Genomic DNA, 56,651 nt, shown 5'->3' on the forward strand with positions numbered 1-56,651 from the left:
ACCCCGGTGAACACCGTGCTGGTGGCCGACAGCCGTCGTCCGGAAGTCATCGAGCGGGTGCGCTCGGCCTGCAATGAAGGACGCCAGGCCTATTGGGTTTGCACGCTGATCGAAGAGTCCGAGGAGCTCACCTGTCAGGCTGCCGAAACCACCTTCGAGGATTTATCAGCGGCGCTCGGCGGACTCAACGTCGGGTTGATTCATGGCCGCATGAAGCCAACCGAAAAAGCCGCGGTGATGGCCGAGTTCAAGGAAGGCCGGCTGCAACTGTTGGTAGCGACCACGGTGATCGAAGTGGGCGTCGACGTGCCCAACGCCAGCTTGATGATCATCGAGAACCCCGAGCGCCTGGGCCTCGCTCAGCTGCACCAGCTGCGCGGGCGGGTCGGCCGGGGCAGCGCAGCCAGCCATTGCGTGTTGCTCTATCACCCGCCTCTTTCGCAGATCGGCCGCGAACGGCTGGGGATCATGCGCGAAACCTGCGATGGTTTCATCATCGCCGAGAAGGATCTGGAGCTACGTGGCCCCGGCGAAATGCTGGGCACCCGGCAGACCGGCCTGCTGCAATTCAAGGTCGCCGACCTGATGCGCGACGCCGATCTGCTGCCTTCGGTGCGCGACGCGGCGCAGGCTCTGCTGGCGCGCTGGCCGCAACATGTCAGCCCGCTACTGGAGCGCTGGCTGCGTCACGGCCAGCAATACGGGCAGGTTTGACGCTCGTCGGTAAAATCAAACCGCACTAAACCCAAGGCTATACTGCGCCAATCGGGAATAAACACGGATCTGTTATGAATACGGCTGCCGCAAGCGACAACGACATCTCGCTACCGCCAATGATTGTCCAGTTGCTGGACAAACTGGCGTTGCCCTACCGCACCTGCGAAGACCGCTCGGATCTGGATCCGGCCCAGCGTGTGCAGGCCGTTCTGGTTGATGACGCCATCGGTGCGCTGCTGGTACTCCATCCCCGCGACCATCTGCTCGACCTGCCGCGCCTGGTCGAACTGACCGGGCGCCAGCTGGTAGCGGTCAAGCCCGAACGGCTGATGCGTATGCTGACCAAGCACGATCTCAAGGTGCTGCCCGGCCTGCCACCGCTGACCAGTTCGCCGTGTCTCTATGAAGAGCGCCTGTTGCAGCAACCGGAACTACTGGTCGAATCCGGTCAGCCCGGCATCCTCCTGGCGATGGCGAGCAATGACTTCAAGACGCTGCTCAGCAAGGCCGGCGCCGGCCAGTTCGCTATTCCTCTGAGCGCCATCCGACCCAACCTCAACCGCCCCGAACACGACAGCGCCGAAATCACCCAGGCAGTGCAGAGCTTTACCGCTCGGCGCATCCAGAAACGTCTGGAAGAAACCATCGAGATTCCGCCGCTGGCCCAGACGGCGCAGAAGATCATCAAGTTGCGCGTCAACCCGGACGCCACGGTGGACGACATTACCGGTGTCGTCGAAACCGACCCGGCGCTGGCCGCGCAAGTAGTCAGCTGGGCCGCCTCGCCGTACTACGCCGCACCAGGCAAAATCCGCTCGGTGGAAGATGCCATCGTGCGGGTGCTTGGTTTCGATCTGGTGATCAATCTGGCGCTGGGCCTGGCGCTGGGCAAGACGCTGAGCCTGCCCAAGGACCAGCCGCAGCAGGCGACGCCGTACTGGCAGCAGTCGATCTACACCGCGGCGGTGATCGAAGGCCTGAACCGCGCCATTCCCCGTACTCAGCGCCCCGAGGCCGGACTCAGCTATCTGGCGGGCCTGCTGCACAACTTCGGCTATCTGGTGTTGGCGCACGTGTTCCCACCACATTTTTCACTGATCTGCCGCCACCTGGAGGTCAATCCACACCTGAACCACAGCATCATCGAACAGCATCTGCTCGGTATTACCCGCGAGCAGATCGGCGCCTGGCTGATGCGCTATTGGGGGATGCCGGATGAGCTGTCCACAGCGCTGCGTTTCCAGCATGACCCGCACTACCAGGGCGAGCATGCCGCTCATGCCAATCTGGTCTGCCTCGCGATACGCCTGCTGCGCAACCGCGGCATCGGCTCCGGCCCCTACAGTGAGATTCCTCAGGAGCTGTTCGATCGCCTCGGGCTGAGCCGCGAGAAAGCCGACGATGTGGTCAACAAGGTGCTCGATGCCGAAGCGGCGCTACGTGCCTTGGCGATGCAGATTCAGCCGCCGCATTGATCCGATACAGCGCCGGTCGCCGCGCTGCTTCATGCCAACCCCGCGGGTGCTACGCGCTCGCGCGGAAGCTCACCCGAGCATCCACCAGCCCCTCACCGACCTGCGTGATGCTGACCTCCGCCAGGCTAGCGCCTGCCGCCTGCAGCTCATCGAACCAGCGCAACAGCGTGGCGTAGGACGCGCCGGGCAAGCTCACCTGCACGCTGCCGTCATTGCCGATGTCGAAGCTTTCGATGGTCAGACCGCTCTGCTGTGCGCTCTGCGTCACCAGCCCCTGCAACTGCTCGGGTGCCAGCGATACCGGGTTGTTACGGGACATCTGCCGGGCCAGTTCGGTGTTCTGCTCCAGATAGGCATGCAGCTCGCGCTCCTGCTGAAAATAGGCCTGTGCATCACGCACGCGCTGCTGGGCCGGCTGCCAGAGCAGCACATAGAAAAGCACCACCAGCAGGAAGGCCCCTAGCAGGGTCAGTGACAGCCGCTCACGCGGCTGCAGGCGCTGCCAGCGCATCCACAACGGGGATTCCGCCAGGCGTACGCGCATTTGCTGTCTCAGATTCATCCTTGACCTCCTATCACGACGCGCGCGCTGACGGCATCGCCGTCCCGACTGGCAGAGCCCAGCTGAACACTTTCACCGGTCTCGCCCAGACGCTGACGCAGCTGTTCCAACGCTGCGAAATCGCTAGCGCGCACCTGCAGGGCCAGGTCGCCACGGGCCTGGTTGTAGTCCAGCTGACTGATCGACACGGGAAGCCCTTCGGCCATCGCCAGGGCCACCTCGTCCAGCAGCCGCATGAACCCGGCCGAGCCTCCTGCGCGCTGGCCAATGTGCTCGTCGAACTGTGCACGCAGGTTGACAATGCGCCGATCCTCGGGAAACAGCTCGCTGTAGAGGGCGCGGCTGGCGTCGGCATAGCGTTCGGCCTGACGCTCCAGAGACCACGCCTGGACCAGATTGAAGATCAACTGCACCGCCAGCACCAACACGAGCACCGCCAACGCCGGCTTCCACGGGCCTAGTCCGCTGCCGGCGGCCCGTACGGCGAAGTCGCCCTGGGCCAGATTCAGCGCAGCGGCACGCCCCGACGCGAGGAAGCGGTATGGATCGTCCAGCCGCTGGTAATCATCCAGCGGCCTAGGGGCTTCTTCCAGCGTGCCATGGCCATGATGAGGCGCCGGGCATTGCGCGGCCAGGTGCGGCCACTGGCTGCTGTCGAAGGCGAGCCGGGCTTCCGGGGCGCCGCCGAGCAACGCGCGCCCATCGATGAACAACAGCTGGGTACCGTCACGCGGCAGTAGATCGGCATCGACATGGATGGCAACGATGGTCAGCCCCAGCGCCTGCAGATCTTCCAACCAGTCCGCCAGCAGCTGTCGGCGAATGGCGATGACCCGTCGACGCCCGTCTTCCAGCGCATCGCCATGGGTCAGATGTAGATCATCGACGTTTTCGGCCAGCAGCTCTTCCACCGCATAGGCCATCGCCTGGTTGACCCAGCGCGCCTTGCGCGTCGGCAGGTTGACCGCGACTGAACTGCAGACCTCGGCCGGCAGTACCAGGGTGACCGCCGCCGGGGCCTGCTCGGCACACCTCGCCAGCGGCATCCAGCCACCTTCGCCCTCGCCCGGCAACCAGTAGGCCTGGGTGTCGGCGTCGAGCCGGGGGCCGCAATCAGCAGGCAGAAACAGACAGTCCATCAGCTATCGCTCTCCATCGGTGGTTTGGCGCGGCAGCCGTGGCGGTTGCCCCAGGTTTCGCTGAAGGACACGGACTTCGCCGTCTTCCTCACGTCGCAACTGGCTCACCAGAGCCAGTCGGCGATCAGCCAGACGCACCTCGCTGATGGCCTGGAAGAACTGACTCGTCACCGCCACGCTGGTGCCCTGTAATTGGACACCGCCAAGCGCGGGTTGCGCCATGAAAGCCGCAACATCGCGAAACCCGCCTGCCGGTCGCGCCTGCACCAGCGCTTGGGCGGCACTCAGGCTGAGGCTGTCGGCGAGACTCGACAGCACCATGGCACTGGCCGTATTGACGTTCAACGGAGTGTCCGCCGGCAGCGCGGCGACAAAGGGCGCCAGGCGCTGGAAATCCTCGTCGCGCATATCGAGCAGCAAGCGCAGCTCCGACAGATCCTCAAGACGCCGTCCCGCGGTGCGGTAGGGGGGATCGAGCAGCAGATAGGCATTGTCTTCGGCGCCATGTTCGCCACTGGGCTGCTGGTCGCTGTCCAGCCAATCGAGCAGGCGCTCGGCATAAGGTTCGCTGATCTGCAGGCGCAGCAGCAGCCGCCGGAACTGCGCCAGCGCCGCGGCATTTGGCTGCTGCTGTTGGACCAGACTGTTGAGGTTGAAGCGCCCGGCCAGGTCTTCGATACGGATCTGCACCTGGCCCTGCCCCTCGTCGAGGTCATAGGCCGGCTGCGGCAGTGCCCAGGGTTCGAGCAGATGATCGACGGCGGGTTGGTCGGTGCCGTTACCGGACGTCTGCAGATCGCGGCGCAGCATCGACTGCGCCAGCGCTTCTCCACCCAGCGCGTAGTGCCAAGCCTGGCGTGCCTGCGCCTGGTTGGCGGTACCGCGAATCGACAGTTGCTGACGGGCAATCATGCCGGCACAGACGACCGTGACGATGGCCACCACCAGCAGCACGGTAATCAGCGCGACGCCGCGCTGGGCCCTCATTGCAGTTCATCCTCGGTCACCGGCTCAGGAACGCCCTGCGAATCCGGTTGGATGAACTGCGGCGCCGGTGTCGGGCCATCCGGCAGACGCAGCAGCCGGGTGATGGTGCCGTAACGCTGATGATCGAACGACACCTCGACGGCGACCGGCAACCGGCGCGCCTGCTCCTCCGGATCGCCCCGGCCGAACTCGAACGGCGGCCATTCTTCGTGCCAGCTGTTTTCCGCATCGAGATAACGCAGGCGCAGCTCGATAACGTCATCGAGTACCTGCTGCACCCGTGGCTCGCTGTCCAGATCCCGGTCCAGCACGATCCAGTAAAGCCGCTCCAGCGTGTCTCCGGCGAGGCGCCAGCGCACCCGCTGCAGGTTGGCCCGGCGCATCCCGGTGGGGTTGCGCCAGCCGCTGCGGGTCAGCTCCAACGCCGCACCGCCCTCGAAGCCGGCGAGCTGACCGACAAAGGCGTTCTGCTCATCACCGTAACCATCTCGCACCGGTCGCGGCACCGCTTGCATCAGGTCCCGTTCCAAGCGCCATACGGCGCGGCCGAGCTGGCGCAGCTGGGTTTCCTGGGCCCGCACCACTTCGTCGCTGCGCAGCACGGCCTCGAGCATGCGGTAGGTTGCCAGCCCCAGCAGCGCGAACAGGGCGATGGCGATCAGCAGCTCCAGCAAGGTAAAGCCGGCCACAACGCGACGCATCACGGGTCAACCCCGACGAAGCCGGTGAGGCTGGTCACGGCACGCTCTTCGATGGAGCCATCCTTGTCTCGGCGCGAATCGGCCGCTGCTACCCAGACCTGGATGCGCAACAGCCCAGGTGTTCCACTGGTTTCCACTTCGCTGAGCGTCTGCCACTGGCGACCACCGAACTCCAGCTTCAGGTCCTGGCGGCCAATGCTCGGTGCCGGCTGCTGCAATTGCAGTTCGGTGAGGCGGTTGTCGGCGATCCAACCGGCCAGCGTCAATGCCTCCAACCGCCCGGCGTTGTTTACGCTGCGCCCGGCCGCAGTCAGCACCACCGCGGCGACGATGGCGAAGATCGCCAATGCCACCAGTACTTCGAGCAAGGTGAATCCGCTTGAACGGGGCCGGTCGCGACTCATCGGCGCGCTTCCTGCGGCTCTGCACGGGGCATGCTGAAGCCATCGCTGGAGACCACCCAGCCGGTGCCGCCCGGTCGTTCGTCGGAGAAGGTCAGGGTGAATGGTGAAAGCTCACCGCTCGACAGGATCAACAGCTGTGGCTGAACGCGGGGCGCACGGCGGCGTTTGCGGTCATCGTCATCGGAAAGGCCGATGGGGTCGTCCTCGCGCTTGACCGGCGCCACCAGCTTCAGTGGCGCGCCATCGAGCTCCAGCTCCAGCTGCATCCATTCCGGCGCTTGGTGCGCCTTCCCGTCTCCGGCATCGCGCCAGCGCGCATCGGCCTCGTCGTAGTGCATTACCCGGTAGCCGTCGCGGCTGACCAGCAGGCCGTATTCACGGCTGTCGAGTACGGCTTCATCGGCCATCAGGCTGATCAGTGTCGCCAGTCGCTGCGCTTCGTCACGCACCTCACGAGACGAACTCGAGCTGCCCATCGAGAGCACCGCCAAGCCCACCAGACTGCCGAGGATTACGATCACTACCAGCAGTTCGATCAGCGTGAAGCCGCCCTCCCGGCGCGCCCGAGGCATCGATCAGAGGTCCCAGTTACCGATATCCGCGTTCAGGTCGGACCCGCCCTGCTTGCCATCGGCGCCATAGGAATACAGATCGAACTGGCCCTGGGTGCCCGGCGACAGATACTGGTACTCGTTGCCCCAAGGGTCCTTCGGCACGCGCTTGAGATAGCCGTCGCGGTTCCAGTTCTTCGGCTGCGGGTTGCCACCGGGCTTTTCCACCAGCGCATCCAGGCCCTGCTGGGTGCTGGGGTAGGAATAGTTGTCCAGCTTGTACATGTCGAGGGCGGCGCTGATCGCCTTGATGTCCCCCTTGGCCACGGTCACCTTGGCCTGGTCTGGGCGGTTCATCACTTGCGGCACCACGAGCGCGGCGAGGATCCCGAGGATCACCACCACCACCATGATTTCGATGAGGGTAAAGCCCCTTTGCTTGCGTTCGTTCAAGGTCATGCTTACTAGCCCACCAGTTGATTGAGAGAAAGAATCGGCAGCAGGATCGCCAGGACGATCACCAATACCACAGCCCCCATGAACACCAGCATGAAGGGCTCGAAAAGACCCACCAACAGCGAGATCTGCGCGGCCAGGTCGTTTTCCTGATTGCGCGCGGTGCGGGCGAGCATCTGGTCGAGCTCGCCGGACTTCTCGCCGCTGGCGATCATGTGCAGCATCATCGGTGGGAACTCACCGGTGGCGTCCAATGCGCGGGTCAAGCTGCCGCCTTCGCGCACCCGCTGCGCCGCCTCGATGACCTTGTCGCGAATGCGCAGGTTGGCGATCACCGCCGCGGCAATCCCCAGCGCATCCACCAACGGCACACCGCTGCGGGTAAGGATCGCCAGGGTCGAGGCGAAACGCGCGGTGTTGGTCGCCCGCGCCAGCCGCCCTACCAGCGGAATACGCAGGATGAACGCATGCCAGCGACGCTTGATCTTGTCGTCACGCAGCGCCTGGCGCATGGCCAATGCAGCGGCGACGATGCCGATGAACATCAACCAGCCCCAGCGCTGTACCGCCTCGCTCACCGCAATGAGCCCGGTGGTCAGCGCTGGCAGTTGCTGGCCGGTGTTGACGAAGACCTTGACCACGTCCGGCACCACGTAGCCCAGCAGCAGCACCACGATGGCCAGCGACGCCACCAGCAGGATCACCGGATACAGCAGCGCCAGCTGAATCTTCTGCCGCGACTGCTGGCGCTGATCGGTGTAGTCGGCCAGCTGATCGAGCACCAATCCGAGGTGGCCAGCATGCTCCCCGGCCGCGACGGTCGCGCGATACAACTCGGGAAAGGCGGACGGGTATTCGCGCAACGAGCCAGCCAGACTGTGGCCTTCCATCACGCGCGCCCGCACGGCCAGCAGCATCGATTTGATCTTCTGCGACGTCGATTGCGCCGCGGCGGCGCGCAGGGCTTCCTCGATGGGCAACGCGGCCTGCACCAACGTGGCGAGCTGGCGGGTCACCAATGCCAGATCCCGCGCCGACAGTCCGCGACCGAAGGCGAAGCCGCCGCCACCGCTGTCTTCCTTGGCCTTGGCCTGCTTGACCTCCAGCGGCGACCACTGCTTCTCGCGCAGCAGCTGACGCGCCTGCCGCGGGCTGTCAGCCTCGATCAGGCCCTTCTGCTCACGACCTCGGGGATCGAGGGCGATGTATTCGAATGCCGCCATCAGCCTTCAGCCATTCGTGTCGGCCGCCACAGCGCGGCCCCAACCTGGGAAGACCACATCATGGAGACGGCTGGATTGCCGTGGTCAGCAACAACGAAGCGGTATTCAAAGGCGGTCATGGCCAGGGTAGCGATCCTTCTGCCGGTACAACTCATGCGCTTATTCCTCGCGGGTCACGCGCAACACTTCTTCGATGGTGGTCACGCCTTCACGTACCTTGCGCAAGCCGTCCTCACGGATACTCGGGCCCAGCCGGCGAGCATGGCGGACCATATCCTGTTCGGCTGCGCGGGTATGGATCATGCTGCGCAGGGTGTCATCGAACATCACCAGCTCGTAGATGCCGGTCCGCCCGCGATAACCCAGCTGGCGGCAAACGTCACATCCCTCGGCGTGATACAGGGTCGGCGCCTCGCTCGGATCGAGACCGAACAGCGCGCATTCGGCTTCGTCGGCGACATAGGCGCGTTTGCAGTCATTACACAGCACGCGGACGAGGCGTTGGGCCAGCACGCCGAGCAGCGACGATGAAATCAGGAATGGCTCGACGCCCATGTCCACCAGGCGTGTCACCGCACCGATGGCGCTGTTGGTGTGCAGGGTCGAGAGCACCAGGTGACCGGTGAGCGACGCCTGCACAGCCATGTCGGCGGTTTCCTGATCACGGATCTCGCCGACCATCACCACGTCCGGATCCTGACGCAGGATGGCGCGAAGGCCACGGGCGAAGGTCATATCGACCTTGGTATTGACCTGGGTCTGGCCGATGCCTTCGAGGTTGTATTCGATCGGGTCTTCGACGGTGAGGATATTGCGCGTGCGGTCGTTGAGCGTGACCAGACTGGCATACAGCGTGGTCGTCTTACCGGACCCGGTCGGGCCGGTGACCAGAATGATCCCATGAGGCTTCTGCACCGCCTGTTCCATCACCTTGCGATCACGGTCACTCATGCCAAGGTGGCGAAGGGTGAGCCGACCGGCCTGCTTGTCGAGCAGCCGCAAGACCACGCGTTCACCATTGGCCGACGGCAGCGTCGAGACGCGGATGTCGACCTCGCGACCGCCGACCCGCAGTGAAATCCGGCCGTCCTGGGGGACGCGCTTCTCCGCGATGTCCAGCCGCGCCATGACCTTGATTCGCGACACCAGCAATGCCGCCAGTTCGCGCTTGGGTTGCACCACTTCGCGCAGGATGCCGTCGATGCGGAAGCGAATCACCAATCGCTTTTCGAAGGTTTCCACATGGATATCCGAAGCGTTTTCCTTGATCGCCTCGCCGAGAATCGCATTGATCAGGCGAATGATCGGCGCATCGTCTTCCTGTTCGAGCAGGTCTTCGGTTTCCTGGATCTGGTCGGCCAGGCTGTGCAGGTCCATCTCGTCGCCCAACCCTTCGACCATGAGCATCGCCGCCGAGGAATCGTGCTGGTAGGCGGCGCTCAAGGCTTGCTCGAAGTCATCCTGGGCCAGCCACTGCATCGCCAGCGGGCCACCAGCGACACGCTGCGCCTCCTGCAGAGCGGTCAGCGGCGCGCCCTCGCGCACGCACAGGCGCAAGCCTTCGGGGCGGTCCAGCAGTATCACGCCATGACGCCGAGCGAAGGCAAACGGCAGGCGCCGCTGGACTGGCTCCTCGAGCAGCGTTGTCATTTCGTTCACGTCCAGTTCGGCCATGCTGAATTTCTCGCGTGTAATGCAATCGAAGAACGTCGGCAGCCCGAAGCCGGCGCAACCATCGGCTTTTGACTACAAGGAATGCATGACATTGCAAACCTTTGCCCGGTTTTTTGGACATTCTGCGCGCCGACCAGCACCAAGGTCGCATACAGACAAGTCCGCCGGGGAATACACCGTCTATGGTCTGTCATTCATGATTGCGCCGCGCATAACTTGGTATGGAACCTTAGACGAAGGTCGAAGCCAATACCCGCGCTGTCTGCAGCCATCCGAAGCAACCAACCGGTCAGGTTGTGAACGTAGCGACATAAGCGAGTCTTGATTAAAACAGTTGTTTGATTTTTCAGGCGATTGCAGAATGCCGCGCCTCTGCGGATTTAACACCAGCTGCAGGGAGCCGTTAGCCGATCCACACTCGACCACCATCCGCAGTGGTTGGGCGAAAAGTACCACCAGCGATGCCAAGCCGGGTGACCGAGCAGCTCGCTGGTTACGATCAAGCAGGAGAACAAGAACAATGCACATTGGCGTTCCTCTCGAAACCAGGCCCGGTGAAACGCGCGTTGCCGCGACACCGGAAACCATCAAGAAGCTGATCGGCCAAGGGCATCAGGTGACGGTGCAGAGCGGGGCTGGCGTACAGGCCAGTGTCCCGGACAGTGCCTATGAAGCGGCAGGCGCAACCATCGCCGATGCCGCCGCGGCGTTCGCAGCAGAGATCCTGCTGAAGGTAAACGCACCGAGCGAAACCGAGCTGGCACAGATGCAGCCAGGCACGGTCTTGGTAGGGATGCTCAACCCCTTCGACAATGAAAACATCGCACGCATGGCGCAACGCGGCATCACCGCGTTTGCCCTGGAAGCGGCACCGCGCACGTCGCGTGCGCAGAGCCTCGACGTGCTCTCCTCCCAGGCCAACATCGCCGGCTACAAGGCGGTCATGGTCGCCGCCAACCAGTATCCGCGCTTCATGCCGATGCTGATGACCGCAGCCGGTACGGTGAAGGCCGCTCGCGTTCTGATACTCGGCGCCGGTGTTGCCGGCCTGCAAGCCATCGCCACGGCCAAGCGCCTGGGTGCGGTGATCGAAGCCTCTGACGTACGTCCTGCGGTGAAGGAGCAGATCGAGTCCCTTGGCGCCAAGTTCGTCGACGTGCCGTGCGAGACCGATGAAGAGCGCGAATGCGCCGAAGGCGTCGGCGGCTACGCCCGGCCGATGCCGGCAAGCTGGATGGCCCGTCAGGCTCAGGCCGTGCACGAGCGTGCCAAGCAGGCCGACATTATCATTACCACCGCGCTGATTCCGGGCCGCAAGGCGCCGACGCTGCTGCAGCAAGAAACCGTGCAGCAGATGAAGCCCGGCTCGGTGGTCATCGACCTCGCCGCCTCCCAAGGCGGTAACTGTCCATTGACCGAAGCCGATCAGGTGGTGGTCAAGCACGGCGTGACCTTGGTTGGCTACACCAACCTGGCGACCCTCGTGCCGGCGGATGCCTCGGCGCTATACGCACGCAACCTGCTGGACTTCCTCAAGCTGGTGATCGATGGCGAAGCCCGATTCCAGCTCAATCTCGAAGACGACATCGTCGCCGCGTGCCTGATGTGCCGTGACGGCCAAGTCGTGCGCACCAACGGATAAGGGAGCCTGAACATGGACATGATTTCTGATGGCATCTACAACCTGATCATCTTTGTGCTGGCGATCTACGTCGGCTACCACGTGGTTTGGAACGTCACCCCCGCGCTGCACACCCCCCTGATGGCGGTCACCAACGCGATTTCGGCAATCGTCATCGTCGGTGCCATGCTGGCCGCCGCGCTAACGGTCACCCCGATGGGCAAGCTGATGGGCACCCTGGCGGTGACGCTGGCTGCCGTGAATGTCTTCGGCGGCTTCCTGGTAACCCGCCGCATGCTGGAAATGTTCAAGAAGAAGGAGCGCGCTTCCGTTGCGGGCAGCGCTAAGGCGGAGTCCAAGCCATGAGCATGAACCTGATTACCCTGCTCTACCTCATCGCTTCGGTGAGCTTCATCCAGGCCCTCAAAGGCCTGTCGCACCCCACCACCTCACGTCGCGGCAACCTGTTCGGCATGATCGGTATGGGCATCGCCGTGGTTACCACGGTGTTCCTGGTGTTCAAGCTCGGCTCACAGCTGGCCGAGAGCGCCAGCCCCTGGAGCGGCCTCGGCTTCATCGTCCTCGGCCTGCTGATTGGCGGCACCATCGGCACGCTGATGGCCAAGCGCGTCGAAATGACCAAGATGCCCGAGCTGGTCGCCTTCATGCACAGCATGATCGGCCTGGCAGCAGTGTTCATCGCTATCGCCGCAGTGCTCGAGCCGCAGTCGCTGGGCATCGTCCAGGCCATCGGTTACCCGATCCCGGCCGGTAACCGCCTGGAGCTGTTCCTTGGTGCAGCCATCGGCGCCATCACCTTCTCCGGTTCGGTGATCGCCTTCGGCAAGCTGTCGGGCAAGTACAAGTTCCGCCTGTTCCAGGGCGCGCCTGTCTCGTTTCCTAACCAGCACAAAATCAACCTCGCCGTTGGCGTGGCGATTCTGGTACTGGGCCTGATCTATACCTTCAGCGGCAACTTCACTGCGTTCATGATTCTGGTGGCGCTGGCCTTCGTCATCGGCGTGCTGATCATCATCCCCATCGGCGGCGCCGACATGCCGGTGGTGGTCTCGATGCTCAACAGCTATTCGGGCTGGGCGGCGGCCGGGATCGGCTTCTCGCTGAACAACTCGATGCTGATCATCGCCGGCTCGCTGGTGGGCTCGAGCGGCGCGATCCTTTCCTACATCATGTGCAAGGCGATGAACCGCTCGTTCTTCAACGTCATCCTCGGCGGCTTTGGTGGCGATGCCGATGCTGGCCCCGCGACGGGCAGCAAGGAACAGCGCCCGGTCAAATCCGGCTCCAGCGATGACGCCGCCTTCCTCCTGTCGAACGCTGACACCGTAATCATCGTCCCCGGCTATGGTCTGGCGGTGGCCCGCGCGCAGCACGCGCTGATGGAGTTGGCCGAGAAGCTGACGCATATGGGCGTGACCGTGAAGTACGCGATCCACCCGGTTGCCGGCCGCATGCCCGGGCACATGAACGTGCTGCTGGCCGAGGCCGAGGTGCCGTACGAGATGGTCTTCGAGATGGACGACATCAACTCCGAGTTCGGCCAGGCCGACGTGGTGCTGGTGCTCGGCGCCAATGACGTGGTCAACCCGGCGGCGAAGAACGATCCAAAGTCGCCTATCGCCGGCATGCCGATCCTCGAGGCGTACAAAGCTAAGACGGTCATCGTCAACAAGCGCTCCATGGCCAGCGGCTATGCCGGCCTGGACAACGAGCTGTTCTACATGGACAAGACCATGATGGTCTTCGGCGATGCCAAGAAGGTCGTCGAGGACATGGTCAAAGCTGTGGAATAACCGCACCCTGCGCCACCAGAACCCCTCCGGCATCGCCGCGAGGGGTTTTGTTTTTCTAGACGCTAGAAACCGAAGACCTGCGCTAGATGCGCTTCGTAGCGCTGGATATCGGCCTCGATCGAAGGCCGCTTCATCACGTCGACGCAGAGAAAGGTCGGCAGGCCGCTCATGCCGAGGAACTCGTTGGCCTTGTGAAAAGGGAAATACACCGCATCGACGCCCTTGCCTTCGAAGAAATCGGTCGGGTCGTCGAAAGCCTGCTGCGGTGCATTCCAGGTCGCCGAGACCATGTACTGCTTGCCCTGCAACAAACCGCCGCTGCCGTACTTCTGCGACGCATCGGAGCGCGTGCGACCGTCGTTGGCGTAGAGACTGCCATGCCCTTCGGTGAACACCTCGTCGAGGTACTTCTTCACGGTCCAGGGGGCGCCCATCCACCAGCCGGGCATCTGGTAGATGATCACGTCGGCCCAGAGAAACTTGGCGACTTCCTCGGCAAGGTCATATCCCGCATCGATCTGGGTTTGCTTGACATCGAACTCGGCGCGGTCGAGGAAGCTCAGTGCAGCCTCGTGCAAGGTGGTGTTGTAGCGCCCATCGGAATGAGCGAACTGCTTAGCGCCGTTCAACAGCAGGACTTTTTTCATGGGGCGTCGCATCCAGCAAGTGAGAATGGCGAGCAGCCTAACGATCTTCATCGCGGCAAAACAGAGCGCCTCAGGCAAAAGCGATTTGACTTCAAGTCACGAATGCCAGGCTCGTTCATGCCTTAGGCTGCATGCATCAATCCGCAGGAGCCACGTTATGAGCGAACGCTATGCCTTCCTCCTATACGCCTACACCCGGCCGGAAAAGTCCGCCGAGTTCGAAGCGCTGTTCAGCCGCTACGTTGATGCAAGCCGGGCCGAAGACGGCTGCATCGAGTACCACATGCTGCGCGACCGCGAGGACTCGACGCTGTTCATCTTCTATGAGGTCTGGCAGTCGGCCGAGCATTTGCACGCGCATAGCGCGCTGCCACACATGCAGCGCTTCCATACACAGCGCATGGACTTCCTGACCCGCGACTTCGAGATTCGTCCGATCGAGATGCTCAGCCCTTCGTCCGCCATACGCTGAAGACCGAACAGCGCCGAACAGTTTGCCAGGCGCAATAGCGGTACAGTTTGCCGTCGACCGCAACTGAACCGGCACAATCCATAGCCCCTGTGACTGTTACGCAACAGCCCGGCGCGCGACCCTATCTGCCCATAACCCATCCCCGCGAACCGACGGGAAGGAGAGGCAGATGGAACGCGTACTGCCACGCACGCTCACGCTCGGCACCGGCCGGCTATCGCTGGGCCGATTGGTTCAGGTAGTACGGCTATGGCGTCAGCGGTCTCGCACACGTCGCCAGCTGGCGACACTGGACGACCATCAGCTGTCAGACATCGGTGTCAGCCGCAGCGAGCGAATGGCCGAGGTGGGCAAACCCTTCTGGCGTTGACGTTGTGCTTCCCAGCCGGGACCGCGAGACCTAAGCTGAACGGCATCGCCGGTCCGACGGTCGAACCGAAGTCGGCAGGTAGCCGCGTCTAGCACTGGGAGAAGTCCATGAACAAATTTCTAATGTCCGTTGCCGCTGCGGCCTGCCTGGCCGCCGGTAGCGCATCGGCCGGAAGCATCACCGGCACCATCGACGCCATCGGCGCCTCGCTGGTCAACACTGTCGAAGGCACCTCCGACATCACCTCGAATCTGGGCGACAACAAGCTGGTACGCGATGCGCGCGACGATGCCGCCCGCTTCGTTGCGTCTAATGGCGAAGCGCGCGGTGCACAGCTGGAGGCAGCGCTTGTTCACATTCGCACCCAGGCGCCGCAGCTGCACGCCAGCGATCTCGAACTGGCCAGCGCTATCCTGACACTCTGATCTGCAGGCTTCATCAAGCGCAACGCTGGCCCTGGGGCTGGCGTTTCGCTAGCCTTGGCGGCTGATTGTTCAGCTCCAGGATTTACATGCGTTCGCTTTACCTTGTACTCGCCAGCTGCTGCTTCTGCGGTAGCGTCCAGGCATTCGACACCACCATCGCCGGCTCCGTTGCCTCCACCTATGTCGCCAGTCAGGTGACCAGCGCCCCGTTCAATAACAAGCTGATCCTCGACTCGCGCGATGACGCGGCCCGTTTCGTCGCCAGCCAGGGCCAAATCCGTGGCGCGCGGCTGGAGGCGGCCCTGCGCTGGCTGCACGAGCATCAGCCGCAACTGGCCGCAAGCGACCTGGAACTGGCCGCAGCCATCCTCGTCCAATAGCCCATCCCTCTTTACGAGTTCTCACATGAAACTGAAGCTGTTTGCCGTGCCGCTCGCACTGACCCTGCTCGCCGGTGGCGCCCAGGCACAAACGCTGGTTGCCACCAGCAACATCGTGGTCAACGCGCTGGACCGCAGCATTAACTTCACTTCCGACGTCACCAGCCGCATCAGCGACATGAAGGTCGTCAGCGAAGCCCGTGACGAGGCTGCCGGGTTCGTCGCCAGTGGTGGCGAAATTCGTGGCGCTCGCCTGGAAGCGGCCTTCGCCAGTCTGCGTAACGAGTTTCCAGATGCTCGCGGCGCCAGTGATCGGGTGCTGGCTGAAACCATCCTCGCCCAGTGAAATCGCCTCGCGCCTGGTGGGTAGCCGTTGCGCTCACCACGCTCGCCAACCTTTGTCAGGCCGACCTGCGCCTGACGCTGGACGCTAGCGACCTGCAGCAGGCCGAACGCGCGGCCAGCCAGCAGCTGCTGGACGAAGCCGTTGCCGCCCTGCCGCCGCGAGTCATCCAGCGGCTCGACCGTGAAGTCCACGTTCGCTGGCATGATGGTTTGACCCATGATGTCTATGGCAGCGCCGGCGGCAATGTTCTGTTGCTCAACCGGCGTCTGCTCCCGGCACTGACCGATGGCTCCGCGACGAGCACGCTCACGAGCCGTCCGCATGGCAGCGTTCGCCGCGAGCTGTTGGCGACGCTGATTCACGAAGTGGGACACCTCTACGACCGGTCTCGGCTCTGGTCGCCAGAGAACCACCGCCAGCTCGCCTTCTGCAGCCAGCGAGCCGCCAGCCTCGGCCTGGTTGGGTTGCCGGACAGCTGCCGCGGTCAGACCGAACGCCGCTTCACCCTCAGCGACGACCCGCGCCTGCTCGATCTCGCCGGCTGGCCCCAGCGCGTCGGCCAGCGAGGCGAGCGTGAGGTCAGCAATGCCCAGGCTGCCCGGAGTCCGGACGCCTATGAGCTGACCAACCCGCTGGAATTCGTCGCGGTGAACCTGGAGTATTTTCTCCTGGACCCCAGCTATGCCTGCCGGCGTCCGTCGCTGCACCGTTACTTCCGCGAGCATTTCGGCTGGCAGCCGTCTAACGTGGACGACTGCGTTGCCGGTCTGCCGATTCTCAACGCCGGCCATGATTTCGCCCGCACGCCCCTGGTCAAACTTGATCCACAGCGGGTTTATGAGGTCGATTACCTGTTCGCCGAAGCCAACGATGCCTGGGTCAGCCGCTGGGGCCATAGCATGCTACGTCTGGTGATTTGCGCGCCGGGCCGCCCACGTGGGCCGAGTTGCCGGCTGGATCTGGACCATCATCTGGTGCTGTCCTTTCGCGCCTTCGTCGGAGACGTGCAACTGTCCAGCTGGGACGGCCTGACCGGCGTCTACCCCTCGCGACTGTTCGTTCTGCCACTGGGCCAGGTCATCGACGAGTACACCAAGGTCGAGCTGCGCAGCCTCGCCTCGATTCCGCTCAAGCTGCAGCGCGACGAAATCGACAGGCTGGTCGAGCGCAGCGCGGAGATGCACTGGAGCTATGACGGCAACTACTACTTCCTGTCCAACAACTGCGCGGTGGAAACGCTCAAACTGCTGCGCAGCGGCACGGCCCGCCCCGAGCTGACGGCACTGGATAGCATCTTGCCCAGCGGCTTGCTGGCAATGCTGATCAACCGCGGCCTGGCCGATGCCAGCGTGCTCGACGATCCCCGCGAAGCGCTGCGGCTGGGCTATCGCTTCGACTCCTACCGCGATCGCTACCAGGCGATGTTCGCCGTGCTTCGCGACCGTCTCGGCCTGCCGCAGGAAGATGTCGAGCAATGGCTGGCGCTCGACGCCGAGGCGCGCCGTCCATGGATCGACAAAGCCGATCTGCGCGCCAGCGCCGCCCTGCTGCTGGTGGAGCAAGCAGCGTTGCGCCGACATCTGCTGCTGGCTCAGGAGGAGCTCAAGAAGCGTTATCTGGGCGACCGCCAGCGCGGCGATACCAGCCTGGCCAAGGCTGACGAAACCCTGCAGGACATTCTCGCCAACAGCGGTTATCTCAGCCGTCCGGCCGAGCTGCTCGATGGCGTCGGCTACGGCCTGCCGCAGGCCAACGAGTGGCAACGCCTAGAGCAGGAAAGCAGCCAGCGCCAAGCGCGCCTGAGCCAGCTCACCGAGGCATTGAACGCTGAGGTTCGACTGCTGCTGGGTGACGAGCGCCGGCGGGAGTTGGAGAGCATCGAAGCCAACCTGGCGCAGATCGGCCAGCACCTGCGCGGCCTGCACAGGGCAGCCGGCGGCCTGAAGCTACCCTGATTGTCGGCAGCATTCGAGCGCACAAAGGCATGTCCGGTGTGCGGGTGGTCATTCATCCTCGACGGCATTGCAATGCGCGTCAGCGAAACGCCTCGACGATCAGTCGCCGCTGACGTTCATCCGGTAAACGGCCCTGCCCGGCCATGATGTTGTCGAGCATGTATCGCGGATTGGAGGTCGCAGGAATCACCGTGGTGACCGCGGGCTCGGCGAGGATGAATTTGAGCAGCAGCTGCGCCCAGGAACTGGCGTCGATCTCGGCCGCCCAGGCTGGCAGCGGTGTGTTCTTGACCCGCGATAGCAAACTGCCCCGGGTGAAGGGGCGGTTGATAAGCGTGGCGATGCCGTTATCGGCGCAGTACGGCAACAGGCGCTTCTCGGCGTTGCGCTCGCTGACCGAATAGTTGAACTGAACAAAGTCGACGGGCTCCTGCTTGAGCACCTCGAGCAGCCGGTCGTGCGCGGATTCGACATAGTGTGTCACCCCGATGTAGCGAACGCGGCCTTGCTCCTTCAGCTCGCGTAGCAGGCCAAGTTGTGTGCGGGTGTCCTGCAGGTTATGCACTTGGATCAGGTCGATGACATCGGTCTGTAGAGCCCCGAAGCTGTCCTCGATCTGCTCCAGGCCACGTTCGCGTCCGGTGGCGGATACCTTGGTGGCGAGAAAGACCTGCCCGCGCGCCGTCTGTCGTTGGACCAGCTCACCCACCACCCGGTCGGCATTGCCATAGCTCGGAGCGGTGTCGATCAGGCGGGCGCCACCTTCGACGAAGACCCGCAACACCTTGAGCAAGTCCTGCATTTCGGGATCATCGAGAGGGATGTCATGCGTGCGCGAAGTGCCCAGCCCGATCACCGGGAGCCATTCGCCAGTGGGCGGAATCTTGCGCAGGCGCAGTGGCTCCGCTGCCTTGGCAGCGCCCGGGACCAGAGACCCAAGGGCAGTTATCGCCGCCAATAAGGCGGTACGGTGAAGCAGCTGGCGGCGCGTCTGCATGGACGGGTTCTCCAGGTCGGTGGCACAGCGACGCTTGAGTATGGTCGACTTCATCCGACTCTTCGGCGCATCGCCCTGGCAGAGCTTTTCCGTTTGTTTCAGATGAAGCCAACATGCCGCTGTGCAGGTGCAGGTGCAGGTGCAGGTGCAGAGGGCGCTACGCAACGGGCAATGCAGCGTGTCGACACGGCGTACTGGCAAAAGGCCTCCATTTCGGTTCTACTTCGCGCAGCCGTATGGCTACCGCCCATTGCATCGCGTCCAGAGAAGCGTCGCAGGCTCGCAACAGATCGAGACAGCATGTCCAATCACTCGCCCAAGCCCACCAAGCAGTCGCCGTCCAACCCGCGAGAGCGCACGGAGCAAGCCGCCTGGCGGCCCAAGGCGCAGCGGCATCGACGCCACAGGCTAATCAGCCTGGCCTATGTGTTGGGCCTGTTGTTGGTCTTCATCCTCAGCCTGCTCCTGCTGCCCGCCGACACCGGCCTCGGCAAACTGTTGTGGGGTGAAGACGAGGGTGTACGCCAGGCGTTGTGACTTGGCGGAGCGCCACGCAACGTCCCCGGCTTCCATCCAGAGCCTGAACAGGCCAAGGGCTGCGGCCGTGCTAGCGGCTCTCTCGTGCCGTCACGACCCGCTCACGCACCTCGGCGTAGGGATAGGCTTCCAGCGACGCGAATCCTGGAATACTGCGAGCCTTGAGCTTGGTGAACACCGGCACGCTGATGCCGCAGAGGAAACGCGTCAGGCATTCGGTGCTGGGCGCGCGGTCCTTGAGCTGTCGATAACGTTGATTGAACTGGACGCAACGAGCCACCATGTCCTGTTCATTCAAAGGCGTCAGTGCAGGCGGCTCGGGCAGTTGTGCGACTCGCCCCTGGCATACCGAGCAATGCCTGCACTGCTGTGGTGCTTGCGCATCGCCGAAATAGGCAGCCAGACGCTGGCTGAGGCACTCATCGGATTCAAACAACCCGAGCATATTGTTGATGCGAGTGATCTCACTCGTTTCGTGTTGCTTGAAATAGGCGTGCAGCTCGCCGCTTAGCAGCTGCGGGTCGAAGCCCGAATTCAGCAGCGCGTAGACCTCGGTCATCTGCTTGCTCTCCAGCTCGATCCAGCCCTTCTCCTGAAAATAGTCCAGCGCCTTGACCACCCGTGCGCGATCGGCGCCGTGCTGCTGATAGAGCGCATCGAAATCCAGCGTGCACCAGGTTCTCGCGCGCGCCGAGGTGTGCACGATAGCTTCGACGAATTGCCGTCGCTCGCCTTCGAATTTCGAAAGCAGCATTTCGGGTTCGAGCAGGTACTTGAAGCGATACTCTGCGAAATAAGCGAAGCGAGGCGCGATGATGCCGCGCAGCTCCAGCTGCACCAGCAGCGTTTTCAGCGGCAACTGGCGGATGTTGCTCTGATCGGAGAGCTGATTGAGCATCAGCTCCCATTGCCCATTCGAGGCTGACTGCAACAACTCGTCGAGTACGCAGCGGATGCCTTCGCGCTCCGGCGTATCGCCATAGACGAAGTTCTGCAACACGTTGAGGCTGTCACGGTTGGCTAGCACCAAGCAGTCGGATGGCCGACCGTCGCGACCGGCGCGACCGATCTCCTGGCTGTAGTTCTCCACCGATTTCGGCAGGTCGTAGTGCACCACGTTGCGGATGTCGGATTTGTCGATCCCCATGCCGAAGGCGATCGTGGCGACGATGCAGTTCAGCTCGCCGGTCATGAAGCGCCGCTGTATCGATTCACGCAGCTCATGGTTCATCCCGGCGTGATAGGCGCTCGCCGGAAAGCCGCGCTGCGCCAGATGTTCGGCGACCTGTTCGGCCGTCTTCTGCTGGGTGACGTAGACGATGGTCGGCTGCCCGGTCTTGTCCGCCAGCCATTCCACCAGCCGGCGCTGCTTGTTCATGCCGGCAACCGGCTCGATCAGCAGATTCAGGTTGGCGCGATAGAAGCCCGTGGTTACCACGTCCCCTGCGTCGATGGCGAACTTGGCCTGCATATCGGTAATGACCGGGGGTGTCGCCGTGGCGGTCAGCAGCAGCACCTGGGGGATGTTGAACTGGCGTTGGTAGTCGGGAAGCTTGAGGTAGTCCGGGCGGAAATTGTGGCCCCACTCCGAAATACAGTGCGCCTCGTCCACCACTAGCAGAGAAATCGGCACCTGGGCGATGAAGGTGCGGAAGCGCTCGTTCTTCAGACGCTCCACCGAGATCATCAGAATCTTCAGTTCGCCGGACTTGGCGCGGCTCATGGTTTCGCTGAGCTGCTCGCGGCTCTGCGCCGAATCGATGCTGGCGGCGGCGACTCCGTGTCGGTGCAGGAATGCCAGCTGGTCCTGCATCAGCGCCAACAGCGGCGAGACGACCAGCGTGAGGTGCGGCAACAGCAGCGCCGGCAGCTGGTAGCACAGGGATTTTCCCGATCCAGTGGGAAAGATTGCCGCCGCCGAGCGCCCGGCCACCACGGCGCGAATGGCCTGCTCCTGGCCTGGGCGGAAGCCGTCATAGCCAAACGTCTGTTTGAGGGTTTGTTCGATCATCGTGAGTCACTCCTTTGACTGAGCGCCAGAAGGTAGCAAAAGGAGGGAGACGGTACTGCAAAGCGGTCACCGGAGCGCGGTCAGCCGTCTGGAAAGCGAATAGGGACGCGGCATGCCTCTCGGCGCGAGCTGGCGGACCAGCCGGCCGTACCGCTATAGAGCAGCAGCCGATCGGCTCGAGCGCGATCGGTGCACGTCTGGCCCGCGGAAGGGACGCATTGCACGTCCCTCGGCAACCTCGATCAGAACCGGTCGCGAATGATCACTTCATCCAACGGTAGTTTGCCGACTCGCGGCTTCGGCTCGACGGTACGCTTGCCCACCGCGACCATCATGGCGATGGCGTGGTTGTCCGGCAGATTGATCAGCTTGCCAACCGCATCGAAATCGAAACCATCCATGGGGCAGGAATCCAGGCCCTTGCCGCGCGCGGCGAGCATCAACGTCTGCGCCATCAGGCCACAGCTGCGCATGGCTTCATCCCGCTGTACCTGCGGCTTGCCGCGGTAGTAGTTATCGATGGCGCCGGCCATGTAGTCCTGCACTTCGTTCGGTGCGCCTTCCCAGACACGGCGAACATTCTTTTCCCAGCTGTCCAGCTGCGCGCAGACCACCACCAGCATCGAGGCGTCAGTCATCTGCGCCTGGTTCCAGCCCACCTCGCGTATCTGCGCGCGCAGCGCCGGATCGCTGACTTCGACGAGGCGCACATGCTGCAGGTTGAAGGCGGAAGGCGCCAGCAGCGCCATCTGCAGCAGCTCGTCCTTCTCTTCGCGACTGAGCTTGAAGCTGGTGTCATAGGCCTTCACGGCGCGGCGGGTCTGGATGGCTTCTTCGATCTGCATGAGGTGGCTCCGCTTGGTAAAAATCGTGGACGCCATCCTATGCGCCTGAACTGATCGAATCCATGCGCGTTCATCGATGTTATTCATCAGCCGCGTCGATCCATTACCTGGCAGCACGTCGACCGAAAAAGCGGTCGCCCACGAAAAAGCCGCCCGCAGGCGGCTGTTTCGATACAGCTGGTATTAGAGCTGTGGACCGGCGCCCTTGATGGCCTCGGATACATCGAACTTCTTGAAGTTGTCGATGAACTTGTTCGCCAGCTCCTTGGCCGCTTCGTCGTAGGCGTTCTGGTCCGCCCAAGTGTTACGCGGGTTGAGCAACTGGGTATCGACGCCCTCGACGGCTTTTGGCACGTCCAGGTTGATGATTGGTAGATGCTCGGTTTCGGCACCCACCAGCGCACCGCTCTGGATCGCGGCGATCACCGCACGGGTCGTTGGAATGTTGAAGCGCTTGCCGACACCGTAGCCACCGCCGGTCCAGCCGGTGTTGACCAGATAGACCTTGGAGCCGAACGCCTGGATGCGCTTGATCAGCAACTCGGCGTAGACACCGGCCGGACGCGGGAAGAAAGGTGCGCCGAAGCAGGTGGAAAAGGTCGACTTGATACCGCTACCGGAACCCATTTCGGTGGAACCCACCAATGCGGTGTAGCCCGACAGGAAGTGGTACGCGGCCTGTTCGTTGTTCAGGATCGATACCGGGGGCAGCACGCCAGTCAGATCACAGGTGAGGAAGATTACGGCGTTCGGCTCACCGCCGAGGTTCTTCTCGGAACGCTTCTCGACGTACTCCAGCGGATAGGCGGCGCGGCTGTTCTGGGTCAGGCTGTCGTCGGTGTAATCGGCGATGCGCTCGTCGCTCAGCACGACGTTTTCCAGCACGGTGCCGAACTGGATGGCTTTCCAGATTACCGGCTCGTTCTTCTCGGACAGGTCGATGCACTTGGCGTAGCAACCGCCTTCGATGTTGAACACCACGCCGGTGCCCCAGCCATGCTCGTCATCGCCGATCAGGTAGCGCGATTCGTCGGCCGACAGGGTGGTCTTGCCGGTACCCGACAGACCGAAGAACAGCGTGACGTCGCCTTCTTCGCCGATGTTGGCGGCGCAATGCATCGGCAACACGTCGGCTTCGGGCAGCAGGTAGTTCTGCACCGAGAACATCGCCTTCTTCATTTCACCGGCGTAACGCATGCCCGCGATAAGGACCTTCTTCTGGGCGAAGTTGATGATCACGCAACCGTCGGAGTTGGTGCCGTCGCGCTCGGGCACACACTCGAAGTTGGCGACGTTGAGAACCTGCCACTGGTCTTTGCTCGCGGGGTTGTACTGCGCCGGGTTGATGAACAGTTGGCGGCCAAAGAGGTTCTGCCAGGCCGTTGCGGTGGACATCTTCACCGGTAGGTAGTGACCTTCGGACGAGCCTACATGGACGTGGGAAACGAAATGATCCTGAGCCTTGTTGAAGGTCTCGACGCGATCCCACAGGGTATCGAACTTCTCGGCCGGGAACGGACGGTTGATCGGGCCCCAGGCGATGGAATCCTGAGTGCTGGGCTCTTCGACGATATAGCGATCAGCTGGCGAACGACCGGTCCGGTGGCCAGTTTTCACGACGAGCGCACCATTGGCGGCCAATTCACCCTCACCGCGTTTGATGGCTTCTTCGATCAGTTGAGCGGTGCTGATATCGGTATACACGGTGTTATTGGCTTGCGTCATGAGTTCCCCGTCGGCTCTGGGCCGATTCCTCCATGCTGTTGTAGCCCTCCGTAGAGTGGGCTACACCGAAAAAAAGTGCGCGCGATTATGACAGAAATGACGCTGCGCTGGGTATGAGCCCGTGATGGCGAAAAGGTTCCTAGCGCCCCGAGACCTTTAATATCGGGTCAGTGTCGAGTGCCAGAGGGACCTTCGATACCCGCACCGGCGAACAGCTGGGCGACGTCTGCGGCATCGAAGCGGTAGCTGTGATTGCAGAACTGGCAGTCGATGGTGATCGCACCACCCTGCTCACCAAGCAATAACTCGGCGTCGTGCTGGCCCAGGCTGGCGATCGCGTTGGCCGAACGCTCACGGGAGCAGCTGCAGCGGAAGCTGATCGGACGCGGTTCGAACAGCCGCACCTGTTCCTCGTGATAGAGGCGGTGCAAGACGGTTTGGGTGTCCAGGCCGAGCAATTCCTCGGCCGACAGGGTATCGGCCAGCGTGCGCAGATGCTGCCAGCTGGCCTCACGCGCCTCGCCGTCACGGATGCGATCGGCCGGCAGCTGCTGCAGCAGCATGCCGCAGGCACGGCGACCATCGGCGGCAAGCCAGAAGCGCGTCGGCAGCTGCTCGGACGAGGCGAAATAGCTCGACAGGCTGTCCGCCAGATTGGCGCCGTCCAGCGCGACGATGCCCTGGTAGCGCTGGCCATTGGTCGGGTCGATGGTCATGGCAAGCACGCCCTCGGGCATCAGCTCGGCCAGGGTGGCGCCCGGGGTCAGCTGCTCTTCGTGATAACGGGCGATGCCGCGCACCTCGCGGTTGCTCGAGCATTCGACCATCAACAGCGGCACCGCTCCGGATGAGCGCGCCTGCAACACCATCAGGCCATCGAATTTCAGCGTGCCGACCAGCAGCCCCGCCGCCGCGAGCAGTTCGCCAAGCAGCTGCGCAACCGGCTCCGGGTAGTCGTGCTTGGCCAAGACCTCGGCGTAGCTGCGCTCGAGCCCGACCCACTCGCCACGCACGTCGGTGTCATCGAAGAGGAATCGCTGGGTGTAATCGGAATCGAGCATTAGCATAACCAGAGCAGATTGAGGGCCGGTGCCGCTGCGCAGATGCCGAGTTCATCGACTCGACCATCACGCTCGGCGCCTGAAAGAAGGGACCGCATTCTAGGTCGAAAGTGGCAGCGGTCCAACTGCCGCTGCTCAGCCCGCGTCCGAGCGAAAGCGCTGCAACGCTCGACGCTGCTTCTTGCTCGGTTTGCCGTCGGTTTCCACGCCCAGAGTTCCGGCCTTGCGCATCGCCGCAGCGTTCTCGCGACGTGCCAGGCTTTCAGCAGTTTCCTCGTAGAGCAACTGTGCCTCCGGCGCGCCTCGGCGCACAGCAGACAACGCTCGAATCACCACCGTGCGCTCGTCGAAACCGGCGCGAATCACCAGCTCTTCGCCGAGTTTCGGCTCCTTGCTCGGCTTGCAGCGCTCACCGCGACAATGCACCTTGCCGCCTTCGATGGCGGCCTTCGCCAGCGCTCGCGTCTTGAAGAAGCGCGCGGCCCATAACCACTTGTCCAACCGGACTTTGTCGTCGTCTTTTTCGCTCATCGCTCAACTCAATCAACCGTCGTGTTGTCATAGAGTCGTACAGGTAGATGCGGTTGTCATGCACCCCGTCTAGAATGCGCGGAAATCTACTGGATACGCTTTTGTTGAACAGCCCCGACCCCCAGACAGTCATCGGTTTGCGCGAATGGATCGCCCTGCCTGAGCTCGGCGTGGTCGGCCTGCGCGCCAAAATCGATACCGGCGCCAGTACGTCCGCATTGCATGCCACCGATATCAGCGAATTCGAGCGCGGCGGCAAACGCTGGGTTCGTTTTACCGCTCACCTGGGCACCCTGGTGCAGCGGCGTCATCGCTGCGAGGCGCCGGTAATTGCACGCAAGACGATCAAAAGCTCCAACGGCCATGTGCAGACCCGCTATGTGGTACGCACACTGCTGGCGCTGGGCACTCATCTGTGGCCCGTGGAATTCACCCTTACCTGTCGCAAGACCATGCGCTATCGCCTGCTGTTGGGATCAAAAGCCCTGATGGACGGCAAATGGCTGGTCGACCCTGCGCGCACTTACGTGCAGGAAAAACCCCAGACCCTTACCTCTCCCGGTGCCCAATGAAAATCGCCGTGCTGTCGCGCAATCCACGTTTGTATTCGACCCGCCGCTTAGTGGAGGCCGGCCAACAGCGCGGCCATGAAGTGGTTGTGATCGATACGCTGCGCGCGTACATGAACATCGCCAGTCACAAGCCGCAGATTCACTACCGCGGCCGTCCCCTGGAAGGCTTCGACGCCGTCATTCCGCGGATCGGCGCCTCCGTCACCTTCTACGGCTGCGCGGTCCTGCGTCAGTTCGAAATGCAGGGGGTGTTCCCGCTCAACGAATCGGTGGCCATCGCCCGCTCGCGCGACAAGCTGCGCTCGCTGCAGCTACTGGCGCGCCGCGGCATCGGCCTGCCGGTGACCGGTTTCGCCCACTCGCCGGATGACATCGCCGACCTCATCCGAATGGTCAACGGCGCGCCCCTAGTCATCAAGGTGCTGGAGGGGACTCAGGGTATCGGCGTGGTCATGTGCGAAACCGCCACCGCCGCCGAGTCGGTGATCGAAGCGTTCATGGGTCTGAAGCAGGACATCATGGTTCAGGAATACATCAAGGAAGCCGGCGGCGCGGACATCCGCTGCTTCGTGGTTGGCGACAAGGTCATCGCCGCGATGAAGCGTCAGGCAAAGCCCGGTGAATTTCGCTCCAACCTGCACCGCGGCGGTACCGCCAGCCTGATCAAGATCACCCCTGAGGAGCGCATGACCGCCATCCGCGCGGCGAAAGTCATGGGCCTGAGCGTGGCCGGTGTCGATATCCTGCGATCCAATCACGTCCGCTGGTGATGGAAGTGAACTCCTCACCGGGCCTGGCCGGCATCGAGGAAACCACCGGCAAGGACGTCGCCGGGCTGATCATCCAGTACTTGGAAAAGAATGCCGGCCCGCATCTGACGCGAACCAAGGGAAAGGGTTAAGCGGAGCTGGACAGCGATAACGTCAGGCTTCAAACCTCAAGCGCTAGACGTTTTCAGCTTGAGCCTGGCCGTCCGCTGCGGCTGCTTCAAGCAGCTGTTCAATAGCTTTACCGCACCCTTGGCAGCAACAACCCCAATGGCAAGCTCACTCGCGCCTCCAGCCCACCACCGTCGCGGTTTCGCAGCTCGACGATGCCACCGTGCTGCGAGGCGATGCGTTTGACGATGGCCAGGCCCAGGCCTGCGCCCTGGCCGCCGCGAGCGCGGTCACCGCGGATGAAGGGGTTGAATATCTCACCGAGCTCGCCCGGATCGATGCCGGCGCCACGGTCGAGTACGCTGAGCACCACATAGGGCGCGCTACCGTCGCCGGAAACGTAGGCGGCGACTTCCACGCCATGACCACCGTAGCGCAGGGCATTTTCGATCAAGTTGACCAGCAGGCGCTTGATCGATACCCGGCGCAGGGCCAGCGGCGGCATCGGCTCGACACACAGGCGCACGGTTTCACCGAACTGGTTGTAGGGCGCCACGACCTCTCGCACCAGCTCGCCGAGGTCGACGCTTTCCACCGGCTCGTCGCTGCCGTCGCGAACAAAGGCGAGGAACTGATCGAGGATCGCATTCATGTCCTCGATATCGCGCACCATGTCCTCGGTGAGCTCGGAATCGCTGGTCATCAGCTCCAGCGACAGGCGCAGACGGGTCAGCGGCGTGCGCAGATCATGGGAGACACCGGCGAGCATCAGTTCGCGCTCACGCCCGGCCTGCTCGACATCTTCAGCCATCTGATTGAACGCGCGGTAGACCTCGGTCATTTCACTCGGCGTGTCGCTGATGGGCAGCCGCACACGGCGGCCCTTGCCGATCTGTCTGGCCGCGTAAACCAGACGCTTGAGTGGCAGGTTGAGCTGGCTGACGAAGATCCAGGCGGCCGCGGTGGACAGCAGACCGATCCCGAGGAACCAACCCAACACGCTCCAGATCCGCTGCCCACGCAACGGATACGCATAGAGCGGCACCTGCAGCCAGTCCGAGCCCAGGCTCGGCGCCCGCACCCAGATCGCCGTCTCGGGCTGGATACGCACTCGTACCTCGGTATCTTCACCGAGTTCGGCCTGCATCTGCCGCTGGAAGATTTCGGTATAGGGCCAGTGGTATTCGCTGGGCGGCACCTCCTCGGCGGTGACCCGCTGCAGCCCGGCGGCTTCGGCGATGCGCTCGCGGTTTTGCTCGTCGGCTGCCCAGTACGCTCGCAGTGTCAGCGCCGCGCCGTGGCTGTACTGTCGATCGACCATGACGTCTTCGTTCATCATCAGGTACACCAACATCAGTACCTTGGAGAACAACACGACGATCAGCACCATCCACAGGGTGCGGGCGAAGAAGCTTTGCGGGAACCAGAGCGGGGTTTTCATAAAAAAGCCGATTTAGACCGCGGGAGGCTGTACCAAAAGGCCAGCGACGTGGGATTTCAACGTGAAGACTGGATCAGGCGCTGCTCCGCTTTAGCCAACCGGGTCGAGCCGGAGTAATTGGCTGAAGCCCACCCTACGAGGCTGGCGACTCACTACGAGATCCGTGAGCCACCCGCTGGTGCGGACCGAGAAAAGCACTGCATTCCAATCCGGTTTAGCGCCGCGCGCATGTGTCGGCTGCTATTTGTTGCCATCAGGTACGAAGACGTAGCCCACGCCCCAGACGGTCTGGATGTAGCGCGGCTTGGACGGGTCCGGCTCGATCAGGCGGCGCAGGCGGGAAATCTGCACGTCGATGGAGCGCTCCAGGGCATCCCACTCCCGGCCGCGGGCCAGGTTCATCAGCTTGTCTCGGGTCAGCGGCTCGCGGGCGTGCTGAACCAGCGCCTTGAGCACGGCGAATTCCCCGGTTGTGAGCATGTGAATCTGATCGCCCTTCTTCAGTTCGCGGGTTCCCAGAAACAACTCGTAATCGCCGAAGGTTACCGTCTGGTCTTCGCTGCCCGGTGCGCCCGGGACCTGCGGCGCCTGGCGACGCAGCACCGCACGGATCCGCGCCAGCAGCTCGCGAGGGTTGAAGGGCTTGGCCAGGTAATCATCAGCGCCTTGCTCCAGGCCCTGAATCCGGCTGGCCTCATCGCCCTTGGCGGTGAGCATGATGATCGGGATCTGGTTGCCACTGGTGCGCAGTCGATTGCAGGCGGACAGTCCGTCCTCGCCCGGCATCATCAGGTCCAGCACGACCAGATGGAACAGCTCGCGGCTGAGCAGACGATCCATCTGTTCAGCATTCTCCACTGTTCGCACGCGATAGCCTTGCTCGTCGAGAAAGCGCTCGAGAAGACGCCGCAAACGGGCGTCATCGTCAACAATCAGGATCTTTTCGCCTTCGCTGGCAGGTGCGGTGCTGCTCATGAGAACTCCCGGAATGATCGACGGCGCATTATGCGCGCAGTCATGTAAACGCAACTGACAGCCATTGTTAGCAGATTTTGCGGCGCCTAGCCGAGGCCCAAAAGAATGAGTCGGGGCGCCTGGCTCGGGTTTTTCGTCCGGCTTCCGATCTCAAACGCTCTGCTGCCCTTATAATCGCGCCCTTTCGCGCAGGCACGGCCTGCATGGTTTGACTGACCCAGGTAGGTTCATGGACAGCATCAATTCCCGCATCGCCGCAGAACTGGGCGTGCGCCCGCAACAGGTTGCCGCCACCGTGGCGCTGCTCGACGAAGGCTCCACCGTTCCCTTCATCGCCCGTTACCGCAAGGAAGTCACCGGCAGCCTGGACGACACCCAGCTGCGCCTGCTCGAAGAGCGCCTGCGCTATATGCGCGAGCTGGATGACCGTCGCGCGTCGATCCTCGCCAGCATCGAGGAACAGGGCAAGCTGACGCCCGAGCTGAAACGCGAGATCGATCTCGCTGACACCAAGACCCGCCTGGAAGACCTCTACCTGCCCTACAAGCAGAAGCGCCGCACCAAGGGCCAGATCGCCCTGGAAGCCGGTCTTGGCGAGCTGGCTGATGCGATCTTCGCCGATCCGGAGCTGAACCCGGAAAGCGAGGCCGCGCGCTTCGTCGATGCCGAGAAAGGTTTTGCCGATACCAAGGCGGTACTCGAAGGCGCCAAGTACATTCTCATGGAACGCTTCGCCGAAGACGCCGATCTGCTGGCCAAACTGCGCGACTTCCTTACCCATAACGCCACCCTGAGCGCACGCATGGTGCCGGGCAAGGAAACCGAAGGGGCCAAGTTCAGCGATTATTTCGAGCACGACGAGCCGCTCAAGAGCGCGCCTTCGCACCGCGCACTGGCGATCTTTCGCGGACGCAACGAAGGCGTGCTCAGCGTCAGCTTGAAGGTTGGCGACGAAGCACCCGGCACCATGCACCCGGGCGAAGTGATGATCGGCGAGCGCTTCGGCATCGCCAATCGTGGTCGCGCGGCGGACAAGTGGCTCGGCGAGGTGGTGCGCTGGACCTGGAAGGTCAAGCTCTACACCCACTTGGAAACCGATCTGCTCGGCGAGCTGCGCGACAAGGCCGAGGATGATGCCATCGGCGTCTTCGCACGCAACATGCACGACCTGTTGCTCGCCGCACCGGCCGGCCCGCGTGCCACCCTCGGGCTCGATCCGGGCCTGCGTACCGGTTGTAAAGTGGCGGTAGTCGATGCCACCGGCAAGCTGCTCGATACCGCCACGGTCTATCCGCACGCCCCGCGCAACGACTGGGACGGCACCCTCGCCGTGCTGGCCAAGCTCTGCGCCAAGCATGCCGTCGATCTGATCGCCATCGGCAACGGCACGGCCAGCCGCGAGACCGATAAGCTCGCCGCCGACCTGATCAAGCAGGTGCCGGGCCTCAAGCTGACCAAGGTGATGGTGTCCGAAGCCGGCGCATCGGTGTATTCGGCCTCCGAACTGGCGGCCAAGGAATTTCCGGATCTTGACGTCTCGATCCGCGGCGCCGTGTCCATCGCACGCCGCCTGCAGGATCCACTGGCCGAGCTGGTGAAGATCGAGCCCAAGGCCATCGGCGTGGGTCAGTACCAGCACGACGTGTCCCAGCTCAAGCTGGCCCGCTCGCTCGATGCAGTGGTCGAGGATTGCGTGAACGCCGTCGGCGTCGACGTCAACACCGCCTCGGTGGCGCTGCTGGCGCGGATTTCCGGCCTGAACACCACCCTGGCACAGAACATCGTGGCCTACCGCGACGCCAACGGCGCGTTCAAGGCCCGCAACGAATTGAAGAAGGTGCCGCGCCTGGGCGATAAGACCTTTGAGCAGGCGGCCGGCTTCCTCCGCGTGATGAATGGTGCGAACCCGCTGGACGCCTCGGCCGTTCACCCCGAGACCTACCCACTCGTCAAGCGCATCGCCCAGGACACCGGCCGCGATATCCGTTCGCTGATCGGCGACTCGACGTTTCTCAAACGCCTGGACCCCAAGCAGTTCACCGACGAAAGCTTCGGCCTGGTCACCGTCAGCGACATCCTGCAGGAATTGGAAAAACCCGGTCGCGACCCGCGCCCCGAGTTCAAGACCGCCGAGTTCCAGGAAGGCGTCGAAAAGCTCAGCGACCTGACGCCCGGTATGGTGCTCGAAGGTGTGGTGACCAACGTGACCAACTTCGGCGCCTTCGTCGACATCGGCGTGCACCAGGATGGCCTGGTGCACATCTCGGCGCTGTCGGAGAAGTTCGTCAAGGATCCCTACGAAGTGGTCAAGGCTGGCGATATCGTCAAGGTCAAGGTCATGGAAGTGGACATCCCACGCAAGCGCGTCGGTCTGTCCATGCGCATGAGCGACACGCCTGGCGAGAAGGCTGACAACATGCGCGGCGGTGGCAACAACCGTGGCAGCCAGGCGCGCGGCGAGCGCAAGCCGGCCAAGCCGGAAACCAAACCGGCGCCGGCCAACAACGCCATGGCCGCGCTGTTCGCCAACGCCAAGAGTCTGAGGAAGTAGGCCGTGAGTGTGAAAGTCGAAGCGATCGGCAGCAGCAGCGCCTTCGGGCGCCTGCTGGGCCTCGAAATTCTCAAGGCGGAAGGCGGCGAAGCCATCCTCAGCCTGAACATGCATGACGGCCTGCGGAACCTGCACGGCAAGCTGCACGGCGGCGCGTTGTTCTCGCTGATCGATACGGCCATGGGTCAGGCCAGCCACAGCCTGGGCGATGGTTCACCGAACAGCGTGACCCTCGAATGCAAGGTCAACTACATCCGTCCGGTGACCGACGGCGAACTGCTCTGCCGCGCCTGGGTGGTCCATGGCGGGCGCCGCACTCAGGTGCTCGAAGCCGAAGTCCACCAGGGCGAAAAGCTGGTGGCCAAGGCGCAATCGACTTTCGCCTGCCTCTGAAAGCGGCAAGCAGCACGCTACGAGCGCCAAGTAAGCACACCGAGCCCTCTCTTGCAGCTTGAAGCTTGTCGCTTGCCGCCCCATATTGTGCCGACTGATGCGTGAAGGAATTCAAACTTGAGCGACCTCCTCTCCCACCGCCTGGCATTGCTGGCCGAGCACCCCAACCTTCCGCTGCTCTCGCAATGCCTGCACGGGATAGAGCGCGAATGCCTGCGCGTCGACGGCCAGGGCAAACTGGCGCTGACGCCGCATCCCCGCGCGCTGGGCTCGGCGCTGACGCATCCGAAGATCACGACTGATTATTCCGAGGCGCTGCTGGAGTTCATTACCGGCACCGAAACCGACCCGCAGAGAACACTGGCCGAGCTGGACGCGATTCATCGCTACACCTACAGCAAGCTCGGTGCTGAGTTTCTCTGGAGCCCGTCGATGCCTGGCCACCTGCCGGAAGAGTCGCAGATTCCCATCGCCGAATACGGCAGCTCCAATATCGGCCGGCTCAAGTATGTGTACCGCCAAGGCCTCGCGCTGCGCTACGGCAAGACCATGCAGTGCATCGCGGGTATTCACTACAACTTCTCCTTGCCGGAGACGTTGTGGCCGGTACTCCAGGCGGACGAGGGCGACGACCGCCCGCAGCAGGACTATCAGTCCTGGCGCTATATCGCGCTGATCCGCAACTTCCGCCGCTACAGCTGGCTGCTGATGTACCTGTTCGGCGCCTCACCGGCACTGGATGCGAGTTTCATGCGCGGCCGGTCGCACCAACTCGAGCAACTCGACGACGACACCCTGTATCTGCCCTGGGCGACCAGCTTGCGCATGAGCGATCTGGGCTACCAGAGCAACGCTCAGGCCGGCCTGACGCCCTGCTACGACGATCTGCCGAGCTACACCAGCAGTCTGCACAAGGCCGTCTCGACGCCGTACCCCGAGTACGCCGCGCTGGGCATCAAGGATGCAAACGGAAACTGGCAGCAGCTCAACACCAACGTGCTGCAGATCGAAAACGAGTACTACTCGAACATCCGCCCCAAGCGTGTCAGCGCCACCGGCGAGCGACCGCTGCACGCCCTGCGCGCGCGCGGCATCCAGTACATCGAAGTACGCTGCCTGGACATCAACCCCTTCCTGCCGCTGGGAATCGACGTCACTGAAGCCCGCTTCCTCGATGCCTTCCTGCTGTTCTGCGCGCTTCAGCAGAGCCCCTGCCTGGCCGCTGGTGAATGCAGCGCCAGCAACGACAACTTCCTCAAGGTGGTCAAGGAAGGCCGCAAGCCGGCGCTGGAACTGCGGCGCTGCGGCGAAAACGTCACGCTGCAGGCCTGGGCCAGCGAATTGATCGGTGAGATCGGCCAAGTGGCAGCCCTGCTGGACCGCAGCCATGGCGGCGAGCATCACGCTCAGGCCCTGGCCGTCCAGCAGGCGAAGATTGACGACAGCAGCCTGACCCCTTCTGCACGCGTCCTGCACGAGCTGCGAAGCAGCGGCGAAAGCTTCAGTCAGTTCGCCCTGCGCCAGACCCGCAGCCATGCCGCCTACTTCCGCGATCAGTCGTTGTCGGAGGCCGACGCTCATTTCTTCGATGAGGCTGCACGCGAGTCCCTGGCGCAGCAGGACGTGATGGAAGCGAGCGATGAGCTGGACTTCGACAGTTTCGTCGCCGAGTACCAGCGCAGCCTTAGCGCCTGAAGCTGCTGCCGTATCGCTGCGCATGCTCAGCGCCTACAACACCTCATCACTGACAGTTATAGGGCGCCATAGGCGCTCTAGCACCCCGCAGACGGTGCCGTAACGCCGCCAGCCCGTGCGAGCCGGGAAAACTTCCGCCAGTGCACCACTCTAAGTTCTTGTCCTTCCCAGGCGACGGAATCCCGGCCGCCTGGGTTGGCCACCAGAACAATAAAAAGAGAGGTGCACTATGTCCTTGCTCGACATGTTGATATCGGCCCGAAGGGGCACCCTGGCGATGGCGGCGACCATCGGCCTGCTGGTCGGTCTGGTCCTGCTGACCAACAGTGCGATCGCCGCCCCGGTCGCCGGCGCCGTCAGCGGCGATCCTACGCTGCCGGAACTGCTCGATAACCCGACCCCACGCGCCACGGTTCGACGTATTCCCTGAGCTGTTCCAGGCGGCTCAGGGCTATCAGCCTGCGCGGCACCTTACAGCTGCCGTTGCACTGACGAAGCAGTGGCGGGCATCGCGCCCGCCACCCGGTTTCAAAGCGCCTTCTCGAAGATCTTCGAGTTGCGCTGGAAGTTGTAGAGCGAAGCCCGCGCCGCTGGCAATCGCTCCACCCCGCTGGGTTCGAAGCCCCGTTCGCGGAACCAATGCGCCGTGCGGGTGGTGAGCACGAACAGAGTCTTCAGCCCCAGCTTGCGCGCCCGCGCCTCGATGCGCTCGAGCAACTCGTCGCCGCGCCCCCCGTGGCGGTACTCGGGGTTCACCGCCAGGCAGGCCAGCTCGCCGGAATCGGAGTCGGCGATCGGATACAGCGCGGCGCAGGCGATGATCAGTCCATCGCGCTCGACAATGGTGAATTGCTCCACCTCGCGTTCCAGTACTTCGCGTGAACGCCGCACCAGAATGCCCTGCTCCTCGAGCGGTGTGATCAGATCGATCAGCCCGCCAACGTCCTCGATGGTCGCCTCACGCAACTGCTCGAACTGCTCCTGCGTCACCAGCGTGCCGTCACCGCCATCGCGGGTGAACAGTTCGTTGAGCAGCGAGCCGTCCTCGGCATAGCTGATCACATGGCTGCGCCGCACGCCGCCCTTGCAGGCTTGCGCCGCCGCGTCGAGCAGCTCGCCCTGGTAGCTGCTGCCTAGCCGCTCCACATAGGCCGGGATCTGCTGCGGGCGCAGCTCGCGCACCAGCTTGCCCAGCTCGTCGCGCAGTCCGCGCTCGGCACCGTAGAGCACCAGCTTGTCGGCCTGCAGGTCAATAGCCGCGCGGGTCGCGATGTCTTCGCAGGCGATGTTGAAGATTTCCCCTGTCGGCGAATAGCCCAGCGGCGAGAGCAGCACGATGGTGCGTTCGTCCAGTAGCCGGCCGATGCCCTTGCGATCGACCCGACGCACCTCGCCGGTGTGGTGGAAATCGACGCCGTCGAGCACGCCTATCGGGCGCGCGGTGACGAAATTGCCGCTGGCGACGCGCAACCGAGCACCCTGCATTGGCGAGGAGGCCATGTCCATCGACAACCGTGCCTCCAGCGCGATGCGCATATGGCCGACCGCGTCGATCACGCATTCCAGCGTCGCCGAGTCGGTGATGCGCAGGTCGCGGTGGAAGCGCGGCTCGATGCCGCGAGCGGTCAGCCGCGCCTCGATCTGCGGACGCGAGCCGAACACCAGTACCAGGCGCACGCCGAGGCTGTGCAACAGCACCAGGTCATGGACGATATTGGGGAAATTCGAATGCTCCAGGGCATCGCCAGGCAACATGACCACGAAGGTGCGGTCGCGGTGCGAGTTGATGTAGGGCGATGAGTCGCGGAGCCAGGTGACGTAGTTGTGCATTGCAAAAGCCTTAGATAACCGCTTTTCAGTCCGGAAGCCGGGTCGAGTACGTGAGAGGCAGGGAGCAGGTTCGGGCTGCGATTCAGGATCGCCGAACCTGCTCCTATCCTCGGCTCGCCGGTTGCAGGCAGTAGTGTTCGATCATTCCGCGCAACAGCCTCACGGTGGGTTCGATTCTGTCGAGATCCAGATACTCGTCCGGCTGGTGAGCACAGGCGATGTCGCCCGGACCGAGCACTAGCGTCTCGCAGCCAAGCTGCTGAAGATAAGGCGCTTCGGTGGAGAAGGCTACCGCCTCGGCAGCATGGCCAGTCAACCGCTCGGCCAGTTTGACCAGTTCGCTCTCGGCGGGCTGATCGAAGGCCGGCACGCTGGGAAACAACGGCGTCAGATCGATCTTTACCTGATGCCTTTCGGCCACCGGACGCAACCGCAGGGCGATAACCTCGCGTAATTGCGCCGGTTCCATGCCCGGCAGCGGGCGCAGATCGTACTCCAGCGAGCACTGGCCACAGATCCGGTTGGGATTGTCGCCGCCGTGGATACAACCCAGGTTGAGGGTCGGCTGTGGAACGTCGAACAACGGGTTGTTGTATTGGTTCTGCCACTCGCGGCGCAGCGTCATCAGCTCGCCCATCACGCCATGCATGGCCTCCAGCGCGCTGTGACCGAAATCCGGATTGGAGGAATGGCCGCTTTGCCCATGTATCTCGATGCCCTCCATCATGATCCCCTTGTGCAGGCGCACCGGCCGCAGCCCCGTCGGCTCACCGATCACCGCAGCGCGCCCAAGCGGCCGGCCCGCCTCGGCCAGCGCGCGAGCGCCGGACATGGAGCTCTCCTCGTCGCAGGTGGCGAGAATCAGCAGCGGCTGCTTGAACGGCTGATCGAGCAAGGGCAGCACGGCTTCGATGATCAGCGCGAAGAAGCCTTTCATGTCGCAGCTGCCGAGGCCGTACCAGCGGTCGTCGGCTTCGCGCAGCCGTAGCGGGTCGGCCGTCCACAGTTCGGCGTCGAAGGGCACGGTGTCGCTGTGCCCCGCCAGCACCAGGCCGCCCGGCCCGGTGCCGTAACTGGCGAGCAGATTGAATTTGCCGGGGGAGATTTCCTGCGTTTCGCAGGCGAAGCCGAGATCGTTCAGCCAGCTGGCGAGGAGATCGATGACTGGACGATTCGTCTGGTCCCAGTGGGCCTGGGTGCAGCTCACCGAAGGCGCAGCAATAAGTGCGGCAAACTGGTCTCTGAACGAGGGAATGGGCACCGACAGCCTCCTGAAAGACGGGGACGAGGGCGCTCAGTGAAACATGAAACGCGCCGCGGCAGTTCTCCCGTTCGGGAAAAACTGCCGCGGCGGTTCGGGATTGGCCGTTACGTCAGACGAAGATCGCCCGAAGGATGGTGAAGTACAGCACGGCTAGCGCGGCGCCTACCGGCAAGGTGATCAGCCAGGACATGAAGATCTTGCCGATCACACCGAGGTTTAGCGCACCGATGCCGCGGGCAAGACCCACGCCCAGCACAGCACCCACCAATGTGTGGGTGGTGGAAACCGGCAGGCCGATGGCCGAAGCCCCGACCACGGTGCTGGCAGCTGCCAACTCAGCGGCGAAACCACGGCTCGGGGTCAGTTCGGTGATCTGCTTGCCAATCGTGGCGATGACTTTGTAGCCATAGGTGGCCAGACCGATAACGATACCCACCGCCCCCAGCAGCAGCACCCAGCCGGGCACCGTGGATTTCGTGCCGATGGCTACGTCAGCACCGCCCTCGAGCACGCCGACGATCGCGGCCAGCGGGCCGACGGCGTTGGCCACGTCGTTGGAGCCGTGAGCGAAGGCCATGGCACAGGCGGTGAAGATCATCAGCACGGCGAAGACTTTTTCCACACTGGAGAAGTGGAAAGCCCTGTCCGCTTCCACGTCCACCTGGATCCGCCGCAACAAGAGGATGCCGATCAGCATCACTAGTACGCCCACAGCTACCGCCAGCAGAAAGCTCTGCCCGCCGCTTAGGTCCAGGCCGATGTGCTTGAGTCCTTTGGAAAGGGTGACCAGGGCGACCATGAAGCCGGTCAGGAACATATACATCGGCACGAAGCGCTTGGCGTTCTGGAAAGGATTATCAGTGTCGATAATCAACTTCTGCACGCTGATGAAGATGCCGAAGGCGATAGTCCCGGAGAGCACTGGCGAGACCACCCAGCTCGCCACGATCGGCCCCACCGCATCCCAATGCACGGCATCCACCGAGATGCCGACCGCGGCAAAGCCGATCACCGCGCCAACGATGGAGTGGGTGGTGGAAACCGGCCAACCTTTGGTGGTGGCAATCAGCAACCAGGTGCCGGCGGCTAAAAGCGCCGACATCATGCCCAGCACCATCAGGTCTGGCGTGATTAACGCAGCATCGACGATGCCGCTCTTGACCGTTTCGGTCACTTCGCCGCCGGCCAGATAGGCGCCGCAGAATTCGAACACCATTGCCACGAAGATGGCTTGCTTGATGGTCAGCGCCTTGGAGCCCACCGAGGTGCCCATGGCATTGGCCACGTCGTTGGCACCGACACCCCACGCCATGAAAAAGCCGAACGTGCACGCAAGGATCAGGAGTACGAAGCCGTAATCCGCGATAAAAGACATAAAAATTACCTGTTGAAGCCGTAAAGGAAGCCGGCGCTTAGCGCGCCAGCAGTTGTTCCAGACGGTTGCCGACGCGCTCGGCGCGGTCAGCGACGTCGCCTATCCATTCGATGATCTTGTAAAGGAACATCACATCGACCGGCGGCAATTCCTTTTCCAGCCTGAACAGCGCTCGGCGCACCGCGATCTGCATGCGGTCGGTTTCACGCTCGATTTCGCCTATTTCTTCGACCATGCTTTCAACCAGCGTGGCTTCGCGGCCGCTGAAGCCGGTTTCGAGCAAGGAGTCCAGTTCCTTGAGCGCCTTCAGCGCCTGGCAGCTGGCATCCACGCTGCGCTGCACGAAGGCCAGCATTTCCGGCTGCATGGCCGGCGGTACGGTCATGCAGCGTCCCAACATCAGCCCGGCGATGTCCTTGGCGCGGTTGGCAATTTTGTCCTGTACACTCAGCAGCTCCAGCAGATCCGAGCGCGGCACCGGCAAAAACAGGCTTTGAGGCAAATGCTGGCGAACGCTTTTCTTGAGCTTGTCGGCCTCGTTTTCCAGTCGGGCCATCTCTTGCTGGATCTGCTCGACGCGCTCCCAATCTTCTGCCGTAATCGCCTGGAACAACGGCACCAGGTTTGCGGCACATTCGTGGGACTTGGCCATGTGCTGTTGCATCGGACCGATTGGCGAGCGCCCGAACAAGCTGGCGAAAGGATTCATTGGCATAGGGAGCACCCCGATTTCAGAAGGCGGCAAGTATACGGATGACCTCAAAGGGCCGCTACCGCGTGACGTTAGTCACACTTAAACATAGGCATCACGTCGGCATCATGCAGAAAGAAACTGAAATCAAACTGCGCGCCAGTCGCGAAACCCTCGCGGCGCTGCGCGACCACCCGCTGCTGAAAAAGCGCAACAAGAGCGGCTGGCAGCGGCACGAGCTGTTCAATCAGTATTTCGACACGCCCGAACGCGAACTTGCTCATGCCAAGGTTGCGCTGCGCCTGCGCCGTGATGGCGAGCAATTCATCCAAACCCTTAAAAGCCGTGGTCAGAGTGTTGCCGGGCTATCCGAGCGCAACGAGTGGGACTGGTACCTGGACAAGGCCAAGCTGGACCTGAAGAAACTCGACAATGAATGTTGGCCAGCCGCCCTCGCCGAGCTGGACAAAAAAACACTGAAGCCGATCTTCACCACCGATTTCGTGCGTGAAAAAGCCGAGATCGCCTGGGGGCGCGGTAAGGCTAAGGTGGTCATCGAGGCGGCGCTGGACTTGGGCAAGGTGGTGGTAGGCAAGCAGAGCGAGGAAATCTGCGAGCTGGAGCTGGAACTACGTCAGGGCGACCCCGAGGCGCTGCTGGAGCTGGCTGCTGAGCTGGCTGCGGATCTGGCACTGATGCCCTGCGACATCAGCAAAGCCGAGCGCGGCTACCGCTTGTACGACGCTGACAGCTATTCATTGACCCTGCCGGCACCCGCGCTCGAGGCGACTATGCCGCTGGATGACGCCTTTGCCGCGCTGTCTTGGCAGTTGCTGGGGAACAGCCAGCGGCTGGCGGAGCAATACCGCTTCAATGGTCGCTGGAAGCTGCTCGGGGAATGGCTGCAGCAATTGGTGGAACTGCGCGCCCTGCTCGGCAGCCTCGGTCAGGCTGCACCGCGCGCCACCAGCCGTGAGCTGCGTGAACAGCTCGATGCGCTGATTCAGGATTGGCGCCCGCGCATCGAAGCCGGCCAGGACGACGAGAGCATCCGCCAGTCCACACCCAGTGATTTCGCTGCAGAGCTGGCCCAGCCGCGCTGGGGCCTGTTCTCGCTGAAAGCCTCGCTGTGGCTGTTACAGCGTGGCTGGACGGTCGGTCGCAACAACCGCGGTAACCGCCAGGGTGCTGCCGAGCTGGGTAACTGGCTGCCACGTCTGCTGGGCGAGGAAGCCGAGGCGCTGCAGCTGCTGCGCTACCAGCAGCAACCCGAAGACCTCGCCGAGCAGCGCCCACGCATGGAACGGCTGCTGGTCTGGCTGCATCTGGCCCGCGCCACGCTGGAGCTGCCGGAGGTCGACCGTCTCTATGGTGAACTGGCCAAACTCTATGCACTGGCGCAGCAGCCGCTGAACGACGAGCTGCTCGATGCTCGCATTGAGCAGGCCCGTACGGTCTGGACGCTGAAGCCCTGGAAGTTGCTGACAAAAAAGTAGGCCCAAGCCTCGAGACTGGTGCGAAGCGTAGGGTGGGGGAAAAGCAGACCCGCGTTGGGTGGGCCGGGCGGCGTTCCACTTTAGCCCACCGCTTTAGCGCAAAAACACCCCTATTTGCGTATGACCTCTACCCGTCCTCCGACTGGTGGGCTAAAGCCCACCCTACATGACGTTCCGATACACCGTGTGGTGTTCTGCCACCGCGTGGATGTAAAAAGCGACATTCACCCTACCGATCTGCTGATTGTCGTAATCGGCGTGTCGGTCAGAGGCGCCGCCATCCGTCGATCGTCACCGACGAGGCCGCAAAGTTGAAGCCTCCCGGCAGACAGGGCGCGCGTTTCGCGGCAAGCTTGGCTTTCGTCTCTACCATGACCGAAGGGCCCCATGTCCGTGTTGAACTCGCCCACCCAGGACCGCTTTCTCGACCTCAACGATTTGCTGCGTGATCTCGTCGCCCAGGGGCGACTGCAGCAGGAAACCGCTGAGCAGTGCATGACCCTGAGGCGCAGCGCAGCGAACAGCCAGCAGCATCCGCTGGAATTTCTCGGCGCACAACAGCTCGACGACCTGACGCGGCCTGGCAAAAAGCTCGATCTGGAAAGCCTGACCGTCTGGCTCGCCGAGCAGGCCGGACAGCCCTATCTGCGCATCGATCCGCTGAAGATCAATGTCGCCGCGGTCACGCCGCTCATGTCGTATGCGTTCGCCCAGCGCCACAAGATCCTGGCGGTGGCGGTGGACAGCTCGGCGGTAACCATCGCCAGCAGCCAGCCATTCGTGAAAAGCTGGGAAGCCAACCTGACCCACGTACTCAAGCGGCCGATCAAGCGGGTGGTGGCCAACCCGGTCGATCTGCAGCGTTTCACCGTGGAATTCTACCGATTGGCCAAGTCGGTCAGCGGCGCCACGGCGACGGATCAGAAGGTCAGCGGAGCCGGTAACTTCGAGCAGTTGCTGAACCTCGGCGCCAGCGATCAGGAGCCGGATGCCAACGACTCGCACATCATCAACATCGTCGACTGGCTGTTCCAGTACGCCTTCGATCAGCGCGCCAGTGACATTCACATCGAGCCACGACGCGAACAGGGCACAGTGCGTTTTCGCATCGATGGCGTGCTGCACAACGTCTACCAATTCCCGCCCCAGGTGGCGATGGCGGTGGTCAGCCGGTTGAAGACGCTGGGGCGAATGAACGTCGCGGAAAAGCGCAAACCGCAGGATGGCCGGGTCAAGACCAAAACTCCGGAAGGCGGCGAGGTGGAGCTGCGCCTGTCGACCCTGCCGACTGCCTTCGGCGAAAAAATGGTGATGCGAATCTTCGATCCGGAAGTGCTGCTCAAGGGTTTCGATCAGCTGGGCTTTTCCGCCGAGGACCTGCGTCGCTGGCAGACCATGACCGGCCAGCCCAACGGCATCATCCTGGTCACTGGCCCCACCGGCTCGGGCAAGACCACTACGCTCTACACCACACTCAAGCAGCTGGCGACGCCCGAAGTGAACGTCTGCACCATTGAAGACCCGATCGAGATGATCGAAGGCGCCTTCAACCAGATGCAGGTGCAGCACAACATCGACCTGACCTTCGCCAGCGGCGTGCGCGCGCTGATGCGTCAGGACCCGGACATCATCATGGTCGGTGAGATTCGTGACCTGGAGACCGCAGAGATGGCGATCCAGGCGGCGCTGACCGGGCACCTGGTGCTGTCTACCCTGCACACCAACGATGCGCCGAGTGCCATCACACGATTACTGGAACTGGGCGTACCGCACTACCTGCTGCGCGCGACGCTACTCGGCGTGATGGCGCAGCGTCTGGTGCGTACCCTCTGCCCGCATTGCAAAGCGCCGGTGCAGCTGGATGCTGATGACTGGCAGGCGCTGACCAAGCCCTGGAACGCCCCGCTACCAGGCAATGCGCAACAGGCCGTGGGCTGCATCGAATGCCGCGACACCGGCTATCGCGGACGCGCCGGTGTCTACGAAATCATGCTGCTCAATGACGCGATCAAGCCACTGATCACCGCCGACACCGATCTCATCGCCCTGCGCCGCCAAGCCTTCAAGGACGGCATGCACAGCCTGCGCCTGTCCGGCGCGCAGAAGATCGCGGCGGGGCTGACCACGCTGGAAGAAGTGCTGCGCGTGACGCCGCAAAGCGAGCAGAAATAGGCCGGGCTGGACGCTGGACGCTGGACGCTGGACGCTGGACGAATCATGGGGTGGATGTCGCTTTTTGCATCCACCAGACATCGCCCGGTGGATCGATAAAGCGTGATCCACCCTACTCCAGACGATGCTGTGTTCGCGACCCCACCTGCTTACCGTAAAGTCAGCCCTGCCGCGCCGCCAGTATCCCCGCCACGCGCGCAGGCTCGCAGTTCAGATAAGCCGAGGACTGCAGCCACTGCTGATCCGGGTACCAGGAAAACATGAACTGCCCGCCTTTCAGACTATCGACCACCATACGCGCCACCTCCGGCCGCACCGCGGGGCAACCCTGGCTGCGGCCGATGCGGCCCTGAGTCGCAATCCAGGCGGGATTCACATAATCGGCCGGATGGATGACGATCGCCCGCTCACGAGCCAGATCGTTAATGCCGGGCTCGAGGCCATCCATGCGCAACGAGTAGCCGTGCTTGCCGCTGTAGCTCTCGGCGGTACGGAACAGACCGATGCTCGACTGATGACTGCCCAGCACGTTGGAAAAGCGCGTGGCGAGGTTATCGCCGGACTTCATCCCGTGGGCGACAAACTCCTTCAGCAACAATCGACGCTGTCTCAGGTCAAAGATCCAGAGGCGACGCTCCGACGACGGCAACGAAAAGTCGATCACCGCCAACCGCTGTGCGGGGCTGGCGCCGTTGTTGACGGCACATTGCATGGCCGCTACCGCGTGCGTGAGCACTTCGGGATTCAGCGCCGGAGCTAGAGGGGACAGGTCGTCTACGATCGGCTGGTAGGTAGGGTTGGCCGCCAGTAGCGGCGTTGACAGGAAAAGGCCTGCCACGAGACAAAGGCGTCGGAACGAAACCATCATGTGTAGATATACCTCACAGACGCCAAGGCCGAACGTCCCTTTCGGCTGGCGTCTTTACTCGCTGCAGACCCGAGCGGGCTCAGCGAAACAGGTCAGACGAGAGCCAAGGGGCTCCCACTTCGTCTGACAGATCATTTTGTAGTGGCCCGGAAGGGTCTGGTTTTCCCAGAAGCCGCAACGGATCAGCGGCGGAGTCTAGCAGTCGGTGGGATGGCCGGGAGTGAAGCGTTGTACAAAAAACATGCATTCCGTCTGGTAAGCGCCCTGTTGTTGGCTCCCGTACTGGCGCTGGCGCAACCCGTCGATGAGCCACCCAATCCCATCCGCAACGCCCTGGAGACACTACCCAGCGCCTGCGGGCCGCACTTCACGGCGATCGATGAAAGCACTCTGCAGCAGCTGACCGAACTCTATCGCCGACATCAGTTCGAGCCGCTGTGGACCTCCTACGTGCAGCTCGACAAGCTGCTCGCGCAACTGAACGGGCTGATCGATGACGGACTGAACCCGGCCATCTACCATTCCGAAGCGATTCGTCAGGCGATGCAGACCGCCACCACCGAGCCGCTGCACCGCGAATGCAGCGACATCCTCGCTACCCACGGGTATCTGCTGGCGCTGCGGCACCTGAGCCATGGGCGCCTGCCGCAGGATCGCCTGGAACCGGTCTGGCGCAGCCCCGCAGCCGCAGTTCAACAGCAGACGGACGAGCAATTGCTGGCAAACGCCGATGACGGACTGGCGCGCCTTGAACAGGCCTTCGACAGGGCGCGCCCGGCGCTCGAGCAGTACCACAACCTGCGCAAGGCCCATTCCCGCCTACGTGCCGAGACGCACCGGCAATGGCTACCTATCCCAGCCGGCCAGACCTTGCGCCCCGGCATGTCAGACCCGCGGGTCCCACTGCTGCGCCAGCGACTGATCAGCGACGGCTACCTACTCGATGCCTGGGCTCCGGGCGGCATCGAGACAGACTACAGCCAGCCGATCGAGCAGGCGATCAAGGCGTTTCAAGCCCAGCACGGGTTACAGGACGACGGCATCCTGGGCGCTGAGACCCTGGCCGCTCTCAACGTCAGCCCGAGCGACCGACTGGGCCAGCTGAAAATCAACCTCGAGCGGTTCCGCTGGCTATCCCGCGATATCGAGGCGCGCTCGCTGCTGGTCGACATCGCCGGCGGGCAAGTCATCTATTTCCGCGACAACCGCCCGCAGTGGCAGGCCCGTAGCCAGGTCGGCCGCGATACGCGGCAAACCCCGGCGATCAAATCGAATGTCACGCGGCTTACGCTCAATCCGACCTGGACGGTGCCACCGACCATCCTGCGCGAAGACAAGCTGCCTAGAATTCGCCAAGACCTGAGCTATCTCGCCGAGCAGAACATGCGGGTGCTCGACTATCAGGGCAACACGCTGGACCCCGAACAGATCGACTGGGACAACCCCGGGAAGATTCTCCTGCGTCAGGCCGAAGGACCCGGCAACCCGCTCGGGCGCCTGGTCATCCGCTTCGCCAACCCCTTCGCCATCTACCTGCACGACACGCCGAGCCAGGGCCTGTTCGACCGCTCACAGCGGGCGTTCAGCTCCGGTTGCGTCCGGGTCGAGTCGGTCATGCAGCTGGTCGATCTGCTGCTGTCCGACGGCGAGCGCGAACGCTTCGACCGGTTGCTCGCAACGGGCCGAACCCACGAGTTCAATCTGGCCAAACCGACGCCGGTACTGCTGGCGTACTGGACGGCCGAAGCGGACAGTGCCGGGCAACCGCATTACCGCCCGGATATCTATAGCCGAGACGCCGACTTGCTGGCCGCGCTGTTGGCCGCCGACCGGCGAGCGTTGCTGGGCATCCGGTAATCCGTGAAGCCAACCGGCGATCAACAAGGCGTGGGCGATTAGCGCACAGATACGCGTAATAGACCGAAGGCACTGGAAGGCGCCCGTAGACCGAGGTCTACTTGGCAGCGACACTGCTCCGGGTATCCTGCGCAGGAGACAGTCACCAGCTGACTTATCTGAAACTCTGTCACGTGCCGATGCTTGGGCTTCACCGCTGAGCATTCATCATTGCCGCCATGGATAGCCGAGCAGAAGTTTTGAACATTGAAGAAAACGCTAAGAACAAGAGTACCGAAGCCGGCCGACTGGCTTCGTTGAGCCGTTACCGCATCTTCGATGGCACGCCGGATGCGGCTTTTGATGATTTGGCGCGACTCGCTGCCGATCTGTGCGGCTGCGCCAGCGCGGCCATCGTTCTCATCGACAGGGAAGGCCTGTGGGTCAAGGCCTGCATGAACGTAGACGGTAGCCCCGGGGCGGCGCCAGATCTGGCGCTTTGCACCCGAGCCATCAGCTGCCCGCAACCCCTCGTGATCGGCATTCCCGCCGATGATCCGCTTGGTGCAGAGACGACCGGCTTCTTTGCCGCCCCCATATTGCAGAGCCCGGAGGCTGTACCGCTGGGCGTGTTGTGCGTCATGGACAGCCAGTCGCAACAGCTATCGGAGCGGCAGCTGGCGCACCTGCAGACGCTGGCCCGCCAGGTCGTGGCGCTGCTGGAGCGGCAGCTCACCCATGAGCAGCACGCGCATCACCCGCCCACCGGCAACGATGCGCTGGACCACGCCATCCTCACGACCGATCCTCACGGCGTCATTACCAGCTGGAACCTGGTTGCCGAACGAATGTTCGGCTGGCCGCGAGAGGAAATCACCGGCAGGTCCATCACCTGTCTTTTTACCGAAGAAGACGCAGCCAGCGACGTGCCGGCAGCCGAGCGAGAGGCGGCAACGAGAGACGGTTCGGTGAGCGGCGAGCGATGGCAGCGGCGCAAGGACGGCAGCCGCTTCTGGGCCGATGGTCAGCTCATGCCGCTGAACAAGGAGCAGGGCCTGCAGCAAGGCTTCATCAAGATCCTGCGCGACCTGACCGGGCGGGCCGATCAGCGGGCTTCGATCCGAGAGGCCGAAGAGCGCTACAGAGCATTGGTCGATCTCAGCCCGCAGGTGATCTGGCAGTGCGATGCCAGTGGTTCGCTGATCTTCTGCAACCGTTTCTGGTGTGAGTTCACCGGCCTGTCTACGAGCGAATCAGCCGGTTGGGGCTGGCTCGATGCGGTCGCGCCAGACCACCGAGACGCGGTACTCAACCAATGGAACTCGGCGCTGAAAAGCGGCAAGTCCGGCAGCTTCGAGGTTCCCCTGCTCGCGGCAGACGGTTGCCCGCGCTGGTTCCAGGGCTGTGGCGCGCCGGTCTACGACCAGGACGGCAGCCTGCTGCACTGGGTACTGGTGGCCCAGGATGTCCACGAGCGGCGCTGCGCAGAGACCGAGCGGCTGGAAAGCGAGGCGTTCACCCGCAGCCTGCTGGACGCCGCCAGCGAAGGGTTCTATTCCATCGACACGCGCGGTGTCGTCACCCTGTGCAACGAGGCGTTCGTCACGCTGCTCGGCTTCTCCAGAAAAGAGCAGGTACTTGGCCTTCAGTTGCACCAGGTCGTGCACCACAGCCACCCGGACGGCTCACCCTACGCGCCCGAGGATTGCCCGATCCAGCGCACCGCCCGTACCGGCGAGCCCGCTCATATCGAATATGAACTGTTCTTCCGTCAGGACGGCACCAGCCTGCCGGTGGAGTACCGGGTCGCGCCACTGTACCGGGACGGCGTGCTGCAGGGCGCCATCTGTACCTTTACCGATATCAGCGAGCGAACTCGTGGCGAGGCACAGCAGACTTATCTGCTGGAGCTCAGCGACCGCCTGCAGGAGGGCGATCGCCGTATCGAACTGTTTGAGATGATGCCCGAGCGGCTGGCCCAGCTGATGGGCATCGACCACATCGCCAGCGGTCATCTCGACGACCGCGGCTGCCTGATCGTCAGCCAGAGGTGGCCGCAGGAAGCCGACCGTGAGCGAGCCGATCTGCACCAGCTTGGCGGGTGCGCGCACAACCTGCGCCTGTGCCTCTCGCAGGGCCAAATCGTGCCGTTCGAAGACCCGCTTGACCAGGCCGGTTGCGGCGGTAACTGCCGCGTATTGCATGATCAGCTCGGCTACCACAGCCTGCTGCTGGTGCCAGTGCTGGAACAGAGCGAGCATTGCGCCTTCCTACTGTTCGCCAGCCGGCAATCGCGCCCCTGGAGCCAGGCCGACATCTCGCTGGTGCGCGAAGTCGCCGAGCGCATCCGTGCCGCCACCGACCGGCTACGCGCGCGCAACGCATTGCGGGAGGCCGAGCAACGCGTCAGCCTGGCCAATGAAATCGCCTCGATCGGCGTCTGGGAATACGACTTCGAACGCAACACCCTGCGCTGGGATGCACAGCTCAAGACACTCGCGGGCATCGCGCCGGACGAGCCGGCACTGTCTGTCGATCAATTCCTCTCGCGGGTCCATGCCGACGATCGACGCGCACTGCTCGATGCCTTCCGCAACGCGCTCGAAGGAGTCCGCGGTGGTGAGCTGAATCTCGACTACCGGGTCTACAACGAAACCGATGACCGGTTCCGCTGGCTGACCAACCGTGGCCGCCGCGTGCTGGATGCCGACGGCCGGATTCACCTGCTCGGCACCGCCCGGGAAATTACCGAGGAGCGCAACGCAGCGCTCAAGCTGCTGCGCATGAACGCCCTGCTCGAAGAGCAGATACAGGAGCGCAGGATCACCGAGCAGCGTCAATCGGTATTGATGGAACTGGGCGACCTGCTGCGCGGGCAGCCGGACAGCATCACCATCGTCACCGCCGCGGTGCGCGCGCTGGGCACGACCCTGAACGTGACCCGCGCGGCCTTTCTGACCGTCGATCCCGGCGGCCAGTACGCCACCATCGAGCGGTACTGGAGCGATGGGGCGCTGGGCGACTACAGCGAGCGCATGTGCTTCGCCGACTACGGCGACTTCGTCTACGACCTGCAGAACGACGAAATGGTCGTGGTCGAAGACGTCCTGCATGACACCCGCACCGCCGGGCAGGCTTCGAGCCTGCGGCTGCGACGGATTCAGAGCCTGGTGTGCGTTCCGCTGCATGACCAGGGGCGTTTGATCGCCGCCCTGATCCTCTTGCAAGACAACCCGCGGCAATGGGCCGAGGACGACATCTCCTTTATCCGCGAAGTCGCCGACCGAGCCTGGACCGCCGACGAGCGGATGCGCGCCGAACGCGCGCTACGTGCCAGCGAAGAGCAGTTCCGCACGCTCGCCGACAACATGAGTCAGTTCGCCTGGATGGCCGATCCTGCCGGCCGCATTTACTGGTACAACAAGCGTTGGTACGACTACACCGGAACCACGCTGGAGGCCATGCGCGCGCTCGGCTGGCGGTCGGTTCATCACCCCGATCACCATGAGCGCGTCAGCGCGTCGATGAAGCGCGCCGTGGCCATCGGCTCGATCTGGGAAGAGACCTTCCCGCTGCGCGGCAAGAGCGGACAGTACCGTTGGTTCCTTTCGCGTGCGGTGCCCATTCGCGACGATTTCGGCCAGGTCACCCGCTGGTTCGGCACCAACACCGATATCACCGCACAGGTCGAGGCCGAAGAGGCGCTACGCGAGCTGAACGACAATCTCGAACGACGGGTCGCCGAGCGCACCCGAGAACTCGCCGAAATCAACCACCTGTTGCACCTGGAAATGGGCGAACGCGAGCGCGCCGAGGAAACCCTGCGCCATGCTCAGAAGATGGAAGCCATCGGTCAGCTCACCGGCGGCCTCGCCCACGATTTCAACAACATGCTCACCGGCGTGTTGGGCGCGCTCGACTTGATTCAGCGCCGGGTCGCCAGCGGGCGGGTGAACGATCTCGGCCGCTATGTCGATGCGGCCACCAGTTCCGCCAACCGTGCCGCCGCCCTGACCCACCGCCTGCTGGCCTTCGCCCGACGCCAGTCGCTTGATCCACAACCGGTGGACGTCAATGAGCTGGTGCAGTCGATGGAGGACATGCTGCGCCGCACGATGGCCGAGCACATCGAATTTGAAACCCACCTGCAACCAGACCCCTGGGTGGCCCACACCGATGCGCATCAGCTGGAAAACGCCCTGCTCAATCTGGTGATCAACGCGCGTGACGCCATGAGCGATGGCGGCAGGCTGATCATTCAGACCGGTTGCGTACAGGTCAGCGACCCGCAAACCGACGGCCCCGAGCCGGGCGATTACGTCACCCTCAGCGTGGCCGACAATGGGTCCGGCATGCCGACAGACGTGGTCGCCAAGGCCTTCGACCCGTTCTTCACCACCAAACCCATCGGCCAGGGCACTGGCCTCGGATTGTCGATGGTCTATGGCTTCGTCAAGCAAACCGGTGGCCACGTGCGCATCGACAGTACGCCCGGTCAGGGCACGCTGATCACCCTGTTCCTGCCACGCAACCGAGTACAGACGGCGCAGCTCGAGCAGAGCCCGAGCACCGAGGTAGCGGTGCACGGCGCGCGGACCAACGAAACCGTGCTGGTGGTGGAAGATGAAGCCGCCGTACGCATGCTGGTGGTCGAGGTGCTGCAGGAGCTGGGTTACGAAGTTCTCGAGGCGGTCGACAGCGGCACCGCACTGCCTTATCTGCAGAGCGACCAGCGTATCGATCTGCTGGTTAGCGATTTCGGCCTGCCGGGAATCAACGGCCGCCAACTCGCCGAACTCGCACGCCAACACCGCCGGGATCTGCGTGTGCTGTTCATCACCGGCTATGCACCGAATGCCGAAGTTCGCGGAGAGTTCCTCGCACCCGGTATGGACATGCTGGCCAAGCCGTTCAGCATCGATCAGCTCGCCACCAAGGTCCGTGAGCTGATCGAACGCAGCGGATAGCGTCGCCGAGGAACTCTGCCGACCGCTCTGCACTCTTTAAAGAAGGATCATGCGGAGGCACCCATCATGCGCAGAACAATGCTGGCGGCAATCACCTTGAGCTGCATTCCTTTTGGTACGGCGATGGCGGACAACGGCTTCGTCCGGCAGATTCTCTCCTCGGGCGCGACGACCGCCTCCACCTACATGACCTTCCGCGACGACAAACTGGTCGCCGCCGCGCGCGAGGACGCCGGCAGCTTCGTGGCCAGCGATGGGGCCATCCGTGGCCCCTATCTCGAAGCGATGCTCCTGAAGCTGCGCAGTGAGCAACCACAGCTGCACGCCACTGACATGCAGCTGGCGAACGCGATTCTTGCAGCCGAACAGCAATAGCCCACGAAGCAGGCCGACCGAAAGGTCAGCCGTATTGCTCCGCGTGCAGCCAAGCGGCGATCAGCGCCGCCATTCATCCACTCGCAGCATCCGGAGGACCCATGAAAAAAACCGCATCCGCCATTTGGCAAGGTGACCTGAAAAGCGGCAAAGGCACCATCAGCACCCAAAGCGGCGCGCTGAAAGACAACCCCTACGGCTTCAACACCCGTTTCGAAGACGCACCGGGCACCAACCCTGAAGAGCTCATCGGCGCGGCCCATGCCGGATGTTTCTCCATGGCGCTGTCGATGATGCTCGGCCAGGCCGGCTTGACGGCCGAACGCATAGAAACGAAAGCTGAAGTTACCTTGGACAAGCAGGGCGAGGGTTTCTCGATCACCGCCATCGCACTGACGCTGAACGCCAAGGTTCCCGGCGCAGACGAAAATCAGTTCCAGCAGATAGCCAATCAGGCGAAGGAAGGCTGCCCGGTATCCAAGGTCCTCAACGCACAGATCAGCCTGAGCGCGACCCTGGAAAGCTGATCCGATAGGCAAAAAAAAAACGCCGCCCGACTGGGCGCGTTTCCGTTTCGGACGGCTCGCGGTGATCAGCCGCGAATGTTGTAGATGTCCTTCTCGTTCAGCTCGGCGTATTCATACAAGCGATTGAGATAGGCGCTCTGCTGATCCCAGACCTTCTTCGCCACCGGATCGGCCGCGGCGGAGGCATCCACCACTTCGGCCGCCACTTCCTGCAGGCGAGCCAGCACGTCGTCCGGCAGCCTGCGAACTTCAACGCCCTGCTCGCGCAGCTGCTCCATCGCTTCCATGTTCTTGGCGTTGTAGTCGTCGAGCATATCGCCGTTGATTGCGCGGGCGGCGGCGCGCACGATGGCCTTCAGATCGTCCGGCAGGGTTTCCCAAGCCTTGAGGTTAACGTCCAGTTCGAAGGTCACGTTCGGCTCTTGCCAGCCCGGCGTGTAGTAGTACTTCGACGCTTTGTGCAGGCCCAGGGCCAAGTCGTTGTACGGGCCGATCCACTCGGTGGCATCGATGGCACCGGTCTGCAACGCGGTGAAAATCTCACCGGCCGGCATGTTGACCACGGTACCGCCCATCTTGGTCAGCACTTCGCCGCCCAGGCCCGGGGTACGCATCTTCAAGCCGTTGAAGTCGTCGACCGAGTTGATCTCCTTGTTGAACCATCCAGCGGTCTGCACGCCGGTCGCGCCACACGCCATCGGCAATACGCCGTAAGGCTTGTAGACCTCTTCCCACAGCTCCATGCCACCGCCGCGATGCAGCCAGGCGTTCATTTCCTGAGCGTTCGGGCCAAACGGCAGCGCACAGAAGAACTGCGCGGCCGGAACCTTGCCTTTCCAGTAGTAGGGAGCCCCATGACCCATCTCGGCGGTACCACGGGACACCGCATCAAATACTTCCAGCGCCGGCACCAGCTCACCAGCGGCATACACCTTGACCGTCAGACGGCCTTTGCTCATCTCGTTGACCAGCTTGGCGAAATTTTCCGCGCCGACGCCCACTCCAGGAAAATTCTTCGGCCAGGAGGTGACCATCTTCCAATTGAATTTCTCGGTGCTAGCGCTGCCTTCGGGTTTGGCCGCAGCAGTCTCGGCTTCCTTGTTGCAACCGGCCAGAGCCGTAGCAGCCAGGCCAACGCCAGCAGCGGCCAGAATTTGACGACGTTTCATGAGTAACTCCTTGTTGTTGTAATGCTGAAATATCGGAATCCCGATCTCAGGTGGTTCTAGCTATCATATGGCTATCTGTCACTCAAGCATCATGACTACGTACGGCGACTACGTACGTAGTACTGCCGGTTGCGACGCCGTCGCGCAGCCGCCTAGAATCGCCGGCCTTCTGGGCCATAACAATAAAGGATCTGCAATGTCGAAACATGCCCCTCCACTGCTCGGTCTCGCCAGGGTGATCGATGCAGTGAACGCCCGCTTCGGACAGGCCTGCGCCTGGCTAACCCTGTTTCTGGTCCTGGGCACCGCCGTGGTCGTCGTGCTGCGTTACGGGTTCGGCATCGGTGCAACCGCGCTGCAGGAAGCCGTCCTTTACGCGCACGCATTAGTCTTCATGGGCGCCGCCGCCTGGGTACTACAGCGCAACGGGCACGTCCGCGTCGACATCTTCTATCAGAGATTCAGCGCTCGCTACCAGGCCTTGGTCGAAGTGCTCGGAACCCTGCTGTTTCTTCTGCCCGTCTGCCTGTTTCTCGGCTGGGCCAGCTGGGATTACGTCGGCAATTCCTGGGCGACGCTGGAGGCGTCCAGCGAATCGGGTGGCCTCAAATTCGTTTACCTGCAAAAGAGCATCATCTTGGTGCTCGTCGTTGGCCTGGTGCTGCAAGGCATTTCCGAAATCATCAAAGCCGCCTACATCGTCGCCGGTCGCCTGCCCGCGCCGGAGGTGAAGCATGGTTGAATTGATGGCGATACTGCTGTTCGTCAGCATCTGCGTGGCCTTAATGGCCGGCTACCCCGTTGCATTCACTCTTGGCGGCGTCTCGCTGCTGTTTGCCGGCATCGGCATGCTCACTGGCACCTTCGACGGCGGCTACCTGAGCGCGCTGCCGAACCGCTTGTTCGGCATCATGAACAACCAGACGATGCTGGCTGTGCCGCTGTTCGTCTTCATGGGTGTGATGCTGGAAAAGAGCCGAGTGGCCGAAGACCTGCTCGAATCCATGTCGCGCCTGTTCGGCACCCTGCGCGGTGGCCTGGCGATTTCTGTCTGCGTGGTCGGTGCGCTGCTGGCCGCCAGCACCGGTATCGTCGGGGCCACGGTGGTAACCATGGGGCTGCTGGCACTGCCGACCATGCTTCGCCGCGGCTATGACCCGGCCATCTCAACCGGCACGCTCGCGGCCACCGGCACCCTGGGCCAGATCATCCCGCCGTCGATCGTGCTTGTGCTGCTGGGCGACGTGATGTCCAGCGCCTATCAGCAGGCGCAGCTGAAACTGGGCATCTTCTCGCCGAAGACCGTTTCGGTTGGTGACCTGTTTGTCGGCGCCCTGCTACCCGGCCTACTGTTGGTCGGCCTGTACATTCTCTACATCATCGCCGTGGCGGTCGTTCAGCCGAAGAAGCTGCCGGCGCTGCCACAAGAAGAGCTCGGCCCGATCGAGTGGGGCAAGCTGATCAATGCGCTGGTGCCACCGCTGCTGCTGATCAGCGCCGTGCTCGGCTCAATCCTGGCCGGCTACGCGACGCCTACCGAGGCCGCTGCGCTGGGTGCACTGGGCGCGATGGTCCTGGCCTTCTACAAGGGCAAACTCAATTTCGGCCAGCTGCGCGATGTGGCTTACGGCACAACCGAAATCAGCGCCATGGTGTTCCTGATCCTTATCGGCGCCTCGCTGTTCTCGCTGGTGTTCCGCGGCTTCGGCGGGGAAGCGATGATCGAAGACATCTTCGCTCAGCTGCCAGGAGGCGTGCTCGGGGCCTTCTTCCTGGTGATGGTGGTGATCTTCCTGCTGGGCTTCATCCTGGACTTCATCGAAATCACCTTCGTGGTGGTGCCGATAGTCGGCCCGGTGCTGCTGGCCATGGGCCTGGACCCGGTGTGGCTCGGCGTGATGATCGCGCTGAACTTGCAGACTTCATTCCTAACGCCGCCCTTCGGTTTCGCCCTGTTCTATCTGCGCGGCGTGACACCTAAATCAGTGCCTACCAGCACCATTTATAAAGGCGTGATCCCGTTCATCCTCATTCAAGTCCTGCTGCTGGTGATCGCCTACCAGTTCCCGGGGCTGGTCACCTGGCTACCCGAGCAGATTTACGGCAAATAGCCCAAGCAGACGCCCGTTTCGACGGGCGTCTCGCTTTTCGGCGAAGGGTTTCGGCGCGATCATATGCCTGAAACCGCACACCCCGAGCGCTCCATGCCCACCGACTCACTCAGCTACGCACAACTGGCCGAACGCTTTCAGCAGCTCGACGCTTTTCTGCTGCGGCATCAACCGCTGTGGCGCCCACGGCCCTTTACCCATCAGCGCCTGGCCTGGGAAGCGAATCATCCGGAGCTGGCTCGGTGGCTGCGTGACCGCTCGCTGGAACAAGCCGAAGCGGCACACAACCATCCCGAACGCCTCATGGCGCCCGCACCGTTCCCGCAGCTGGCCGCCCAAGCGGCGACGCTGAGCCTCGTGGACGAGCTGCCCACAGCACCGAACCCCAGCACCGATGCTCGGCAGTCGGTCGACGTACCCGGACGCAAATGGCTGCAGATCCAGGCATTCGACTCGGCGCTAAGCTTCAGTGACCGCCCACGGCATTGGCTCGACTGGTGCGCCGGCAAAGGCCACCTGGGGCGGCGTTTGGCCAACCGCGGCGGCGCGCTGACCTGCCTCGAACGCGACCCGGCGCTGGTCACAGCCGGCACCCGCCTCAGCGAGCGATTGGGCATCGACGCGGCGCATCGTCAGCAAGACGTAATGAGCAATGGCGCGTCTGCACAGCTCGGCCCGACGGTAACCCCAGTGGCGCTGCACGCTTGCGGTGATCTGCATGTGCGCCTGATCGACCTGAGCATTGCGCAGCGCTGTCGCCAGCTGGCGGTCGCGCCCTGCTGCTACAACCGCATCCAGACCGAGCGCTATCGGCCCCTGTCGCAACTCGCCGCCGGCTCGGCCCTCAAGCTGTCACGCGACGATCTGGGGCTGCCACTCAGCGAAACGGTCACCGCTGGCGCCCGCGAGCGCCGGCAACGCGACCACTCGATGGCCTGGCGCCTGGCCTTCGACCTCCTCCAGCGCGACCTGCGCGGCGAGGACGATTACCTGCCGACACCGTCGCTACCGAGCAGCTGGCTGAAAAAGCGCTTCGAGGACTACTGCCGCGACTTGGCAACAATCAAGCAACTACCAGAACCGCCGACACTGGACTGGCTCGCACTCGAGCGACGCGGCTGGCAGCGCCTGGCCGAAGTGCGCAACCTGGAGCTGCTGCGCGGCCTGTTCCGGCGTCCGCTGGAACTCTGGCTGGTACTCGACCGCGCGCTGTTTCTGGCCGAAAACCATTACACGATACGGCTGGGCACCTTCTGTTCAGCCGAGCTGACGCCGCGTAATCTGATGCTGATTGCCGAGCTCGACGACCAGCGCGCAAACACATGAAAGAAGCGATGCAAACAACTGGCAACAAACAGTTTACTCGCCGCGAGCAATCGCTATAATGGCGCCCATCTTTTAGCCGGTATAGCTCAGCTGGTAGAGCAACTGACTTGTAATCAGTAGGTCCCGAGTTCGACTCTTGGTGCCGGCACCATATGAAACAACGATTTAGGCTCGCCGCAAGGTGGGCCTTTTTCGTTTTTGCTCGTCCCATCAATACCCCGCTTCGCCGTGCTCAACGCAATCGCTCTACCCCGCTCGCTCCAACTCGACGCTGGACCGATAAGCAAGGCGTAGGTGTGAACCTCGCTCAGGACCGGGCATGCATACAAAAAAGCCCCGCATCAAACGATGCGGGGCTTTTCTGAGTTGGGCTGAGTCCTGTCCCTTCGGCCGCTCCGAGCAGCATTTCCTTACGCCGTTCCTGGCGCTTGCGAGATCCTTCGCGGCAGCCTTACCGCAGCCCAAACGTGGCGGGCTGGGCGCCGTGCTAGGCGATCGATGACGCGTCGAAAC

The 56,651-nt window shown here is 63.0% G+C and carries 51 protein-coding genes, 1 tRNA gene and 1 pseudogene (1 of these 53 running past the window's edge); 28 read left to right on the forward strand and 25 right to left on the reverse strand.

The annotated features are described in order from the left end of the window. Both recG and DQ405_RS01420 read left to right on the forward strand, forming a co-directional pair. On the forward strand, positions 1-714 hold the 3' end of the coding sequence (gene recG, locus DQ405_RS01415; RefSeq protein WP_168422574.1) for an ATP-dependent DNA helicase RecG. It extends 1,362 nt beyond the left edge of the window; 714 of the gene's 2,076 nt are visible here — the last part of the coding sequence; the start codon falls outside the window, past its left edge; its stop codon occupies positions 712-714. A gap of 74 nt (positions 715-788) precedes the next feature. Further along, positions 789-2,192, forward strand: a complete 1,404-nt coding sequence (locus DQ405_RS01420) for an aminoacyl-tRNA deacylase and HDOD domain-containing protein (protein ID WP_168422575.1) — start codon at positions 789-791, stop codon at positions 2,190-2,192. 49 nt (positions 2,193-2,241) lie between these two features. Here the strand turns inward: DQ405_RS01420 and DQ405_RS01425 are convergent, their stop codons facing one another. From DQ405_RS01425 to gspE, 10 genes are read right to left on the reverse strand one after another with little or no spacing between them, the layout of a single operon-like run. Beyond that, entirely contained in the window at positions 2,242-2,754 is a 513-nt protein-coding gene (locus tag DQ405_RS01425; RefSeq protein ID WP_168422576.1) for a type II secretion system protein M, read from the reverse strand. Continuing rightward, on the reverse strand, positions 2,751-3,893 hold the full coding sequence (gene gspL / locus DQ405_RS01430; RefSeq protein ID WP_168422577.1) for a type II secretion system protein GspL: 1,143 nt from the start codon (positions 3,891-3,893) through the stop codon (positions 2,751-2,753). The genes DQ405_RS01425 and gspL overlap by 4 nt, the downstream gene beginning before the upstream one ends. Before the next feature lie 3 nt (positions 3,894-3,896). Then, on the reverse strand, positions 3,897-4,880 hold the full coding sequence (gene gspK / locus DQ405_RS01435; protein WP_168422578.1) for a type II secretion system minor pseudopilin GspK: 984 nt from the start codon (positions 4,878-4,880) through the stop codon (positions 3,897-3,899). Continuing rightward, positions 4,877-5,581 (reverse strand): type II secretion system minor pseudopilin GspJ, encoded by a 705-nt coding sequence (gene gspJ, locus DQ405_RS01440; protein ID WP_168422733.1) that lies wholly within the window; start codon positions 5,579-5,581, stop codon positions 4,877-4,879. Before gspJ ends, gspK begins: the two co-directional genes overlap by 4 nt. Next, the gene (gene gspI / locus DQ405_RS01445; RefSeq protein WP_168422579.1) at positions 5,581-5,985 is read right to left on the reverse strand and encodes a type II secretion system minor pseudopilin GspI; all 405 of its coding nucleotides are present in this window, start codon (positions 5,983-5,985) and stop codon (positions 5,581-5,583) included. The genes gspJ and gspI overlap by 1 nt, the downstream gene beginning before the upstream one ends. Beyond that, on the reverse strand, positions 5,982-6,557 hold the full coding sequence (gene gspH / locus DQ405_RS01450; protein ID WP_168422580.1) for a type II secretion system minor pseudopilin GspH: 576 nt from the start codon (positions 6,555-6,557) through the stop codon (positions 5,982-5,984). Before gspH ends, gspI begins: the two co-directional genes overlap by 4 nt. Before the next feature lie 3 nt (positions 6,558-6,560). Next, positions 6,561-6,995 carry a type II secretion system major pseudopilin GspG gene (gene gspG, locus DQ405_RS01455; protein ID WP_168422581.1) on the reverse strand — a complete coding sequence of 145 codons (435 nt, stop codon included), beginning with the start codon at positions 6,993-6,995 and terminating at the stop codon, positions 6,561-6,563. Between the two features lie 5 nt (positions 6,996-7,000). Beyond that, positions 7,001-8,215 (reverse strand): GspF family T2SS innner membrane protein variant XcpS, encoded by a 1,215-nt coding sequence (xcpS, locus tag DQ405_RS01460; protein ID WP_168422582.1) that lies wholly within the window; start codon positions 8,213-8,215, stop codon positions 7,001-7,003. Next, positions 8,215-8,370 (reverse strand): hypothetical protein, encoded by a 156-nt coding sequence (locus DQ405_RS01465; protein ID WP_168422583.1) that lies wholly within the window; start codon positions 8,368-8,370, stop codon positions 8,215-8,217. The genes xcpS and DQ405_RS01465 overlap by 1 nt, the downstream gene beginning before the upstream one ends. A 4-nt stretch (positions 8,371-8,374) precedes the next feature. After that, on the reverse strand, positions 8,375-9,889 hold the full coding sequence (gene gspE, locus DQ405_RS01470; protein ID WP_168422584.1) for a type II secretion system ATPase GspE: 1,515 nt from the start codon (positions 9,887-9,889) through the stop codon (positions 8,375-8,377). Positions 9,890-10,409: 520 nt separating this feature from the next. Between gspE and DQ405_RS01475 the strand changes: the two genes are divergently transcribed. Genes DQ405_RS01475 through DQ405_RS01485 form a run of 3 tightly spaced genes read left to right on the forward strand, consistent with a single transcriptional unit; the run spans position 10,410 to position 13,324 of the window. Next, positions 10,410-11,531, forward strand: a complete 1,122-nt coding sequence (locus DQ405_RS01475) for a Re/Si-specific NAD(P)(+) transhydrogenase subunit alpha (RefSeq protein WP_168422585.1) — start codon at positions 10,410-10,412, stop codon at positions 11,529-11,531. A 12-nt stretch (positions 11,532-11,543) separates the two neighbouring features. Next, complete coding sequence (locus DQ405_RS01480; protein ID WP_168422586.1) at positions 11,544-11,876, forward strand: NAD(P) transhydrogenase subunit alpha; 333 nt, start codon at positions 11,544-11,546, stop codon at positions 11,874-11,876. Further along, a complete protein-coding gene (locus DQ405_RS01485; RefSeq protein WP_168422587.1) occupies positions 11,873-13,324 on the forward strand; it encodes an NAD(P)(+) transhydrogenase (Re/Si-specific) subunit beta in 1,452 nt (483 codons plus the stop codon). Before DQ405_RS01480 ends, DQ405_RS01485 begins: the two co-directional genes overlap by 4 nt. A gap of 62 nt (positions 13,325-13,386) precedes the next feature. Here DQ405_RS01485 and DQ405_RS01490 read toward each other — a convergent pair whose 3' ends face one another. After that, entirely contained in the window at positions 13,387-13,971 is a 585-nt protein-coding gene (locus tag DQ405_RS01490) for an NAD(P)H-dependent oxidoreductase (protein ID WP_168422588.1), read from the reverse strand. A gap of 157 nt (positions 13,972-14,128) precedes the next feature. On the opposite strand from DQ405_RS01490, the gene DQ405_RS01495 reads away from it, so the two are divergent. From DQ405_RS01495 to DQ405_RS01520, 6 genes are all read left to right on the forward strand, one after another. Next, the gene (locus DQ405_RS01495) at positions 14,129-14,443 is read left to right on the forward strand and encodes a putative quinol monooxygenase (RefSeq protein ID WP_168422589.1); all 315 of its coding nucleotides are present in this window, start codon (positions 14,129-14,131) and stop codon (positions 14,441-14,443) included. Positions 14,444-14,612: 169 nt separating this feature from the next. After that, positions 14,613-14,813, forward strand: coding sequence for a DUF1127 domain-containing protein (locus DQ405_RS01500; protein WP_168422590.1), 201 nt, complete (start codon positions 14,613-14,615; stop codon positions 14,811-14,813). 107 nt (positions 14,814-14,920) lie between these two features. Next, a complete protein-coding gene (locus DQ405_RS01505; RefSeq protein WP_168422591.1) occupies positions 14,921-15,238 on the forward strand; it encodes a DUF2388 domain-containing protein in 318 nt (105 codons plus the stop codon). 86 nt (positions 15,239-15,324) lie between these two features. Beyond that, positions 15,325-15,618: a DUF2388 domain-containing protein gene (locus tag DQ405_RS01510; protein ID WP_168422592.1), complete on the forward strand. Its 294-nt coding sequence runs from the start codon at positions 15,325-15,327 to the stop codon at positions 15,616-15,618. A 25-nt stretch (positions 15,619-15,643) separates the two neighbouring features. After that, the gene (locus DQ405_RS01515) at positions 15,644-15,964 is read left to right on the forward strand and encodes a DUF2388 domain-containing protein (RefSeq protein WP_168422593.1); all 321 of its coding nucleotides are present in this window, start codon (positions 15,644-15,646) and stop codon (positions 15,962-15,964) included. Then, positions 15,961-17,919, forward strand: coding sequence for a DUF7844 domain-containing protein (locus tag DQ405_RS01520; RefSeq protein ID WP_168422594.1), 1,959 nt, complete (start codon positions 15,961-15,963; stop codon positions 17,917-17,919). Before DQ405_RS01515 ends, DQ405_RS01520 begins: the two co-directional genes overlap by 4 nt. Before the next feature lie 79 nt (positions 17,920-17,998). Here DQ405_RS01520 and DQ405_RS01525 read toward each other — a convergent pair whose 3' ends face one another. Then, a complete protein-coding gene (locus DQ405_RS01525) occupies positions 17,999-18,916 on the reverse strand; it encodes an aldo/keto reductase (RefSeq protein WP_168422734.1) in 918 nt (305 codons plus the stop codon). 300 nt (positions 18,917-19,216) lie between these two features. Between DQ405_RS01525 and DQ405_RS01530 the strand changes: the two genes are divergently transcribed. After that, on the forward strand, positions 19,217-19,453 hold the full coding sequence (locus DQ405_RS01530; RefSeq protein WP_168422595.1) for a hypothetical protein: 237 nt from the start codon (positions 19,217-19,219) through the stop codon (positions 19,451-19,453). Positions 19,454-19,523: 70 nt separating this feature from the next. On the opposite strand, the gene DQ405_RS01535 is transcribed toward DQ405_RS01530, so the two are convergent. The 5 genes from DQ405_RS01535 to DQ405_RS01555 form a co-directional block, all read right to left on the reverse strand. Beyond that, a complete protein-coding gene (locus DQ405_RS01535; RefSeq protein ID WP_168422596.1) occupies positions 19,524-21,464 on the reverse strand; it encodes a RecQ family ATP-dependent DNA helicase in 1,941 nt (646 codons plus the stop codon). Positions 21,465-21,706: 242 nt separating this feature from the next. Further along, entirely contained in the window at positions 21,707-22,309 is a 603-nt protein-coding gene (locus DQ405_RS01540) for a nitroreductase family protein (protein WP_168422597.1), read from the reverse strand. 183 nt (positions 22,310-22,492) lie between these two features. Beyond that, positions 22,493-24,034 carry a phosphoenolpyruvate carboxykinase gene (locus tag DQ405_RS01545; RefSeq protein WP_168422598.1) on the reverse strand — a complete coding sequence of 514 codons (1,542 nt, stop codon included), beginning with the start codon at positions 24,032-24,034 and terminating at the stop codon, positions 22,493-22,495. A gap of 167 nt (positions 24,035-24,201) precedes the next feature. Next, positions 24,202-25,095, reverse strand: a complete 894-nt coding sequence (gene hslO / locus DQ405_RS01550) for an Hsp33 family molecular chaperone HslO (RefSeq protein WP_168422599.1) — start codon at positions 25,093-25,095, stop codon at positions 24,202-24,204. A gap of 135 nt (positions 25,096-25,230) precedes the next feature. Next, positions 25,231-25,626: an RNA-binding S4 domain-containing protein gene (locus DQ405_RS01555; RefSeq protein ID WP_168422600.1), complete on the reverse strand. Its 396-nt coding sequence runs from the start codon at positions 25,624-25,626 to the stop codon at positions 25,231-25,233. Positions 25,627-25,700: 74 nt separating this feature from the next. Between DQ405_RS01555 and rimB the strand changes: the two genes are divergently transcribed. Further along, positions 25,701-26,198 carry a retropepsin-like aspartic endopeptidase RimB gene (gene rimB, locus DQ405_RS01560; RefSeq protein ID WP_168422601.1) on the forward strand — a complete coding sequence of 166 codons (498 nt, stop codon included), beginning with the start codon at positions 25,701-25,703 and terminating at the stop codon, positions 26,196-26,198. Beyond that, positions 26,195-27,099: pseudogene (gene rimK, locus DQ405_RS01565) on the forward strand (30S ribosomal protein S6--L-glutamate ligase). The gene rimB and the pseudogene rimK overlap by 4 nt, the downstream one beginning before the upstream one ends. Positions 27,100-27,206: 107 nt before the next feature. Here the strand turns inward: rimK and DQ405_RS01570 are convergent. Together DQ405_RS01570 and ompR are read right to left on the reverse strand one after the other, a co-directional pair. After that, a complete protein-coding gene (locus tag DQ405_RS01570; RefSeq protein WP_168422602.1) occupies positions 27,207-28,517 on the reverse strand; it encodes an ATP-binding protein in 1,311 nt (436 codons plus the stop codon). Positions 28,518-28,757: 240 nt separating this feature from the next. Continuing rightward, complete coding sequence (gene ompR / locus DQ405_RS01575; RefSeq protein ID WP_168422603.1) at positions 28,758-29,492, reverse strand: osmolarity response regulator transcription factor OmpR; 735 nt, start codon at positions 29,490-29,492, stop codon at positions 28,758-28,760. A 229-nt stretch (positions 29,493-29,721) separates the two neighbouring features. Between ompR and DQ405_RS01580 the strand changes: the two genes are divergently transcribed. The 4 genes from DQ405_RS01580 (at position 29,722) to DQ405_RS01595 (ending at position 34,561) form a co-directional block, all read left to right on the forward strand. Beyond that, positions 29,722-32,043, forward strand: coding sequence for a Tex family protein (locus DQ405_RS01580; RefSeq protein WP_168422604.1), 2,322 nt, complete (start codon positions 29,722-29,724; stop codon positions 32,041-32,043). Positions 32,044-32,046: 3 nt separating this feature from the next. Further along, complete coding sequence (locus tag DQ405_RS01585) at positions 32,047-32,436, forward strand: hotdog fold thioesterase (protein WP_168422605.1); 390 nt, start codon at positions 32,047-32,049, stop codon at positions 32,434-32,436. 117 nt (positions 32,437-32,553) lie between these two features. Then, complete coding sequence (gene gshA / locus DQ405_RS01590) at positions 32,554-34,131, forward strand: glutamate--cysteine ligase (protein ID WP_168422606.1); 1,578 nt, start codon at positions 32,554-32,556, stop codon at positions 34,129-34,131. 229 nt (positions 34,132-34,360) lie between these two features. Further along, positions 34,361-34,561 carry a hypothetical protein gene (locus DQ405_RS01595; protein ID WP_168422607.1) on the forward strand — a complete coding sequence of 67 codons (201 nt, stop codon included), beginning with the start codon at positions 34,361-34,363 and terminating at the stop codon, positions 34,559-34,561. A 98-nt stretch (positions 34,562-34,659) separates the two neighbouring features. Here the strand turns inward: DQ405_RS01595 and argA are convergent, their stop codons facing one another. The 4 genes from argA to DQ405_RS01615 form a co-directional block, all read right to left on the reverse strand. Further along, positions 34,660-35,961, reverse strand: coding sequence for an amino-acid N-acetyltransferase (gene argA, locus DQ405_RS01600; RefSeq protein ID WP_168422608.1), 1,302 nt, complete (start codon positions 35,959-35,961; stop codon positions 34,660-34,662). A 103-nt stretch (positions 35,962-36,064) separates the two neighbouring features. Further along, positions 36,065-37,222 (reverse strand): acetylornithine deacetylase, encoded by a 1,158-nt coding sequence (gene argE, locus DQ405_RS01605; RefSeq protein ID WP_168422609.1) that lies wholly within the window; start codon positions 37,220-37,222, stop codon positions 36,065-36,067. Positions 37,223-37,334: 112 nt separating this feature from the next. Next, the gene (locus DQ405_RS01610; protein ID WP_168422610.1) at positions 37,335-38,600 is read right to left on the reverse strand and encodes an inorganic phosphate transporter; all 1,266 of its coding nucleotides are present in this window, start codon (positions 38,598-38,600) and stop codon (positions 37,335-37,337) included. Between the two features lie 37 nt (positions 38,601-38,637). Continuing rightward, the gene (locus tag DQ405_RS01615) at positions 38,638-39,315 is read right to left on the reverse strand and encodes a TIGR00153 family protein (protein WP_168422611.1); all 678 of its coding nucleotides are present in this window, start codon (positions 39,313-39,315) and stop codon (positions 38,638-38,640) included. Positions 39,316-39,419: 104 nt separating this feature from the next. Here DQ405_RS01615 and DQ405_RS01620 point away from each other — a divergent pair, with 104 nt between their 5' ends. Further along, positions 39,420-40,787 carry a CYTH domain-containing protein gene (locus DQ405_RS01620; protein WP_168422612.1) on the forward strand — a complete coding sequence of 456 codons (1,368 nt, stop codon included), beginning with the start codon at positions 39,420-39,422 and terminating at the stop codon, positions 40,785-40,787. A gap of 387 nt (positions 40,788-41,174) precedes the next feature. Continuing rightward, entirely contained in the window at positions 41,175-42,959 is a 1,785-nt protein-coding gene (locus tag DQ405_RS01625; protein ID WP_168422613.1) for a GspE/PulE family protein, read from the forward strand. Between the two features lie 160 nt (positions 42,960-43,119). Here the strand turns inward: DQ405_RS01625 and DQ405_RS01630 are convergent, their stop codons facing one another. Then, entirely contained in the window at positions 43,120-43,827 is a 708-nt protein-coding gene (locus tag DQ405_RS01630) for a murein L,D-transpeptidase catalytic domain family protein (protein WP_168422614.1), read from the reverse strand. 228 nt (positions 43,828-44,055) lie between these two features. Between DQ405_RS01630 and DQ405_RS01635 the strand changes: the two genes are divergently transcribed. The 4 genes from DQ405_RS01635 (at position 44,056) to DQ405_RS01650 (ending at position 51,532) form a co-directional block, all read left to right on the forward strand. Continuing rightward, on the forward strand, positions 44,056-45,684 hold the full coding sequence (locus tag DQ405_RS01635) for a L,D-transpeptidase family protein (protein WP_174824640.1): 1,629 nt from the start codon (positions 44,056-44,058) through the stop codon (positions 45,682-45,684). A 239-nt stretch (positions 45,685-45,923) separates the two neighbouring features. Further along, the gene (locus DQ405_RS01640; protein WP_446730852.1) at positions 45,924-50,630 is read left to right on the forward strand and encodes a PAS domain S-box protein; all 4,707 of its coding nucleotides are present in this window, start codon (positions 45,924-45,926) and stop codon (positions 50,628-50,630) included. A 66-nt stretch (positions 50,631-50,696) separates the two neighbouring features. Then, a complete protein-coding gene (locus DQ405_RS01645) occupies positions 50,697-51,005 on the forward strand; it encodes a DUF2388 domain-containing protein (protein WP_168422617.1) in 309 nt (102 codons plus the stop codon). Between the two features lie 101 nt (positions 51,006-51,106). Further along, complete coding sequence (locus DQ405_RS01650; protein ID WP_168422618.1) at positions 51,107-51,532, forward strand: OsmC family protein; 426 nt, start codon at positions 51,107-51,109, stop codon at positions 51,530-51,532. Between the two features lie 65 nt (positions 51,533-51,597). Here the strand turns inward: DQ405_RS01650 and DQ405_RS01655 are convergent, their stop codons facing one another. Beyond that, positions 51,598-52,701 carry a TRAP transporter substrate-binding protein gene (locus DQ405_RS01655; RefSeq protein WP_168422619.1) on the reverse strand — a complete coding sequence of 368 codons (1,104 nt, stop codon included), beginning with the start codon at positions 52,699-52,701 and terminating at the stop codon, positions 51,598-51,600. Between the two features lie 196 nt (positions 52,702-52,897). On the opposite strand from DQ405_RS01655, the gene DQ405_RS01660 reads away from it, so the two are divergent. The 4 genes from DQ405_RS01660 to DQ405_RS01675 all read left to right on the forward strand — a co-directional run bounded on the left by DQ405_RS01660 (position 52,898) and on the right by DQ405_RS01675 (position 56,289). Continuing rightward, positions 52,898-53,443: a TRAP transporter small permease subunit gene (locus tag DQ405_RS01660; RefSeq protein ID WP_168422620.1), complete on the forward strand. Its 546-nt coding sequence runs from the start codon at positions 52,898-52,900 to the stop codon at positions 53,441-53,443. Further along, a complete protein-coding gene (locus tag DQ405_RS01665; protein ID WP_168422621.1) occupies positions 53,436-54,812 on the forward strand; it encodes a TRAP transporter large permease in 1,377 nt (458 codons plus the stop codon). The genes DQ405_RS01660 and DQ405_RS01665 overlap by 8 nt, the downstream gene beginning before the upstream one ends. A 93-nt stretch (positions 54,813-54,905) precedes the next feature. Continuing rightward, positions 54,906-56,138, forward strand: a complete 1,233-nt coding sequence (locus DQ405_RS01670) for a methyltransferase (RefSeq protein WP_168422622.1) — start codon at positions 54,906-54,908, stop codon at positions 56,136-56,138. A 75-nt stretch (positions 56,139-56,213) separates the two neighbouring features. Further along, positions 56,214-56,289, forward strand: a tRNA-Thr gene (locus DQ405_RS01675). The last annotated feature ends 362 nt before the right edge of the window (positions 56,290-56,651 follow it).

The sequence above is a fragment of the Pseudomonas sp. SST3 genome (assembly GCF_003325755.1).

Excerpts from the sequence above, each read along its gene's own strand:
- DQ405_RS01420 (WP_168422575.1), top strand. The coding sequence starts at position 789 with ATGAATACGGCTGCCGCAAGCGACAACGACATCTCGCTACCGCCAATG.
- DQ405_RS01425 (WP_168422576.1), bottom strand. The coding sequence starts at position 2,754 with ATGAATCTGAGACAGCAAATGCGCGTACGCCTGGCGGAATCCCCGTTG.
- gspL (WP_168422577.1), bottom strand. The coding sequence starts at position 3,893 with ATGGACTGTCTGTTTCTGCCTGCTGATTGCGGCCCCCGGCTCGACGCC.
- gspK (WP_168422578.1), bottom strand. The coding sequence starts at position 4,880 with ATGAGGGCCCAGCGCGGCGTCGCGCTGATTACCGTGCTGCTGGTGGTG.
- gspJ (WP_168422733.1), bottom strand. The coding sequence starts at position 5,581 with ATGCGTCGCGTTGTGGCCGGCTTTACCTTGCTGGAGCTGCTGATCGCC.
- gspI (WP_168422579.1), bottom strand. The coding sequence starts at position 5,985 with ATGAGTCGCGACCGGCCCCGTTCAAGCGGATTCACCTTGCTCGAAGTA.
- gspH (WP_168422580.1), bottom strand. The coding sequence starts at position 6,557 with ATGCCTCGGGCGCGCCGGGAGGGCGGCTTCACGCTGATCGAACTGCTG.
- gspG (WP_168422581.1), bottom strand. The coding sequence starts at position 6,995 with ATGACCTTGAACGAACGCAAGCAAAGGGGCTTTACCCTCATCGAAATC.
- xcpS (WP_168422582.1), bottom strand. The coding sequence starts at position 8,215 with ATGGCGGCATTCGAATACATCGCCCTCGATCCCCGAGGTCGTGAGCAG.
- DQ405_RS01465 (WP_168422583.1), bottom strand. The coding sequence starts at position 8,370 with ATGAGTTGTACCGGCAGAAGGATCGCTACCCTGGCCATGACCGCCTTT.
- gspE (WP_168422584.1), bottom strand. The coding sequence starts at position 9,889 with ATGGCCGAACTGGACGTGAACGAAATGACAACGCTGCTCGAGGAGCCA.
- DQ405_RS01475 (WP_168422585.1), top strand. The coding sequence starts at position 10,410 with ATGCACATTGGCGTTCCTCTCGAAACCAGGCCCGGTGAAACGCGCGTT.
- DQ405_RS01480 (WP_168422586.1), top strand. The coding sequence starts at position 11,544 with ATGGACATGATTTCTGATGGCATCTACAACCTGATCATCTTTGTGCTG.
- DQ405_RS01485 (WP_168422587.1), top strand. The coding sequence starts at position 11,873 with ATGAGCATGAACCTGATTACCCTGCTCTACCTCATCGCTTCGGTGAGC.
- DQ405_RS01490 (WP_168422588.1), bottom strand. The coding sequence starts at position 13,971 with ATGAAAAAAGTCCTGCTGTTGAACGGCGCTAAGCAGTTCGCTCATTCC.
- DQ405_RS01495 (WP_168422589.1), top strand. The coding sequence starts at position 14,129 with ATGAGCGAACGCTATGCCTTCCTCCTATACGCCTACACCCGGCCGGAA.
- DQ405_RS01500 (WP_168422590.1), top strand. The coding sequence starts at position 14,613 with ATGGAACGCGTACTGCCACGCACGCTCACGCTCGGCACCGGCCGGCTA.
- DQ405_RS01505 (WP_168422591.1), top strand. The coding sequence starts at position 14,921 with ATGAACAAATTTCTAATGTCCGTTGCCGCTGCGGCCTGCCTGGCCGCC.
- DQ405_RS01510 (WP_168422592.1), top strand. The coding sequence starts at position 15,325 with ATGCGTTCGCTTTACCTTGTACTCGCCAGCTGCTGCTTCTGCGGTAGC.
- DQ405_RS01515 (WP_168422593.1), top strand. The coding sequence starts at position 15,644 with ATGAAACTGAAGCTGTTTGCCGTGCCGCTCGCACTGACCCTGCTCGCC.
- DQ405_RS01525 (WP_168422734.1), bottom strand. The coding sequence starts at position 18,916 with ATGCAGACGCGCCGCCAGCTGCTTCACCGTACCGCCTTATTGGCGGCG.
- DQ405_RS01530 (WP_168422595.1), top strand. The coding sequence starts at position 19,217 with ATGTCCAATCACTCGCCCAAGCCCACCAAGCAGTCGCCGTCCAACCCG.
- DQ405_RS01535 (WP_168422596.1), bottom strand. The coding sequence starts at position 21,464 with ATGATCGAACAAACCCTCAAACAGACGTTTGGCTATGACGGCTTCCGC.
- DQ405_RS01540 (WP_168422597.1), bottom strand. The coding sequence starts at position 22,309 with ATGCAGATCGAAGAAGCCATCCAGACCCGCCGCGCCGTGAAGGCCTAT.
- DQ405_RS01545 (WP_168422598.1), bottom strand. The coding sequence starts at position 24,034 with ATGACGCAAGCCAATAACACCGTGTATACCGATATCAGCACCGCTCAA.
- hslO (WP_168422599.1), bottom strand. The coding sequence starts at position 25,095 with ATGCTCGATTCCGATTACACCCAGCGATTCCTCTTCGATGACACCGAC.
- DQ405_RS01555 (WP_168422600.1), bottom strand. The coding sequence starts at position 25,626 with ATGAGCGAAAAAGACGACGACAAAGTCCGGTTGGACAAGTGGTTATGG.
- rimB (WP_168422601.1), top strand. The coding sequence starts at position 25,701 with ATGCGCGGAAATCTACTGGATACGCTTTTGTTGAACAGCCCCGACCCC.
- DQ405_RS01570 (WP_168422602.1), bottom strand. The coding sequence starts at position 28,517 with ATGAAAACCCCGCTCTGGTTCCCGCAAAGCTTCTTCGCCCGCACCCTG.
- ompR (WP_168422603.1), bottom strand. The coding sequence starts at position 29,492 with ATGAGCAGCACCGCACCTGCCAGCGAAGGCGAAAAGATCCTGATTGTT.
- DQ405_RS01580 (WP_168422604.1), top strand. The coding sequence starts at position 29,722 with ATGGACAGCATCAATTCCCGCATCGCCGCAGAACTGGGCGTGCGCCCG.
- DQ405_RS01595 (WP_168422607.1), top strand. The coding sequence starts at position 34,361 with ATGTCCTTGCTCGACATGTTGATATCGGCCCGAAGGGGCACCCTGGCG.
- argA (WP_168422608.1), bottom strand. The coding sequence starts at position 35,961 with ATGCACAACTACGTCACCTGGCTCCGCGACTCATCGCCCTACATCAAC.
- DQ405_RS01610 (WP_168422610.1), bottom strand. The coding sequence starts at position 38,600 with ATGTCTTTTATCGCGGATTACGGCTTCGTACTCCTGATCCTTGCGTGC.
- DQ405_RS01615 (WP_168422611.1), bottom strand. The coding sequence starts at position 39,315 with ATGCCAATGAATCCTTTCGCCAGCTTGTTCGGGCGCTCGCCAATCGGT.
- DQ405_RS01620 (WP_168422612.1), top strand. The coding sequence starts at position 39,420 with ATGCAGAAAGAAACTGAAATCAAACTGCGCGCCAGTCGCGAAACCCTC.
- DQ405_RS01625 (WP_168422613.1), top strand. The coding sequence starts at position 41,175 with ATGTCCGTGTTGAACTCGCCCACCCAGGACCGCTTTCTCGACCTCAAC.
- DQ405_RS01630 (WP_168422614.1), bottom strand. The coding sequence starts at position 43,827 with ATGATGGTTTCGTTCCGACGCCTTTGTCTCGTGGCAGGCCTTTTCCTG.
- DQ405_RS01645 (WP_168422617.1), top strand. The coding sequence starts at position 50,697 with ATGCGCAGAACAATGCTGGCGGCAATCACCTTGAGCTGCATTCCTTTT.
- DQ405_RS01650 (WP_168422618.1), top strand. The coding sequence starts at position 51,107 with ATGAAAAAAACCGCATCCGCCATTTGGCAAGGTGACCTGAAAAGCGGC.
- DQ405_RS01655 (WP_168422619.1), bottom strand. The coding sequence starts at position 52,701 with ATGAAACGTCGTCAAATTCTGGCCGCTGCTGGCGTTGGCCTGGCTGCT.
- DQ405_RS01660 (WP_168422620.1), top strand. The coding sequence starts at position 52,898 with ATGTCGAAACATGCCCCTCCACTGCTCGGTCTCGCCAGGGTGATCGAT.
- DQ405_RS01665 (WP_168422621.1), top strand. The coding sequence starts at position 53,436 with ATGGTTGAATTGATGGCGATACTGCTGTTCGTCAGCATCTGCGTGGCC.
- DQ405_RS01670 (WP_168422622.1), top strand. The coding sequence starts at position 54,906 with ATGCCCACCGACTCACTCAGCTACGCACAACTGGCCGAACGCTTTCAG.